General features: G+C 45.4%; 50 protein-coding genes, 1 tRNA gene and 1 pseudogene (1 of these 52 running past the window's edge). 36 read left to right on the top strand and 16 right to left on the bottom strand.

Annotated elements, in window-relative coordinates:
• From AC1DCV_RS34610 to AC1DCV_RS34600, 3 genes are all read left to right on the top strand, one after another.
• A protein-coding gene (locus tag AC1DCV_RS34610; protein WP_477027471.1) for a DUF481 domain-containing protein crosses the window boundary here: on the top strand, nt 1–123 show its end. The gene continues 609 nt to the left of window position 1, outside the view; 123 of the gene's 732 nt are visible here — the last part of the coding sequence; the start codon falls outside the window, past its left edge; it ends in the stop codon at nt 121–123.
• A 163-nt stretch (nt 124–286) separates the two neighbouring features.
• On the top strand, nt 287–1,408 hold the full coding sequence (locus AC1DCV_RS34605; RefSeq protein ID WP_477027470.1) for a helix-turn-helix domain-containing protein: 1,122 nt from the start codon (nt 287–289) through the stop codon (nt 1,406–1,408).
• 44 nt (nt 1,409–1,452) lie between these two features.
• Entirely contained in the window at nt 1,453–1,749 is a 297-nt protein-coding gene (locus AC1DCV_RS34600; RefSeq protein WP_477027469.1) for an antibiotic biosynthesis monooxygenase family protein, read from the top strand.
• Here AC1DCV_RS34600 and msrB read toward each other — a convergent pair.
• The 4 genes from msrB to AC1DCV_RS34580 all read right to left on the bottom strand — a co-directional run bounded on the left by msrB (nt 1,741) and on the right by AC1DCV_RS34580 (nt 3,940).
• On the bottom strand, nt 1,741–2,256 hold the full coding sequence (gene msrB / locus AC1DCV_RS34595; protein WP_441576711.1) for a peptide-methionine (R)-S-oxide reductase MsrB: 516 nt from the start codon (nt 2,254–2,256) through the stop codon (nt 1,741–1,743). The genes AC1DCV_RS34600 and msrB overlap by 9 nt on opposite strands.
• A gap of 121 nt (nt 2,257–2,377) precedes the next feature.
• The gene (locus tag AC1DCV_RS34590; protein WP_477027468.1) at nt 2,378–2,758 is read right to left on the bottom strand and encodes a DUF302 domain-containing protein; all 381 of its coding nucleotides are present in this window, start codon (nt 2,756–2,758) and stop codon (nt 2,378–2,380) included.
• Entirely contained in the window at nt 2,745–3,305 is a 561-nt protein-coding gene (locus AC1DCV_RS34585; RefSeq protein ID WP_477027467.1) for a carboxymuconolactone decarboxylase family protein, read from the bottom strand. The genes AC1DCV_RS34590 and AC1DCV_RS34585 overlap by 14 nt, the downstream gene beginning before the upstream one ends.
• A 62-nt stretch (nt 3,306–3,367) precedes the next feature.
• Nucleotides 3,368–3,940: a TetR/AcrR family transcriptional regulator gene (locus tag AC1DCV_RS34580; RefSeq protein ID WP_477027466.1), complete on the bottom strand. Its 573-nt coding sequence runs from the start codon at nt 3,938–3,940 to the stop codon at nt 3,368–3,370.
• 108 nt (nt 3,941–4,048) lie between these two features.
• On the opposite strand from AC1DCV_RS34580, the gene AC1DCV_RS34575 reads away from it, so the two are divergent.
• From AC1DCV_RS34575 to AC1DCV_RS34565, 3 genes are all read left to right on the top strand, one after another.
• Complete coding sequence (locus AC1DCV_RS34575; protein WP_477027465.1) at nt 4,049–5,179, top strand: lactonase family protein; 1,131 nt, start codon at nt 4,049–4,051, stop codon at nt 5,177–5,179.
• A 66-nt stretch (nt 5,180–5,245) separates the two neighbouring features.
• A complete protein-coding gene (locus AC1DCV_RS34570; protein WP_477027464.1) occupies nt 5,246–6,421 on the top strand; it encodes a glycosyltransferase in 1,176 nt (391 codons plus the stop codon).
• Nucleotides 6,422–6,432: 11 nt separating this feature from the next.
• A complete protein-coding gene (locus AC1DCV_RS34565; protein WP_477027463.1) occupies nt 6,433–7,530 on the top strand; it encodes a glycosyltransferase family 4 protein in 1,098 nt (365 codons plus the stop codon).
• Here AC1DCV_RS34565 and AC1DCV_RS34560 read toward each other — a convergent pair.
• The 3 genes from AC1DCV_RS34560 to AC1DCV_RS34550 form a co-directional block, all read right to left on the bottom strand.
• On the bottom strand, nt 7,496–8,557 hold the full coding sequence (locus AC1DCV_RS34560) for a glycosyltransferase family 2 protein (protein ID WP_477027462.1): 1,062 nt from the start codon (nt 8,555–8,557) through the stop codon (nt 7,496–7,498). The two genes, AC1DCV_RS34565 and AC1DCV_RS34560, sit on opposite strands and share 35 nt — an antisense overlap.
• A 171-nt stretch (nt 8,558–8,728) precedes the next feature.
• Complete coding sequence (locus AC1DCV_RS34555) at nt 8,729–10,390, bottom strand: lectin (protein ID WP_477027461.1); 1,662 nt, start codon at nt 10,388–10,390, stop codon at nt 8,729–8,731.
• Between the two features lie 245 nt (nt 10,391–10,635).
• On the bottom strand, nt 10,636–11,280 hold the full coding sequence (locus AC1DCV_RS34550; RefSeq protein WP_477027460.1) for an HAD family hydrolase: 645 nt from the start codon (nt 11,278–11,280) through the stop codon (nt 10,636–10,638).
• Between the two features lie 66 nt (nt 11,281–11,346).
• On the opposite strand from AC1DCV_RS34550, the gene AC1DCV_RS34545 reads away from it, so the two are divergent.
• Nucleotides 11,347–12,405 carry a serine hydrolase domain-containing protein gene (locus AC1DCV_RS34545; protein ID WP_477027459.1) on the top strand — a complete coding sequence of 353 codons (1,059 nt, stop codon included), beginning with the start codon at nt 11,347–11,349 and terminating at the stop codon, nt 12,403–12,405.
• Between the two features lie 41 nt (nt 12,406–12,446).
• Nucleotides 12,447–13,604, top strand: coding sequence for an SGNH/GDSL hydrolase family protein (locus tag AC1DCV_RS34540; RefSeq protein WP_477027458.1), 1,158 nt, complete (start codon nt 12,447–12,449; stop codon nt 13,602–13,604).
• Nucleotides 13,605–13,658: 54 nt separating this feature from the next.
• Here AC1DCV_RS34540 and AC1DCV_RS34535 read toward each other — a convergent pair whose 3' ends face one another.
• Nucleotides 13,659–14,537: an AraC family transcriptional regulator gene (locus AC1DCV_RS34535; protein WP_477027457.1), complete on the bottom strand. Its 879-nt coding sequence runs from the start codon at nt 14,535–14,537 to the stop codon at nt 13,659–13,661.
• Nucleotides 14,538–14,695: 158 nt separating this feature from the next.
• On the opposite strand from AC1DCV_RS34535, the gene AC1DCV_RS34530 reads away from it, so the two are divergent.
• The 5 genes from AC1DCV_RS34530 to AC1DCV_RS34510 are packed head-to-tail and all read left to right on the top strand — an operon-like array spanning nt 14,696 to nt 22,158.
• Complete coding sequence (locus AC1DCV_RS34530) at nt 14,696–15,463, top strand: SDR family NAD(P)-dependent oxidoreductase (RefSeq protein ID WP_477027456.1); 768 nt, start codon at nt 14,696–14,698, stop codon at nt 15,461–15,463.
• Nucleotides 15,464–15,475: 12 nt separating this feature from the next.
• The gene (locus tag AC1DCV_RS34525; RefSeq protein ID WP_477027455.1) at nt 15,476–16,810 is read left to right on the top strand and encodes an alpha-L-fucosidase; all 1,335 of its coding nucleotides are present in this window, start codon (nt 15,476–15,478) and stop codon (nt 16,808–16,810) included.
• A complete protein-coding gene (locus AC1DCV_RS34520) occupies nt 16,807–18,048 on the top strand; it encodes an enolase C-terminal domain-like protein (protein WP_477027454.1) in 1,242 nt (413 codons plus the stop codon). The genes AC1DCV_RS34525 and AC1DCV_RS34520 overlap by 4 nt, the downstream gene beginning before the upstream one ends.
• Entirely contained in the window at nt 18,045–19,679 is a 1,635-nt protein-coding gene (locus tag AC1DCV_RS34515) for a sodium:solute symporter (RefSeq protein WP_477027453.1), read from the top strand. Before AC1DCV_RS34520 ends, AC1DCV_RS34515 begins: the two co-directional genes overlap by 4 nt.
• 10 nt (nt 19,680–19,689) lie before the next feature.
• Nucleotides 19,690–22,158 carry a glycosyl hydrolase family 95 catalytic domain-containing protein gene (locus AC1DCV_RS34510; protein WP_477027452.1) on the top strand — a complete coding sequence of 823 codons (2,469 nt, stop codon included), beginning with the start codon at nt 19,690–19,692 and terminating at the stop codon, nt 22,156–22,158.
• A gap of 114 nt (nt 22,159–22,272) precedes the next feature.
• Here AC1DCV_RS34510 and AC1DCV_RS34505 read toward each other — a convergent pair whose 3' ends face one another.
• The 5 genes from AC1DCV_RS34505 to AC1DCV_RS34485 form a co-directional block, all read right to left on the bottom strand.
• On the bottom strand, nt 22,273–23,085 hold the full coding sequence (locus tag AC1DCV_RS34505) for an enoyl-ACP reductase FabI (RefSeq protein ID WP_477027451.1): 813 nt from the start codon (nt 23,083–23,085) through the stop codon (nt 22,273–22,275).
• Between the two features lie 126 nt (nt 23,086–23,211).
• The gene (locus AC1DCV_RS34500) at nt 23,212–23,889 is read right to left on the bottom strand and encodes a DUF2625 domain-containing protein (RefSeq protein WP_477027450.1); all 678 of its coding nucleotides are present in this window, start codon (nt 23,887–23,889) and stop codon (nt 23,212–23,214) included.
• A gap of 162 nt (nt 23,890–24,051) precedes the next feature.
• Nucleotides 24,052–25,764, bottom strand: a complete 1,713-nt coding sequence (locus AC1DCV_RS34495) for a GMC oxidoreductase (protein WP_477027449.1) — start codon at nt 25,762–25,764, stop codon at nt 24,052–24,054.
• 11 nt (nt 25,765–25,775) lie between these two features.
• Nucleotides 25,776–26,327 carry a gluconate 2-dehydrogenase subunit 3 family protein gene (locus tag AC1DCV_RS34490; RefSeq protein WP_477027448.1) on the bottom strand — a complete coding sequence of 184 codons (552 nt, stop codon included), beginning with the start codon at nt 26,325–26,327 and terminating at the stop codon, nt 25,776–25,778.
• Nucleotides 26,328–26,520: 193 nt separating this feature from the next.
• Nucleotides 26,521–27,039 (bottom strand): DinB family protein, encoded by a 519-nt coding sequence (locus AC1DCV_RS34485; RefSeq protein WP_477027447.1) that lies wholly within the window; start codon nt 27,037–27,039, stop codon nt 26,521–26,523.
• A gap of 306 nt (nt 27,040–27,345) precedes the next feature.
• Here AC1DCV_RS34485 and AC1DCV_RS34480 point away from each other — a divergent pair, with 306 nt between their 5' ends.
• The 4 genes from AC1DCV_RS34480 (at nt 27,346) to AC1DCV_RS34465 (ending at nt 32,543) form a co-directional block, all read left to right on the top strand.
• Nucleotides 27,346–28,632 (top strand): putative oxidoreductase C-terminal domain-containing protein, encoded by a 1,287-nt coding sequence (locus AC1DCV_RS34480; RefSeq protein WP_477027446.1) that lies wholly within the window; start codon nt 27,346–27,348, stop codon nt 28,630–28,632.
• 172 nt (nt 28,633–28,804) lie between these two features.
• Nucleotides 28,805–29,143: a hypothetical protein gene (locus AC1DCV_RS34475; protein WP_477027445.1), complete on the top strand. Its 339-nt coding sequence runs from the start codon at nt 28,805–28,807 to the stop codon at nt 29,141–29,143.
• Nucleotides 29,136–30,323: a M20 metallopeptidase family protein gene (locus AC1DCV_RS34470; RefSeq protein WP_477027444.1), complete on the top strand. Its 1,188-nt coding sequence runs from the start codon at nt 29,136–29,138 to the stop codon at nt 30,321–30,323. Before AC1DCV_RS34475 ends, AC1DCV_RS34470 begins: the two co-directional genes overlap by 8 nt.
• A gap of 1,122 nt (nt 30,324–31,445) precedes the next feature.
• Nucleotides 31,446–32,543, top strand: a complete 1,098-nt coding sequence (locus tag AC1DCV_RS34465) for a glycosyltransferase family 2 protein (RefSeq protein WP_477027443.1) — start codon at nt 31,446–31,448, stop codon at nt 32,541–32,543.
• A gap of 8 nt (nt 32,544–32,551) precedes the next feature.
• On the opposite strand, the gene AC1DCV_RS34460 is transcribed toward AC1DCV_RS34465, so the two are convergent.
• The gene (locus AC1DCV_RS34460) at nt 32,552–32,911 is read right to left on the bottom strand and encodes a DUF1801 domain-containing protein (RefSeq protein ID WP_477027442.1); all 360 of its coding nucleotides are present in this window, start codon (nt 32,909–32,911) and stop codon (nt 32,552–32,554) included.
• A 101-nt stretch (nt 32,912–33,012) separates the two neighbouring features.
• Between AC1DCV_RS34460 and AC1DCV_RS34455 the strand changes: the two genes are divergently transcribed.
• From AC1DCV_RS34455 to AC1DCV_RS34440, 4 genes and pseudogenes are all read left to right on the top strand, one after another.
• Nucleotides 33,013–33,765, top strand: a complete 753-nt coding sequence (locus AC1DCV_RS34455; protein WP_477027441.1) for a type 1 glutamine amidotransferase domain-containing protein — start codon at nt 33,013–33,015, stop codon at nt 33,763–33,765.
• 155 nt (nt 33,766–33,920) lie between these two features.
• On the top strand, nt 33,921–34,931 hold the full coding sequence (locus tag AC1DCV_RS34450) for an LLM class flavin-dependent oxidoreductase (protein WP_477027440.1): 1,011 nt from the start codon (nt 33,921–33,923) through the stop codon (nt 34,929–34,931).
• Nucleotides 34,932–35,280: 349 nt separating this feature from the next.
• Nucleotides 35,281–35,495: pseudogene (locus AC1DCV_RS34445) on the top strand (DUF6515 family protein).
• A 283-nt stretch (nt 35,496–35,778) separates the two neighbouring features.
• On the top strand, nt 35,779–36,861 hold the full coding sequence (locus AC1DCV_RS34440) for a 3-oxoacyl-ACP synthase III family protein (RefSeq protein ID WP_477027439.1): 1,083 nt from the start codon (nt 35,779–35,781) through the stop codon (nt 36,859–36,861).
• Here the strand turns inward: AC1DCV_RS34440 and AC1DCV_RS34435 are convergent, their stop codons facing one another.
• Nucleotides 36,862–38,805: a lectin-like domain-containing protein gene (locus AC1DCV_RS34435; RefSeq protein ID WP_477027438.1), complete on the bottom strand. Its 1,944-nt coding sequence runs from the start codon at nt 38,803–38,805 to the stop codon at nt 36,862–36,864.
• Nucleotides 38,806–38,933: 128 nt separating this feature from the next.
• On the opposite strand from AC1DCV_RS34435, the gene AC1DCV_RS34430 reads away from it, so the two are divergent.
• The 5 genes from AC1DCV_RS34430 to AC1DCV_RS34410 are packed head-to-tail and all read left to right on the top strand — an operon-like array spanning nt 38,934 to nt 46,877.
• Nucleotides 38,934–39,359: a hypothetical protein gene (locus tag AC1DCV_RS34430; RefSeq protein WP_477027437.1), complete on the top strand. Its 426-nt coding sequence runs from the start codon at nt 38,934–38,936 to the stop codon at nt 39,357–39,359.
• 44 nt (nt 39,360–39,403) lie between these two features.
• Nucleotides 39,404–44,440, top strand: a complete 5,037-nt coding sequence (locus AC1DCV_RS34425; protein ID WP_477027436.1) for a DUF5724 domain-containing protein — start codon at nt 39,404–39,406, stop codon at nt 44,438–44,440.
• Nucleotides 44,441–44,469: 29 nt separating this feature from the next.
• Complete coding sequence (locus AC1DCV_RS34420) at nt 44,470–45,402, top strand: hypothetical protein (RefSeq protein WP_477027435.1); 933 nt, start codon at nt 44,470–44,472, stop codon at nt 45,400–45,402.
• Nucleotides 45,403–45,427: 25 nt separating this feature from the next.
• Complete coding sequence (gene rluF / locus AC1DCV_RS34415; RefSeq protein WP_134643266.1) at nt 45,428–46,174, top strand: 23S rRNA pseudouridine(2604) synthase RluF; 747 nt, start codon at nt 45,428–45,430, stop codon at nt 46,172–46,174.
• On the top strand, nt 46,155–46,877 hold the full coding sequence (locus AC1DCV_RS34410) for a 4'-phosphopantetheinyl transferase family protein (RefSeq protein ID WP_477027434.1): 723 nt from the start codon (nt 46,155–46,157) through the stop codon (nt 46,875–46,877). The genes rluF and AC1DCV_RS34410 overlap by 20 nt, the downstream gene beginning before the upstream one ends.
• Here AC1DCV_RS34410 and AC1DCV_RS34405 read toward each other — a convergent pair.
• Nucleotides 46,861–47,358: a hypothetical protein gene (locus AC1DCV_RS34405; RefSeq protein WP_477027433.1), complete on the bottom strand. Its 498-nt coding sequence runs from the start codon at nt 47,356–47,358 to the stop codon at nt 46,861–46,863. The two genes, AC1DCV_RS34410 and AC1DCV_RS34405, sit on opposite strands and share 17 nt — an antisense overlap.
• A 97-nt stretch (nt 47,359–47,455) precedes the next feature.
• Here AC1DCV_RS34405 and AC1DCV_RS34400 point away from each other — a divergent pair.
• The 10 genes from AC1DCV_RS34400 to AC1DCV_RS34355 all read left to right on the top strand — a co-directional run.
• Nucleotides 47,456–47,528: transfer RNA gene (locus AC1DCV_RS34400), tRNA-Lys, on the top strand.
• A 252-nt stretch (nt 47,529–47,780) separates the two neighbouring features.
• Nucleotides 47,781–49,043: a site-specific integrase gene (locus AC1DCV_RS34395; RefSeq protein WP_477027432.1), complete on the top strand. Its 1,263-nt coding sequence runs from the start codon at nt 47,781–47,783 to the stop codon at nt 49,041–49,043.
• A gap of 166 nt (nt 49,044–49,209) precedes the next feature.
• A complete protein-coding gene (locus AC1DCV_RS34390; protein WP_477027431.1) occupies nt 49,210–51,159 on the top strand; it encodes a chlororespiratory reduction 6 domain-containing protein in 1,950 nt (649 codons plus the stop codon).
• Entirely contained in the window at nt 51,143–51,499 is a 357-nt protein-coding gene (locus AC1DCV_RS34385) for a hypothetical protein (protein WP_477027430.1), read from the top strand. Before AC1DCV_RS34390 ends, AC1DCV_RS34385 begins: the two co-directional genes overlap by 17 nt.
• 316 nt (nt 51,500–51,815) lie before the next feature.
• Entirely contained in the window at nt 51,816–52,619 is an 804-nt protein-coding gene (locus AC1DCV_RS34380) for a hypothetical protein (protein ID WP_477027429.1), read from the top strand.
• A gap of 57 nt (nt 52,620–52,676) precedes the next feature.
• Entirely contained in the window at nt 52,677–53,075 is a 399-nt protein-coding gene (locus AC1DCV_RS34375; protein ID WP_477027428.1) for a hypothetical protein, read from the top strand.
• Between the two features lie 160 nt (nt 53,076–53,235).
• The gene (locus AC1DCV_RS34370; RefSeq protein ID WP_477027427.1) at nt 53,236–53,514 is read left to right on the top strand and encodes a helix-turn-helix domain-containing protein; all 279 of its coding nucleotides are present in this window, start codon (nt 53,236–53,238) and stop codon (nt 53,512–53,514) included.
• The gene (locus tag AC1DCV_RS34365) at nt 53,514–53,960 is read left to right on the top strand and encodes a hypothetical protein (protein ID WP_477027426.1); all 447 of its coding nucleotides are present in this window, start codon (nt 53,514–53,516) and stop codon (nt 53,958–53,960) included. Before AC1DCV_RS34370 ends, AC1DCV_RS34365 begins: the two co-directional genes overlap by 1 nt.
• 355 nt (nt 53,961–54,315) lie before the next feature.
• On the top strand, nt 54,316–56,637 hold the full coding sequence (locus tag AC1DCV_RS34360; RefSeq protein WP_477027425.1) for an nSTAND3 domain-containing NTPase: 2,322 nt from the start codon (nt 54,316–54,318) through the stop codon (nt 56,635–56,637).
• Nucleotides 56,638–56,947: 310 nt separating this feature from the next.
• The coding region (locus tag AC1DCV_RS34355; RefSeq protein ID WP_477027424.1) for an IS256 family transposase at nt 56,948–57,671 on the top strand (724 nt) is incomplete at its 3' end.

Raw genomic sequence — 57,671 nt, 5'->3', positions numbered from 1 at the left:
CTTTCAGTAAAACTCCGTTCCTGGCTTAGTCTTACCGCAGCCATGACCTATAATAAACTGAACCGCACCAACCGCGAAAACCTGCTGGTCAACTATGGGATCACGATAGAAAAATTCTTTTAGCAACGCTGTTTCCGGATGGCAGTCAGCAGTTTTTTACACCCGGTGAACAGTACGGCCAGGGCTGTCAGCAGGCAACACTATTGCTTTGATGATCAGTTGAGGTTGTCAGGAAAATATTTTAGCTTATTTTGTTTTTCAAACAAACATTTGTTGCCACGATGCTATGAAGGGATTATTGCAAACCATTATTTTACTGGGTACGATACAGGGCTTTATTGTCAGCGGCCTGCTTTTTTATTCCCCCAGGAACCGGTTGGCCAACCGGCTGTTGGCAGCATTCATTTTTTTGATGGCGCTGGCCAGCTTTGGCTTGTACGCGTCTTTCAGCGATTGGTTTGGTTCGCCCTGGTTAGCTTTTTTATCCAGCTTTGTTCCGTTCATCACGGGCATGCTGTTCGGGCCTCTGATGTATTTTTATATCCGGGCTTTCCTGGAGCCAGACTTTACACTCGGCCGGAAGCAGCAATTACAGTTTCTGCCAGCCATCATTGACCTGGGTGCACCACTTACTGCTATCATCTTTTTGATAGGTGTGTTAACCAATACAGTGAAAAATAACCCTGTTCCCTGGGGCATTTTTATAGATACCTACAATGTGTATTCCGATATTCCGCGATGGATTTCCCTGGCAGTGTATGCATGGCTGTCATTTAAATACCTGCGTACTTACAGGGCGACTGATAAGTCAGCGCCGGGCCTGGTTTGGTTGCAACAGTTTGTCTGGGTAATGACTGCCTTCCTGGCGATATGGCTATTGTACCTGGTGCCTTATGTGATCCCGCGTTATACAGATGTAATCCTGAATAACCTGGACTGGTACCCCATTTATGTGCCTATTACCATACTGATCTATTGGCTGGGAATAAAAGGGTACCTGATTTCCTGGCAGCAGCTGGTCACCGACAAAAAAACAGAGGTGGTGCTGCCTGTGGCTACCGTTGATACGGCCGTTGTTTTGCTGAAAAAGGCGATGGAAGGAGATCATCTTTACCTGAACCCCGCACTCACACTAAATGTAGTAGCACAGCATACGGGTTTGGCACCTAAAACAATTTCTGCGGTGCTGAATCAGCATCTTCATAAAAATTTTAACGAGTATGTAAATGGTTACCGGGTAAACCTGTTTAAGGAGAAGTTATTGCAGGCAGATGCAGATCAACTGACATTTGCCGGTATCGCCGCCGATTGTGGCTTTAGCTCTGTCGCTACTTTCCAGCGTGTTTTTAAACAGGTAACGGGCATGTCTCCTTCCGAATTCAGGAAAAACGCACCTGACATATCCTGAGCCAGTTACGGCAGGGGTGATTTTTTTACCTAAAAATAAAGAAGATGATTTTAGAAGTAGCTGTATTGGATGTAATACCGGGCAGGGAGTCGCGGTTTGAGGAGCATTTCCGCCTTGCCAGCCATATTATCAGTAGCAGGAAGGGATATGCCGGGCATCAGTTACAACGATGTATAGAGCAACCTAACCGGTATATATTGCTCGTCAACTGGGAGTCACTGGAAGATCATACTATTGGTTTCCGGCAATCTGCTGACTACCAGGAATGGAAAAAATTGCTGCATGAATTTTATGATCCATTCCCGGTGGTGCAGCATTATGAACAACTATCTTTAGTGTGAGCCGGGATCTGGTTCAAAGTCCAGCGATACAGAGTTCATACAAAACCGTTTATGTGTAGGCGGGGGACCATCATCGAAAATATGTCCCAGGTGCGATCCACAACGTTCGCAGATCACTTCTGTCCGCTGCATACCAAGGGTGTTGTCTTCCTTGTAAATCACGCTGTTCGCTTTCAATGGCTCAAAAAAACTGGGCCAGCCACAGGAACTGGCGAATTTAGCGTCTGACCGGAACAGTGGATTGCCACATACTGCGCAATAGTAGCTGCCTTTCACATCTGCATCCCAGTATTTACCGGTAAACGGCCTTTCCGTGGCGGCTTCCCTTGCCACTGCATATAGATCAGGGGGCAATACTTTTTTCCATTCCGCATTTGTAATGTGCAGCTTCTTCGTGTCTGTTCTGGAGTAATAAGGGTTTTTTGCCATTGGTTCTTTGTTGCCCGTCTGGCTATGGCAGGCAATCTGCGAAGCCAGGATCAGTGTTAAAAGAAATATTTGTCTCATCTTTTTTGTAATTAATAAGCTATCTAAAATTACGGCTTTAAATCGGTATGACCGTTGTTCATCCTATTAGACGTGGTAAACAGGATATCCTTACAAAAAAGCCCTTTTTATTCCGGCTTTGCTAAAGCTGCGCCACTATTTCTTTGACTTTAACCTGCAATTCCTTCCCTAATGCTTCCAGCCCGGAGTATCCCTGGAAATGTTGTTCCGGCAGATGATAGCTAAGCATGGTGGCGCCGGTATCCGTGTCCCGCAGGACCAGCTTCAGCGGTACTTCTATCACGGCTGACGGATCCAGATCCAGCAGCTGTTTCATATATACCGGATGAAAGAAAAGCAATTGCMTGATTTTGCCAATAACTATCTGCTGCGTAGCCAGAATGGCCTGTGGATTAATTTCATGAAGTAAGAGGAATCCGTTGTTGGCAATGGCTTCCCGGGCATTGGATAATACAGTATCAAATGGCTGTTCTATGAGGAGGGTGATATTATCTGTTTTCATCTGCTGTTGTATTTAAAGGATGAACTTCCGGCCAGTCCACTTCAGTGCCGGCCACTACATTCAGGTAGTTGGTGAAAATATTTCTGACTACGTTGGCAATTATCTCCAATGTTTCTCCATCGGTATACCCGGCCTGACGAAGCACCTGCACATCATCTGTAGACAGGCTTTGTGGGGCAGCTAATAATTTGCGGGTGAAATCCATACCTGTAGCTGTTTTTTCATCGGCAGCCTTCATGTTTCTTGCGTCCAGGAGGTCCGCTTCAGACAGTCCGGCTTTGGCGCCCAGGAAGCTGTGTGCGGAGAGGCAATAATTACAGCCATTATATTCTGCGGCTGCCAGGGCAATTCTTTCGGCCATGGGAGCACCCAGACTACCTTTACGAAGTGCGTTGTTGAATTGTGCATAAGCTTCCAGTACGGCCGGCGAATGGGCCATTACGCCGTACATGTTGGGGACACGGCCAAGCATACGTTTTACCTGTTCCAATACCGGTTGGGCGGCGGTAGGGGCTTCCTGTGCAGAAAGCGCTGTGATTGTACTCATTACTTATCGTTTTTAATAGTAGACAAAATTGTCTATAATAGGGTAAAAAAATAATTCATTCTCTAATAATCACCCGGTGCCGCACCTATCAGCCGTTTCACCATTTTCTTCGCGGTTTTCACCGGCCAGATTTCCTTGTACACTTTACTCTCCACAATGGCGCCTTCAAACAGCAGGTAAATGGTGTCCGCTAAGCTGGGCTCCCCTGAATCATGAACCGCGGCCAGCAACTGCTGCACGTAGCGCCTGAGCTTCCGTTTATGTTCCAGTACCTGTTGCTGCATCTCCGGCTGACTATCCCCGATTTCCGCCAGCATATTAATGAACCGGCAACCCTTAAAATGTTGCAGCGGCAATTGACGTTCCAGAAAATCAAAGATGGCCAGCAACCGGTCTGCCGGATCTGTTTTTTTGTCAACCATTGCCGTAATGCCCGCAAACCATTCCGTTCTGGTCTCTTTCAGGTAAGCCAGCCCCAGTTCTTCCTTGGAGCCAAAGTGGCTGTAAAGACTCGCTTTGGCCACCCCGGCTTCTTCCAACACCTGGTTGATGCCAGTGGAATTATATCCCTGCTCATAAAACAACCGGCCGGCAGTTGCCAATATCTTTTCTTTTGGATTTCCTGGTCTTGCCATGATCTCACAAAGCTACATAAAAAAATAATAATAGACAATTTTGTCTATTATTATTTTTTCCGGAGATGATTATCTTGTAGTCTCATTTCACGCTTAAAACATTCGCAATTGTTTCGTAAATTCTGCTGCTTTTCTATCATAGCACTGTTCTCCGGTTTGCTGGCAAACGCCCAGCAGTATTACCTGTTTGTGGGAAGTTATAACCGCGATAAAGACAAAGATGGTGTTTACCTGTACCGCTTCAACTACCATACCGGGGCACTGCAGCCGGTGTCTGCACTGAAAGGGATACTCAATCCTTCTTTTCTTACGCTGTCGCCCGATGGTAAATATATTTATGCCTGCTCTGAAGCGCAAACACCCAACATTGGTGGCGTAAGCAGCCTGGCATTTGACAGCACCAAAGAAACCCTGACACTGCTCAGCCGCCAAAACAGCGGGGGAGATAATCCGGCTTATGTGGGAACTGATAAAGACGGGAAATGGCTGCTTTGTGCCAATTATTCCGGAGGCAGCTTATCTGTTTTTCCATTGCTGGAAGATGGTCACATTGCACCCGCCAAACAGGTGATTGCTTTCCAGGACAGCAGCGTCCTGCCCAGACAACGAAGCTCACATATCCACTCCGCGGTATTTTCTCCGGACGGACATTATGCTTTTTTCCCGGATCTGGGTGCTGATAAAATCAGGGGATACCAGCTGGTACCTGCTGCCGCGGAACCCTTGCAACCAGCTACGCCGCCTTATACGCCTACAATGCCCGGTGCTGGCCCCAGGCATATCATTTTTCATCCGAAGCTGCCCTATGCTTACTGCATAGAAGAAATGGGGGGTATGGTGACCTGCTATAAATACAAGGTCGGTAAACTCGACAGCATACAGCGTATCAGCGCCCACCTGGAGGGACCTGCAAATGATTATAACAGTGCCGACATTCACATCTCTCCCGATGGCAAATTTTTATATGCCTCTACGCGGGAAAGTGCTAATATGATTTTTATTTACGCCATAAATCAACAAAAAGGTACCCTGAAACAAATAGGGCAGGAGTCTTCCCGTGGCCGGCATCCAAGGAATTTTATGATTGACCCTACCGGTAAATTTCTCCTGGTCGCCAATCAGAACAGTGGTAACATCGTGGTGTTTAAACGTAATCAAAAAACAGGGTTGTTAACAGCTACGGGTATGGAAGTAAAATTAATGAATCCATCCTCGCTGCAAATGAGAGCCTATCACTAGGCCCTTCATGGTTTTACACTAAAATGAAGTAGTTTTGCAGCCGTAGTTAACAAAACAAAACAACTCTTGAAAAGAATACTCTATTTTTTTCCATTGAATCCTGTTGATAAAAACAGTGGAAGTCAGACCCGCTCCTTAAACCTGTTGAAATATTTTAAAGCGCGTGATATCAAGGTAGATTTCATCACCAAATCGATTTGGGGACGATATACACCTGAAAGTATCCAGGCCTTTGAAAACAGCGGGCTGGCGGAAAATTTATGGATCCTGGAAAGGAAACCCGTGAAGAAAAATCCGGTGAAGTATTTCTTCTCCTATAAATTGTGGCATGTATTATTTGAGCGTAAACTGAAACTGGTAAAAGGATCTATTCCTAATCATACTACCTGGAATCTGCGCAAACAATTTGATGCCATTCTGCAAAAACAATCATACGATTATATTATCATCAGCTATGCTTATTGGGCGGATCTTATAAAAGATAATCCCTACCTGGGCAAGGCAGTGACAATCATAGATACACATGACCTGTTAGCTTCCCAACACCAGAATGAAAATGGATTTGATATGGGGGCTGCACTGGGAGATGAGTTAAGAAGATTATCCCAGTTTGACCAGGTATGGGCCATTTCTATGGAGGAAACCTACTTTTTTGGTCAGTTCCTGAAAGGAAAAATAAAGTATATACCGATGATGATGGATGCGCCACCAGTGGTGCAGCCATTAGGAGAGAAGGAGTTTGACCTGATATACGTTGCTACGGACAATCCACATAACCTGATCTCTGCTGCCTGGTTTTTCAAAGAAGTATATCCGCTCTTGCCGGCACACCTAAAGATCTGTGTCATCGGTTCCATTACCCCGCACGTTTCAGCGGAGTATAAAAATGTAGTCCGCATTCCTTTTGTGGAGGACCTGGATACGTATTACCTGAAAGCCAGGGTATCGCTTTGTCCTATGCTTACAGGTACAGGTGTAAAGGTGAAAGTGGTGGAAGCCATGTCGCATGGTCTGCCGGTGGTATGCACAGAACGTGGACTGGACGGACTGCCGGATAAAACCAACAACGGTTGCCTGTCTGCCAATGATCCAAAAGAATTTGCCGCACATATACTGCACCTGTTGGAAGATAAAGCCTTTTATGAATCCATGAGCCAACAGAGTTTATCATCTTTTCATAAACATTTTTCAAAAGAAGAAGGATTTAAAAAACTGGATAGCGCTTTAGGTATAGGGAATTAAAAGAAGTACACATGAAAGAAAAGAAAGTATTTCTTATATCGTTCAATGGCAAGTCTATTGCAGGTGGTGTGGAAAGGGTGACCTGGTACCTGGATGAATATTTTCATTCCAGGAATATTGAAACAAAGATCATCGACGAAGACTATCTCATTCATCATACCCTTTTTGGCAGGATCTTTCAGCAACTGTTCCGGTTCCGCCATTTTAAAAAGAGAAAGGCGATCTACCTGGCGCGGTATACGTCTGCTTTCCTGTGGCTGAATAAACGTTCCCATCATGTAGTGGTGTCACAGGGAGAAGCTACTCCTTTGTTTCCAGCCGACTTTATGTTGATACATGGATGCTATCACTGTATGGAAGTGGCTTATGGCAGAACAGATACCCGGTTGAGCCGCATGGCTAATCTGCAGAAGCTGAGCTGTCAGCGGGCTAAACAGGTGATTGCGGTATCAGCAAAAGTAAAACGTGACCTGATCACCTATTATCAGATACCGGAAAACAAAATTATTGTCCAACATAATTGTGTTGACACCAGCAGATTTCATCCGTTTGAAAAAAAGCCGCAGCCACAGCATACCCTGCTTTTTGTTGGCAGACTAACAAACCCCAAAGGTTTGATATTTTTAAAACAGCTGGCAGCAGCTATCGATCAATCCACTAAGTGGAAGCTGTTAATTGCGTGTAACGAAACACCGGATACTGCGTTTTTTGAACCATTTGCAAACATCACGGTGAAAGTGGGGTTGAATATTGACAATATTGCCACCGCCGCTTATGCGCAGGGGGATTTGCTGATTGTTCCTTCCTGGTTTGAAGGCTTTGAGCTGGTAACACTGGAGGCATTGTCCGTAGGGATGCCGGTAATTGGTACCAACGTAGGCGCGATCAGCGAGTTGCTGGATATGCAGTTTCCCGGTGTATACCTGTTACCGGATATCAATTCTCCGGAGGCATCCATATTACAGCATTTTGATGAGGTATTGGAAGATAATAGCCGGTCCATTGATCCGGAAGCCCTGCATCAGCGGGTAACCAGGGAATTTGGAATTGAGCAGTATTTTAAAAAGATGGATACTATCTTGGGGCCAGCGTTTTCTCATACATCCTGAAAAAATGATGCGCGGCCCATGGGCTGATGATACTGATGAACGCACCGATGTTAAGGAATGGAATCCTTTTCCTGAAAGCCCTGTACAATCCTTTTCTCCGCATGGTAAGACTGTGGCGGTTCTTTTTTAACTGGTCAATCACAGCAGTCCAATTGGCTTTGTTCTCTATCCCTTTATCCGCATACACTTCAAAGTAGCCTCCGTACAACAGCACCCGGGAATTATGGTAAGCATAATACAGGTGGCTGTATTTATCAAATAGATTTTTAGATAGCAGGAAGTCTTTCATTAAGTCATCGGATGCATAAAAGCAGGAGAGCTTGTAGTCAGACACCAGTGCCGACGTAATTGATTTTTCCGCATGGGCTTTTTCGCGGACAAAATAGTTATAAAAGTTTCCGGCAATGCACCTCGTTTTTCCTGACAGGCAGATGGTTTCCAGCACAAAAGGAGAGTCTTCGAAAATGGAGATACGAAATCGTATCCGGTGATCTTCAATTAATGATCGCTTATAAAGTTTACCCCAGCAGGCGGTATTTATTTTGTCTGTTTTATGGGCTGTTTCACTTAAAAAGCTGCTGATGTAGTCGGTATGTTCAAAATTCCCCGGGATATATTCAAAAGACTCCAGCACCTTTAATTCTTTGCCGGTCCCGCTTACTTTCCTGTAGCCGAAGCAAACGATATCTGCGCCGGTGTTTAACGCTTCCTGCACACAAACTTTCACTGTTTGAGATGCGATGGTGTCGTCACCATCCACAAACAAAATATATTCACCGGTGGCGTGCTCCAGCCCTGTATTTCTTGCGGGACCGGGGCCTGCGTTGGTTTGAGAAAAGACCTGTATGTTTTTATGTGTTTGCTGATAGCTGGTTAGTACCTCCAGCGATGAGTCGGATGAATCATCATTTACAAAGATGATTTCTGTGTGAGTATAGGTTTGCTGTAACAGGGAATCAATACAAGCCGGCAGGAAAGGAGCCAGGTTATACACCGGAACAATAATCGTCACTAAAGGGCTTTGCATATATCGCTATTATCTCTTTTAAAACAGCGGCAAAGATAGAGAAATTTATGCTGGGCCTCCATACAGCAATATTGGCTTCTTCTTTTATCTGAGTATCCGGGGAATTTGCCACGTTGCCGGCAGTGCCAGCGTTTATGCCTGGATAATCGAATAAAAGAAGAAGCCTGTTTTTTATTGGTTAACCCTGAACTTTTCTGTAGCACCGGCAGTGGTATGGGTGCAGGTCATAGACTGCGTACCGCTTTCACTGGAAACGAACCTGCCGTTATTTCCTTTGAGAGAAATGGTACCATCTCCGTTGTTGATCCAGTCGAACTGTTCCCAACCGCCAATCGCGGCGCGGTTGCAGGTAATGGCCTGTGTACCATTTTCGGAGGATACGTATTTGCCGCCGTTTTGCAGGGCAATCTTTCCGTTGCCGGCATTTACCACTACAAACTGCTCCCAGGGGCCTACTGCAGTGCGGTTGGCGTTCATTGCCTGCGTGGCATTTTCGCTGCACACATAGAGGTTATTGGAGCTTTTCAGCGTAATGGTTTGTCCGATGGGAGCGCCGGTACCACCACCCACGATGGGTTGTGTGGGGCGGGTAGCTGTCAGGCTAATCTGTCCTTTCAGCATTTTACCGCCATCGCCGGTGAGGCGCAGGTAGTAGTCTGCAGAGCAGGCCACGCCGTCTTCATCCAGCGTCACAAAGTTGGAACCTGCGGGGATGAAACCGGAGCTTTCTGCGGTTTTGGCAATCTGGTTGCCTTCATTGTACTCGTCGAACATGGAAATGTAAATGCCCTGTGCACCCACTCTCACCATATTGTAAAACTGCCGCCACATAAAGTCGCCATGTGCGCGCTGATGCTCCTGCAAATCACCTGGCAACACACAAGGTTGATAGTCGATGCCATTGTTGTTACAATAAGCCTGATCCGGGGTATTTACATTTGTGTAGAAATTATCTACGTCATTTACATTACCAATGCGACCTACCATCCAGGGCGAAATCATATTGAGTGCGCTGTAGGTGGCCAGGAAGCCAGGTCTTGAATCATCACTTTCGGTACGCCAGTGGGTAGGTACACCGCCAATCACATAACATCCCTGGTTTTTAAACCAGTTGATCACATCCAGGCATACCGCAGCCGACCAGGTATGGTTGTTATCATTAAAGCCGAAACCCCAGATACATACCACTGGCTTGCCATTCTGTTTGGCGTAGGCGGAAGAAGAAGTGTAGGCCGACATCTTGTTGGTCCAGTCACTTTTTACTTCTGATTGCATGTTGGTCCAGCCGCTCACATCGTACATGATGTAAAACTTACGGCCATACGTTTCTGCTGCTGTTTTTACCTTGGCAGTGATGGCATCCCGGACAGGGCCTTCGGTACCGTTGGGATTGAAGCGTTGCAGTGCGGCCGCATCAATGCCATTCTGTTGCATCCAGAGGAAATGGGTGTTCACTGTCTGGTCAGTGAAGGAAGAAAATAATTTCGCCGGCGATCCATTGTTAAGATTTGCCCACGCAGTTTGATAGGTACTGCTGTAATCCCGCACATCCGGCCAGGATTTAATACCATTGTTAGTGGAAGAAGGGGATGCTCCCCAGTTTTGGGTCCAGTGCCACCAGGCATTGATGGGGGAGCCATCACCATTGGCGGCGAACCAGCCCTGGTAGCCTACAGTGACTTTGCCGACTACATCGCCGACAGGTGAGCCTAATGCGCTAATGGAGGCCTTTTTCCCATCAAGCGGCTGTAAAGGTGTGCCGGCCTCTTTTTTAGAGCAGCCAACAGACAATGCAACAAGGGTTGCGAACAGAAGATGCAACTTGTTTTTCATGTGTGGAAGAATTGATGTTTAGGAATTACTATTGGATTTTCATGTCAGATATCAATGAATGAATACTCGTGGAATGATCATCGGATTTTCAGTAAGGGCTTTCTTTTGAACAATGCCGGGCTATGGGTACAACGTGGAAACTTCCTGCAAGTAAGCAGACAGGCACTAATGAATGCCTTAATAAAGGGCTAATAAATTAATTAGGGCAAGATAATTTTGGGGAAAACCTAGTTTTTTTTCGAAGATCAGGAGAAACTGGCTGCTAATTCGGCTACCGTATTAAATATAAAGTCTGGTGCAGCGGCATTGAGTTCCTCCGTAGTGCCGTAACCGTAGCCTACACCAATAGCGGTGATATTATTTTTCTGCGCACCAATAATATCGTGTTTACGGTCGCCTATCATCACGGTATGCTCCGCTGGCAGATTTTCTTTTGCAAGCAGGTATTTGATCAGTTCCCCTTTGTCGGCACGGGTACCATCCAGTTCACTGCCATAAACAGCCGTAAAATAGGGATCCAGGTTAAAATGACGGATCACCACATCTGCAAAGATCTGGGGCTTGGAAGTGGCCACAAACAGGCGGCGGCCCTGGGAGAGGAGGGCGCTCAACAGTTCCGGGATGCCTTCATAACGTTCGTTTTCGTAGATACCCGTTACCTTGAAATATTCCCGGTAAGCATTGACCGCATCCCAGGCCTGCGCTTCGGTAAACGAATAATACTCCATAAATGACTGCTGTAGCGGCGGTCCAATGAAAGGGAGCAGCCGGGACAGGTCCGTTTCTATAATACCCGCTTTCGCCAAAGCATACTGCACAGATTTGGTAATCCCTGTTTTTGGGTCCGTCAATGTACCATCCAGGTCAAAAAGAACGTTATTATATTTCATAATGGACGCAATTTAATAGAAAAGGAGGATGTTGAATAAGTTTCGTTAATTTATTAGCTTACACCAATGAAATTACACCTGCACTGTTATTTGTTATGCTGCTTTACGGCTGTGCTGTTGGCCAGCTGTAGTAAAACCGAATCTAAAACAATCATTGCGCCCGAATACAATGACGTGGATCAGGTATTGACGGAAGCGGCCACCAGTAAATTCGGAGGCAAATGTTACGGAGTTATCCAGGTAGATGGAAAAACGGTTTATGCCAAAGGATTTGGCGGATATGATGGCAGTACCCGCCAGCTGATCGCCTCCTGCTCCAAATGGTTGTCGGCCGCTATACTCATGAGCCTCGTGGATGAAGGAAAAATTAAGTTAACAGATAGCGTGGGTAAATTTCTGCCCCTATTCACCACCTACCATAAAGGAGGGATCACCATCGCCCAGTTGTTTTCACATACTTCCGGTTTCCCCGGTAGTTCTACTCAGGGATATGAGACCAATGTGTTGAGCACCCTCAGCGCAGCGGCCGATGGCATCGCAAAAAATGTTGCCTTACAATATACGCCTGGTTCCACTTTTTATTATGGTGGAGTTAGTATGCAGGTAGCCGGTCGTGTTTGTGAAGTGGCATCAGGGAAAGACTGGAAAACACTGGCGGCTGAAAAGTTATTTACACCCTGTGGCATGACCGGCACCAGCTTTGGTTTAACCGCCAACCCACAGATTGGAGGTGGCGCCACCAGCACACCGGATGATTATATGCGCTTCCTGTATATGATCATGAATAAGGGAGTCGCTGCCAACGGTACAAGGGTACTGAGTGAGGCAGCGGTAACAGCCATGGAACAACCACAAACCAGCAGTGCCACCACTATTGCTTATTCTCCTTACCCGTTGTCGTTGCTCACCACTAAAGGTATTTACGGTATAGGCAACTGGCGCGACCTAACAGGCCCTGGTGACGTGCTTATAGAAAACAGCAGCCCCGGTTTATTTGGCAGTCACCCCTGGATCAACCGCGATAAAAAAGTGACCGGTTTTATATTTACGTTTATTGTTGATAACGGCTATCTGACCACCCTGCCTGCCTGCATCAAAATCAGGAACCTTGTAAGAAATAAGTAATCAAACAAAATAAAGACCACACTGCCACAATCAACAATCGTATGATGAAAATTTTTGTATGGCTGCTGCTGAGTGTAGCCATTACCGTTACTACACAGGGACAGGAACAATTTATTACACAATACGGCCATCCGGACAATACCTGGTATCATATCCAATCCGATAAAAAGGCCACGGTGACCTTTCTGGGAGGCTCTATTACCAACATGGAAGGCTGGCGTGGTAAAGTATGCGATTATCTTTCTGCTACTTACCCGGGCACTGCATTCCGTTATATCAATGCCGGTATTCCATCGTTAGGCAGTCTGCCACACGCTTTCCGGTTTAAACAGGATGTATTGGGCAAAGGTAAAACAGACCTCCTGTTTGTAGAAGCTGCGGTGAATGACCGGGCAAATGGCACCAACGAAGTTACACAGCGCAGAGCCATGGAAGGCATCATACGTCACGCGCTCCGTGCCAATCCGCAGGTGAATATTGTCCTGATGGCATTTGCAGATGAAGATAAAATGGCTGATTACCACGCCGGCAAAGTACCGGTAGAAGTACAGGTACATGAAGATCTCGCAAAGAAATATCATCTTCCTTTTATTAACCTGGCCAAAGAAGTGACTACCCGCATAGATGCACACGAGTTTAACTGGAAAGATGATTTCAAGGATCTGCATCCATCTCCCTTTGGACAAAATATATATTTCAATGCTATCAAAAAATTGCTGGATAGCTCCTTCAGCAGACCGGTTCCCAAACGGCTGGTATCCGCGAAATTACCGGCTCCGGCAGATCCGTTGAATTATGAAAATGGCGCCTATGGAGATATACACAGGGCTACCTCCCAAAACGGTTTTTCTATAATCGGATCCTGGGAGCCATCCGATAAAGTGTCTACCAGGGAAGGTTTTGTGAAAGTGCCAATGCTGGTATCCGGCAAGGCGCATGCTACCGTGGAGTTTCCCTTCACCGGTCGTACTATAGGAATCGGTATTGTATCCGGTCCGGATGCAGGCATCATCAGCTATCGTATTGATGGTGGCGCTGCGCAAACGAAAGACTTACGGACACAGTGGAGTAAAAGTCTTTATCTGCCCTGGTACCTGATCCTGGGTGATGATTTAACACCTGGTAAGCATATATTGAAGATAGAAACCGGTGAGGCTGCGGAAGTAACGCGGATCGTGTATTTCCTGGTGAATGGATAGCAGCGATTTTTGGTCTGGTTCAGGATTCTCCTGAACCAGACCAAAAATCGCGCATTAATCTATTTGTAAAACATCCTTTTTATACTCTCTCGGTGTTTTCCCTTTTATTTTTTTGAAGAAACGATTAAAGTGGGTGGTGTTATTATACCCGCATTTAGCTGACAGCTCCATCATCGACATTTCTTTTTCCTGCAGCAGTCTGCAGGCATAACCTATTCTTAATTCATTTACAAAATGGGTAAACGATTTTTGTGTTCTGCTTTTGAAGAAGCGGCAAAAGGAATGTACGTTGATACCGGCTATGGCAGCTATTTCCGACAGCGGGATATCTCTTTTGAAATGCCGGAAAATAAACTTAAAAATATCGTCCATCCTGGACTGATCTTTATCATTGTACAGGTTTACATAATTGGTGCCGGCCAGTAACCGGTATTCTTTGGTGGCCATCATTTTTTGCAGCAGCGTGATGAACGTGATGGTTTGCTGCAAGTCCTGCTCCCGTAGCATTTGCTGCATCAGGGCCAGTATGTCGGCTTTGGTTTTACCATAAAACTGTATGCCGCGTTGCGATTTTTTCAGCCACGCTTTTACGTTGCTGATATTACTGAAAGGTGCCAGATGCTCCAGCAGTAATTCCGGCGAAACATACATGGCAAGGGATTTGGCTTGCAACTTATCCTTTCCTTCAAAATATTTTTGCTCGTTATGCCATACATGCGGCGTACCGGATCCTACAAAAATCAACTCCCCGCTTTCAAAATATTCGATATTGTCACCTATGATACGGCGTCCGGCACTTTCTACCACATAGACCAGCTGGCATTCATCGTGAAAATGAAATTCTGTAGAAAAGTGCGACTGTGTAATCTCCTTTACCAGGTATACACACTGTTCGAGGGCTTTGTCGCCCGGTATGGCAAAAACTGGCTTCATATTATCAGCGTAAAATAGGTAAAATCATTAATAAAGTCAAAATAGTGTTGATTTAAGTCAATTTCACCGGGATGATATACCTTTTCCATGGTTACTTTTGAAATCAGGTACCAAAGCCCTGTATTTCATGTACATTTTCCACGGAAACAATATGAATAATGATACTGAAGAATAAAATAGTGCTGATCACAGGAGGCGCATCCGGCATAGGTGCTGCGTGCGCATTGAATTACGCTGCGGAAGGAGCCATCGTAGCGGTGATCGATAAAGATGCCGCTGCCCTGCAGGCATTAAAAGTACAACTGGGTGGATCACATTTATTGCTGACGGCCGATCTACTGGATAGTGCGGCTATAGGCGCAGCAATTAACACCGTATTACAAACCTATGGACGACTGGATGCCATCCATAATAATGCAGGGATTGCCAGTCCTGCCAAACCATTACACGAAACTACGGAAGAAGAGTGGGAGCTGCTGATGAATGTAAACATCCGGGGCATTTACTATACCACCCGCCACGGCATAGCAGCACTGAAGGCTTCCCGCGGTTGTATCCTCAACACCAGCAGTATGGTAGGTGAAATAGGACAGGAAAACCATGCGGCCTATGCGGGTAGTAAAGGAGCGGTAAATGCGCTCACCAAAGCCATGGCGCTGGACTACGCACCCGATGGTATAAGAGTAAACGCGGTAGCACCTGCCGGAGTATGGACGCCCATGTTGCGACAGTGGAACAAAGAGCAGGCTGATCCCGCCCGCATGGAGCAATACCTGGATAATATTCACGCGCTGGGTTATTGCCCGGAAGCGACAGAAATTGCCAGCGTATGTGCGTTCCTGTTATCTGATAATGCCCGCTTTGTTACCGGCTGTATCATGCCGGTAAGTGGAGGCGCCGAACTAGGATATAAGCATACACATTAAATTTCAAGAACAATGAAACGTATTGCCACATTATGTTTAATGCTATTAGCACTCAACAGCTACAGCCAGACCAATGCCCAGCTGGATCCGAAAATACTGACCAGCAAAGCTGTTATGAACCAGTTTATGGACCTGCGTTTTGGTATGTTCATTCACTGGGGACCCGTTACGCTGCGAGGTACTGAAATAGGATGGTCCAGGCACCACGAAGTGGCCGCTACTGATTACGACACGCTTTACAAAGCATTTAACCCGATCGGTTTTAATGCAGATGAATGGGTAAAAACCGCCAGCGAAGCAGGGATGAAATACCTGACCATCACTGCCAAGCACCATGATGGATTTTGTTTATGGCCATCTGCCTATACAGATTATAATATTACGGCTACCCCTTTTAAAAAGGATGTGGTAGGGCTGCTGGCCAAAGCATGCAAAAAATATCATATTAAGTTCTGTATCTATTATTCCGTACTGGACTGGTACCAGGAGAATTATCCGCTGGATAATTCCACCGACCCAACGTTGGCGGATAAACGGAAAAAACCGGATATGGAAAAGTATGTGGTATACATGAAAAATCAGTTGAAAGAGCTGGTTAACAACTACGATCCTTATATGCTCTGGTTTGATGGTCCCTGGGAAAGTCCCTGGACGCCAGCCATCGCATTGGATATGTACACCTATCTTAAAACGCTGAAAAAAGATTTGATCATCAATAACCGCCTTGGTAAATCATTTTCAGGCACCAATGCAGATGGTACCGCTAATTTCCTGGGTGATTTTGATACACCAGAACAACGCATTGGCAGCCTGAACATGCAAACGCCCTGGGAAACCTGTATGACGATCTGTCAACAGTGGTCCTGGAAGCCAAATGATAAAATGAAATCGTTGCAAACATGTATACAAACGCTGGCTAAAGTTGCCGGTGGCAACGGTAACCTGTTGTTTAATGTGGGGCCCCGCGCCGATGGTAAAATAGAACCTGAGCAGGTAGCACGTTTAAAGGAAATGGGCACCTGGTTGAAACAGTATGGAACAGCCATTTATAATACACATGGTGGTCCGTATGACCCGAATGACACCTATGCTGCTACCCGCAGTGGCAAAAAGATTTACCTGCATATTTTTAAACCGGTTAGCCAGTTGATACTGCCTGAACTGCCCGGTGTAAAAGTAAATAAAGCTTATATCATGAAAGGCGCGTCTGTAGCATTGCTGCAAGCCAACGGACACATCACACTTACATTGCCGGCTTTACCGGATCCGAATGATACCGTGATTGTACTGGAAACAGATAAGCCTGCGATAGACATTGCTCCCATAAAAAATGATGATAAAAAATGATTAAGAAAATAATAGTGAAAGATTCCCGGTTTCCATTATCCGGAGGAGCCGGTAGTGATGCCATACATCAGAATCCCGTATACTCGTACACGGTAGCGTGTTTGTATGACGATAAGGGCAATTGCGGTACGGGACTGGCTTTCACATTGGGAGCAGGCAACGAACTGGTATGCGCTGCCGCCAGGTTTTATGGAGAGAAGCTGATAGGCAAAGATATCAGCGAAGTGATGGCTACTTTCGGAGACTGGTTTAAGCAGCGTTCCGATGAACAACAATTCCGCTGGCTCGGACCTCATAAAGGAGTAGTGCATCTGGCGCTGGCAGCGGTTACCAATGCCTGTTACGATCTTTGGGCGAAGCAGCAACAGGTGCCTTTATGGAAACTGTTGCTGGATCTGAGTCCCGAGCAACTGGTGAATACGCTGGACCTTTCTTACCTGGAAGAAGTGCTGCCCCGCGAAGAAGCGGTGCGTATGCTCACAGATATGCAATCTTCCCGCGTATCGCGGGAAGGTATTCTGCAAAAGGGTTACCCGGCGTATGATACATCTGCCGGCTGGTTTAATTATTCTGATGATCAGCTGGAAGCCAACTGTAAACGCGCACTCGATAATGGTTTTAGCGCATTGAAGTTAAAGGTGGGTGCTAAAGATCCGGAAACGGATATACGAAGAGCGCATATTGTAAGAAATACAGTAGGGGATCAGATTAAAGTAATGGTAGATGCCAATCAACAATGGAATCTGCCGCAGGCACTGGCTATCGGCAAAAGGCTGGCAGACATCAATCCTTACTGGATAGAAGAACCTACACATCCGGATGATGTGCTGGCACATAAAGCACTGGCAGAGGCACTGAACCCGGTGAAGCTGGCATTGGGAGAACATGTACCCAATAAAGTGATCTTTAAAAATTACCTGGAAACCCGTTGCGCTGGTTTCATACAGGTGGATGCTGTAAGGGTAGGAGGTGTCAGTGAATTTATTACGGTGAGCCTGTTGTGTAAAAAGTATGGGGTACCGGTGGTGCCACATGTGGGAGATATGGGTCAGCTACATCAGCACCTCGTATTATTCAATCATATCGGAATGGGACATGAAGCATTATTCCTGGAGCATATTCCACACCTGCGTGCGCACTTTACCCATCCTGCGCAGATAACAGGCGGATTTTACCGTACTCCTGAAACCCCGGGCAGCAGTTGTGATCTGCTGGCCCTTAATACTTTCCCCGGATGATTTCTACCACAGATACCGTCATCAGCATTTGTTATGTAGCCTTTATTGTGCTGCTGGGATTCTGGGCTGGATGGTCCGGAAAGAAGAGCAGCAATGCCGCGGGAGAATATTTCCTCGCAGGTAAATCCCTGCGCTGGCCCATGATAGGCATGGCATTATTTGCCACCAATATTTCCTGTCTCCACCTGGTGAGCCTTGCGCAAAGCGGGTTTGATACCGGTTTGCTGGCAGGCAACTTTGAATGGATGGCCGCTTTTACACTGATCCTGTTAGCACTTTTTTTTATACCATTTTACATCCGGTCGGGAGTGGCTACGCTCCCGGATTTCCTGGAGCGGCGCTATAACCGTGCCTGCCGGGACTGGCTGGCAATCGTATCCGTTGTATCAGCCATTGTGATCCATATCGCCTTTTCATTTCTGGCGGGCGGCATTGTGCTGGAAACGCTGTTCGGCATCAATATGTTCAGCAGTATTATCCTGATTGCGGTGGTAACAGGCGCGTATACGATTGTGGGTGGTTTACGCGCAGTGGTAGTGACAGAGTCCGTGCAAACAGTGGTGCTGTTAGCCGGTGCGGTGATCATTACGTTGCTTTCCTGGTGGAAGGTAGGCGGCTGGCAACCGGTGATGGCCGTATTACAGGAGCATCAGCAATTGGATAAGTTGTCGATGTTGCATCCAGCGGGTGATCCGAACGGACTGCCCTGGTATGCGGTATTCCTGGGATACCCGGTTATTGGCATCTGGTACTGGTGTGCTGATCAAACAATTGTACAAAGGGTGCTGGGAGCAAAAGATGAGAATCATGCCCGTACCGGCGCGTTGTTCTGCGGCTTTATAAAAGTGCTCCCGGTTTTTATATTCATTCTGCCGGGGCTGCTGGCTTATGTGTTGTATAAGCAGGGCGCACTGGATCTGAGTGCATTGCAGCAGGCAGATGGGAAGATGCATACAAAAGGTATTTACTCCCTGATGATTACTAAACTGGTGCCTCCCGGACTGGTGGGCGTTTTGGTGGCGGCTTTGCTGTCGGGTTTAATGAGCCAGATTTCCGGTGCGCTGAATTCCATTGCCACATTGGTGAGTTACGATTTATACAAAAGGTATCAGCCGGCGGCCAGCGATAAGCAATTGGTAAAAACAGGCCGTATTGCGGCCGTTTTAGCGCTGTTGTTGTCTATTGGTCTGCTACCTCTGCTGAACCGGTATGAGAGTCTTTTTAACGGTATTAATGACGTCATATCACATATTGCGCCGCCTATCACCTGCGTGTTTTTGTTGGGCGTGTTCTGGAAGAAAGCATCTTCCAAAGCCGCACAATATACTTTGTGGTTGGGTTCCGCGTTGGGAGCAATTGTATACGTGACCGGCAAAGTGTATCCTGAAGGGCCTTTGAGCCACATTCCACCGCTGATGGTGGCCTTTTACCTGTTTGTAGTTTGTGTATTGCTGCAGGTTGTTTTATCTTTTGCTTTTCCGATGCAACATACTGCTGAAAGCAGCCGTTTGTACTGGGAAAGCCCGCTGGCGCCGCTACGAGTAAAAGGCTGGCCGGGCCTGGCAAACTATAAAGTATTGTCAGGGGTGTTACTGGCGGTGATGGCAGTATTATATTGGGTCTTCAGATAATATCCACGTTATGTACAGATCATTTTGCACACTGTTTTTATTGGTGCTTTTCCAGGCCGGTTATGCACAAACAACAGGGGCGCCGTTGCAGCCTGTTGCGATAGCCGCAAAGCATGCAATTGTTTATAATAAGCCGGCGCCTGATTTTTTTGAAGGCGCCTTACTGGGCAATGGTGGCATGGGCGTAGTGGTGACTACCCGTCCTGATGCGGTAGTGCTTTATTTCGGACATAACAATGTATGGGATATCCGCATTGCGGAAAACAACCGCGAAGCACTGCATGACTTCAACTATGTGTTTAACAGGGTAAAAGATATTCCGGATCTGGACGGCGATACCTGGTACCAGCAATACAAAACGCTGGCAGTAGAAAATTACAGACAGCCATATCCCAGGCCATTTCCATGTGGATCGCTGGTACTGGGATTTGATCGCAGAATTGCGGAGTTAATAGGACATACGCTCGATATTTCCACGGGTGTATGCCGTGTACAACTGTTACTGGCAGATAGGAAAACTGTTTACCTGGAACTCTTTACCAACATGAAAAGCGATCAGCTGCAAATGCAGCTGGTGGATGTAACTGGTAAACCGGTGCCCAATATTTTTAACCGGGTGAAGATGATAGCAGATCCTTCCACACCAGCAGAGTTCCCGAAATATACAACCATAACAGATTTGTCTGCCGGTATACTTTCTTTCCGGCAGATAATGCCTTCACAGGAGCCTGAAAAATACAATCCGGTAACAGGAGATCCCAGGGATAAAGCTTTTCGTTTATCCGTACAGGTGAATGCCCCTTTATCTAAAAAATCACGTATCAACTGGAGTGGTAACCCGGAGGAAATGGCACCGCTGGAAGCAGCCGTGGCAGCGGGTGGCAGCTTTCAGGCAGTAGTTACCTTACAGGAAGGACTGAATACAGTAGTGAATAAAGACATGCCGGCATTGCCCTCACCTTCTGCTAAGTTGTATCAGCAGGTAGCTACAGAAAACCGGCAGATATGGTTTGACTACTGGAATAAATCCGCCGTAAAACTGGGCGATGATTTCCTGGAAGAAACCTGGTACCGCAATCTTTATTTTCTGAACTGTGCGGCAAAAGAAGGCGTTACCTGTCCCGGGCTTTTTGCCAACTGGAGCTATAATAAAATAGGAACTGCCTGGCATGGCGACTATCACATGAACTACAACACGCAGCAACCATTCTGGGGAACCTTTTCCAGTAATCACACAGAGAAAAACCTGCCTTATGTACAACTGATAGAAGCGCTGATGCCGGTAAGCAGGAATTGGGCACAGGAGTATTATCATCTCCCGGGTGCTTATTTTCCGCATTCCGCCTTTCCGGTAGCCATGACTATGAATCCTTATCCTGTGCCTGACTGGGGCTGGGAAGTATGTGAAACGCCGTGGGCCGTGCAAGGTCTGTGGTGGCATTATATCTATTCAGGAGATACCACCTTTTTACGCAACAGGGCTTATGAGCCTATTAAAGCCGCAGTAGAATTCCTGGTGGCCTATATGAAAAGACCCGATGCGCACGGCGGCAATCGCTGGAAAGACGACCGCTATCATATTTTCCCTACGGTGCCGCCGGAGTTATATGGGCTGAGAACTGGTTTTAAATATAATTACGATTGTACGGTAGATCTTACCCTGACCAAATTTATATTCAGGGCTTTTGAACAGGCCACCCTAGTGATGGGGACTAACGGTCAGGAACAAACGCTGCTGGCGGACATAAAAGATATCCTGGCACATTACCCGGCTTATCCCACTGCGATGTCTGAGAAATACGGAAAGGTACTGATATCTGTTCCGGAGGAACATGACCAGGTAGTCTATAACCTGCCCAATCCGCTGGTGACGGTATTTCCCGGAGAAGAGCATGGGCTGGATTCCCCGGCAGATACTGCGCAGCTTTTGAATAATACCCTGTTGCATCAGCAAAATGAAGGCGGCAACGACCTGGTGATGCAACCCTTACAGGCAGCACGCATAGGTAAACTGGACCTGGATCGTTTCAGCCGGCAGGTGCGCTACTCTTTATTGCCAAATGGCACCGCCACAGATATGGTGATGCAAACCGGTGGACGTTATAATGACCAAACAGCTTTCGACTATATGTCACATATGGGAATCTGGTTTGAAAATTTTGCTTTGCCGGCAGTCATCAATGAATGCCTGATGCAGAGCTATAATGGCACCATCCGTTTATTCCCTAACTGGCCAAAAGAAAAAGATGCTTCCTTTGACAACCTACGGGCCGTAGGCGCATTCCTCATAAGCAGCCAGCAAAAACAAGGTAAAATTACCTACATAAAAATCCGGAGTGAAAAGGGAAATATGCTGCGGATATTGATCCCCCGGGGAAGTAAAGGCAGTTATGTTAATGCCAGAGGCAAACATCCGATCACTAAAGATATACTGGAGTTGAAAACGTCGCCAGGAGAAGAAATAGCAGTTAGCTTTTAGCAGTTAGCTTTTAGCTTTTAGCAAAATGCAGCGGAGAACATAATACATACAGGCATATGTGCTATGTTCATCTCCGCTGCATTTTGCTAAAAGCTAAAAGCTAAAAGCTAAAAGCTATCTCGCCATTTGCTGAATCACCGCTTCTGTTACACCGGTACTGGAGAAGCCACCGTCATGAAATAAATTCTGCATCGTTACCATCCGCGTGTAATCTGAGAAGAGAGAAACCGTAAATTCTGCACATTGATCAGCGGTAGCGTTGCCCAGTGGCGACATCTTTTCAGAGTAATTCACAAAGCCATCAAAGCCGGAAATACCTTGTCCTGCTGTGGTCATGGTAGGAGACTGGGAAACGGTATTAATACGTACACGCTTTTTAATACCATACTGATAACCAAAGCTACGGGTAATACTTTCCAGCATGGCTTTAATATCTGCCATTTCATTATAGTTAGGAAAGGCCAGGTGTGCGGCGATAAATGTCAATGCAACAACAGATCCCCATTCATTGATCGCATCATGTTTAATAGCGGTTTGTAATACGCGGTGAAAGCTCATCGCGGAAATATCTACCGATTTATGCATGAAGTCGTAATTCAGATTCGTATAGTCGTTGCCTTTACGTACGTTCACACTCATCCCGATAGAGTGCAGGATGAAATCCACGCCACCACCGAAGTGTTCTTTTGTTTTGATGAAGAGGTTTTCAAGGTCCTCCATGTTAGTCACATCTGCAGGTATAACAGGTGCGTTGCATTGTTGTGCCAGCTCATTGATTTCACCCATGCGAATAGCAATAGGTGCATTGGTTAAAACAATTTCCGCACCTTCTGCTACGCAGCGGAGTGCAGTCTTCCAGGCAATAGATTTTTCATCCAGTGCACCAAAAATAATTCCTTTTTTACCTTTTAATAAGTTGTGGGACATGACGAAGTTTTAGTGTAAAATTTTAATTGCTACAGGGTTTAAATGTATAGCAATTATTGTTGCACGAAGACTGACATTATAAATTTTAACATTTTATGCCGCCACAATCATCTCATCAGGTGATGATTAATGTCCCAGTTGCTTTTTCATGTCCATTTGAAAGGACCATAGCTCTTCTATGGATATAGGTTTTTTACTGACTTTTTCCATATCCTTTCCTTCTTTGGTAAATGGTAGTGGAAAAAGGCTCATGCCCTGCATGCCGGTCATTTTTGCCACCTCTTCCTGCCAGCCTTTCCAGCGGAATTGCTGATAAAATCCAGCAACATCACCGGAGCAGCAAAAGCCGATAAAATCGCTGTAGCCGATTTCCATGTTCTCCCATTCCAGGGTGTCCGGTGCAAAATAAAATACGCTGCCTATTCCTTCATTTGTTGCCAGGCCGCCATTATTGATGGCGAAGAAACCACCTACCACATCGTCCGCAATTAATAGAAAAGACGGCTGCTCACCGGTTTGTGTAAATGATTTACCCTCATTCCATTCAGGCAGACTACGATTCAGTTTTTCGTGGCCGGAGCCTAATACTCTTATCCAGCCATGATCCACCAGCAAACCACCGGTTTCATATATGATAGCGCCCATCGGAGAGCGGGTGGTTACCTGGGTTTGATATAAAGCAGTTTCCGCACGGGCATTATCTTTAGGCAGTATTTCTATATGATTACTACCTTGTTTAATCCACTCCTGTACCAGTTCCCAGCCAGGTTCTGTTGTATTGATCAGTTCATTTAAAGGTTTCATTTTATGAATTTGTGCATTTACAATGAAGGGGAAAATAACAATGTGCTGATAGCAGCGTAAAGTATCGTTTCATGATGAGCTGACTAAAACGCTATGGGTGCAAAGTAAAATAAAAAGCCTGTAAACCCGGCGGCTTACAGGCTTTATTATTTGAAGTGTAATTTATATCTCTCCTTTCTTTAGTTGTTTTACGGCATAATCCACCGCTCTTGCTGTCAGCGCCATATACGTAAGCGAAGGGTTCTGGGTAGATGTAGAAGTCATGCAGGCGCCATCCGTTACAAATACATTCGTGCATGCATGCAGCTGGTTCCATTTGTTGAGCATGGATGTTTTGGGATCCAGTCCCATACGTACCCCACCCATTTCGTGGATATCCAGTCCTGGCGCCTGTTTGGAGTCATTGGTGTTGATGTTGGTGAAGCCTGCTTTGGTATACATTTCTGTCATCTGCTCAAAGAAGTCTTTGATCATTTTTTCATCGTTATCATCGTAGTCCACATCCACGTTTATTTGCGGAATACCCCACTCATCTTTGCGTTTACTATCAAGGGTAACGGTGCTTTTTTCTTTAGGGATGGTTTCACCCATCATGTGAGATCCTACATACCAGGTATCATCAGGTTGACTGTTGAACAGTTGATCTTTCAGACTTTTACCAAATCCGTTGGTATCTGTATGGGTGCCTCTGCCACCGGAAAATCCTGCTGCGTAGCCACGGAGGAAATCTGTTTCCTGTTTCATGACGTTACGGAAACGGGGGAGGTAGGCGCTGGTAGGGCGACGGCCATCGGTAGTGGAATCTTTGAATCCTTCATACTGCCCGGAAATATGTGCGCGATAGTTATGGAAAGCGAAGTATTTGCCCAGTACACCACTGTCGTTGCCTAATCCGTTAGGGAAGCGGTGAGAGGTAGAGTTCAGTAATATTAAATTGGTATTTACTGCCGCCGCATTCACGAAAATAACGTTGGCATAATACTCCATCATTTCTTTGGTGTTGGTATCTACCACACGTACGCCGGTAGCTTTTCCTTTTTGTTCATCGTAAATGATGGAATGTACTACTGAGAAAGGGCGCAGTGTCAGGTTACCTGTTTTTTCTGCCCATGGCAGTGTAGAGGAGTTGCTGCTGAAATATCCGCCAAACGGACATCCGCGCTGGCAAAGATCTCTTTTCTGGCATTGTCCTCTGCCCTGATCCAGGTGTACCTGCTGCGGTTGTGTTAAGTGAGCGCAACGGGCATAGATAACATGTCTGTCTTTATAATTGGCTTTTACAAAATCTTTGAAATAATTCTCTACGCAGGTCAATTCCATGGGAGGCAGAAATTCACCATCCGGGAGATGAGCAATACCATCTTTATTACCGGAGATGCCTACGAATTTTTCTACATAGCTATACCATGGCTCAATGTCTTTATAACGGATCGGCCAGTCGGTGGCAAATCCATCCCTTGCAGGGCCTTCAAAGTCAAAGTCGCTCCAGCGTTGTGTTTGCCTTGCCCACATCAGCGATTTTCCGCCTACCTGGTAGCCACGGATCCAGTCGAATGGTTTGGGCTGGCCATAGGGATGATCATTGTCTTTTACAAAGAAATGCATGGCATCTTCTTTATATGCATAGCAACGGCTGATTGATGGGTTGGCATCTTTAATTTCCTGTGGTACCTGTCCGCGGTGTGGAAATTCCCAGGGGAACTGGCTGGTAGTAGGATAATCTTTTAAGTGCTTCACATCACGGCCTCTTTCGAGCACCAGTGTTTTCAGTCCTTTCTCTGTAAATTCTTTTGCTGCCCATCCGCCGCTGATACCGGAACCAATAACGATGGCATCGAACGTACGATTTTGCAGACTGGTATTGTTATTACTCATCTTATTAATAGTTAGGCAATCTTCCGGGTAATGGGTTTAAGTGGCACACATCCTTTGAAACGCGCTGGTACCAGCTCATAAACGTTTACTTTGGTCAGGAAATATTTTGAACTGGTGTAAGCCTGTATGGTCAGGTGTTTGGTTGTTCTGTAGAAGAAAGAAACATCATCCTTGTTGTTCCAGCCGGCTTCCATGGCGGTAAGTAACGCTTCTCTTTGCGGAACGGTGCTTTCCAGGAAAGAATGTCCGTTTAGTTTTTTGCTGGCTTGTTCAAATGCTTTCAGTCCGCTGAGCCATTGTTGCTGCTCTTCTTTTTTGTAGCAGTCATCCATCATGATTAAAGTAAACAGATGGGCGGAAAGTTCCTTGGCGCCGGGTGTAGTGGTGGCGGGAATAATTGTTTCCACGAGTTCTGCCAGCATCTTTTCCTGGTCACCATCTACCTGAATATGCTTTAATGTTAAAGATGCCCTGGTGGTGTGTTGCAAACAGGCGGGCAATAATGCCATGCCAGCCGACACGTACAGCAACTGCTTGATCGCGGATCTTCTGTTCACTGCCATTGATAGGAATTTTTTGAAATAAAACGGGAAAATATCAACATTTATTTAGTTCTCTAAAGTTTGCAAAAACGGTTTCTTATTGCTTTCTAACGTGAAAATCGGCTTAAATATAGGAGAAACCGGGATTTTTTGCAAAGATTATTATAAGAAGAGGCTTGTTTACATCTACCTATCCCAGATGTAGTAAGGATCTTCATTTCACACCTTTCTCCGGATTCCACCAGCCTTTTTGCTTCCGGATAAACAACATCTGCCCGATATGATACGCATTGTGTGCACCTATATGAGCAATTACGGAATAGTGGGAAGATAATGTTTTTTCATCCGCTTGCTCAATCGCCTGTTCCCATGCAGTTAACACACTATCCATTCTTTTTACGGTGCCGTCCCATGCGGCCTGTGTGGCGGGCGAAAAGGTGGCGTCATTATCCCCGTTGAAGGGAGGTGTTGGTTGCCCTTTGAACTTTTCGAGCTGGTCCAGGTCCCAGAAAATGAGGTGGTTCACCAGTTGTGCAATGGAGTGGTTACCACTGCCGTCTTTCCAGTTGGCCTGCTCCGGGGTAAGGCCTTCTATGGCTGTATTTACCGGTACAAACCAGTCGGCTTTGTTGTGTGTTGTTTTTAGTTGTTCCAGCAGAATGGCTTTGGTAGTCGTCTGGCTGTAACAGCAATAGCCCAATAACAGTAACGGGAGTACGAAATATTTTCTCATAGCAATTAAATTGGGGAGTTGATTAAATATACTAACTTTTTCAATGTCGCTTTTGCTGGTTGTGATGGGTGGTTGTAGGACGATGTGAATGCGTGGGAGCTGCCAGGAACGAAACGGTAAACTTGTGTGACAAGAGTAAGGGGAGGATCCTTATAAAGCATAGTTGGAGCAATTAGGCTGATAGTATGCCGTTTCCGTTATCATGCAAACGAGGAAAAGATACATCGGATGAAGCAAAATATTATCTTTATCAGCATGGCTTCGTTATAGTAGCCCTGCTCACTTCCAACTGAAAAGCAATTACATATGCAGCTGATAGCCCTTGATCCCGGTCATTTTCACGCTTCGCTGGTACAACAGCAGATGTACCCGGGGATTGATTCGGTGATAAAAGTATTTGCACCGGAGGGACCGGAAGTCGTACAATATCTGCATCGCGTAGCCGCTTACAACAATCAGGATAACCCAACAGTACACTGGGAAACTAATGTATATACCGGTGCAGACTACCTGCAGAAAATGCTGGAATCTGCGCCCGGCAGTATGGTAGTGCTGGCAGGCAACAACCGTTTGAAGCCCGCTTATATTCGTCATTCCATCAAGACTGGCATGCATGTGCTGGCAGATAAGCCAATGGCGATAGATGCAGCGGGGTTTGATTCTTTACAGATTTCCTTTGCAGGCGCTGCTGCCGGTAAAGTGCAGCTGTTTGATATCATGACGGAACGGTATGCAATTCACAACGTACTGCAGAAGGAGTTGTCGCTGATGCCGGCATTATTTGGTACCCTGCAGCAAGGTACACAAGAGGAACCTGCAGTGATCAAAAAAAGTGTACATCATTTCAAAAAGTCCGTTGCCGGGAAAACGGTGGTACGTCCGGGTTGGTATATGGATGTAACACAACAGGGAGAGGGGATTGTGGATGTAACCACCCACCTGGTAGACCTGGTACAATGGACCTGCTTCCCGGAACAGGTCCTCGATTATAAAAAGGATATCCATATTGATAGGGCTACGACCTGGCCTACCGCGATGAGTATATCCCAGTACAACGACGTTACCAACGGCGCGGCGCTTACGCCATCGCTGGCATCTGTGGTGGGGAAAGACAATCTCCTGAAAATATATGCCAACGGCTCCTTCGATTACACCATCCGCGGCGTGCATGCCCATATTGCTGTAAAATGGGATTACGAAGCCCCTGCAGGCACCGGGGATACCCACTATTCCCGGATGCTGGGAAGCAAGGCAGCGCTGGTAATCAAGCAGGATAAGCAACAAAATTATTTGCCGGTATTATACATCAGCCCGGTGTCTGCCGATGGAGCCTACCAGGAACAGCTGAAAACACAGTTTCATGCACTGGCGCAAAAGTATCCGGGTATTGCACTGAAAGCAGCGGGGAAAGACTGGGAGGTAGTGATACCGGAACAATACATCAGGAAGCATGAATCGTTGTTTGCGATGGTGATGCAGCAGTTCCTGGAGTATGTAAAAGCAGGGTATATGCCTGCCTGGGAAGTACCTGGTATGCTCGCTAAATACTATACCACCACGCAGGCGCTGGCGGTAGCAAAAAGACTGGAATAGCTGTATCGCCCCCGGCGTAAAAGCGATAAAAACGACCCTTTTTAGCCGTTATCAGCCCTGGATGTAGTTAAGGGCGGTTCCCTGTTCTTCCAGGCGCAATAACATCGCTTTATACGCCCGGCAAGTACGATAATATTGTGGCGGACCAGATCAATACTTAAATGGTGAAAAAGTGACAGGGCTGTATGGCCGGATAAAAAATTGTATACTTGAGGATTATAAGGGTGCGGGTGCATTGTTACAGGAGGGGATTGCGGTTACCCGCATGAATGCGGCTATTTTCGATCCTTTCTATGCTTTCCGGGGCGCTATTGCAGGGATACATAAGGTATTAAGGAGACAGGGATTGCCGGAAGGCACCTGGTGCTTAAAGGATTATGAAGGACTTTCTCCCGGGCAGACAGCAGAAACAGACCGGATAACTGCCGCCTGTCCGCGCCTGACAGATGATACTTTTGTAAGAGAATTTTTATCACAGGACAGTATAAAAAAATTGTTGCTACATGCTTAAAGAAAGAATCCGGCAATTAGCCAGCGGACTGCTGGAGGAGGCTACGGCAAATCGTCGCCACCTGCACACAAATCCAGAACTTTCCTACCGGGAATACCAGACGGCCGTTTTCATAGAAGACAAACTGCGGGCGCTGGATATTCCTTTTGAAAGGATGGCTGATACCGGTATTGTTGCTTTATTACAGGGCAGCGCAGCGCCATCCGACAAGGTGGTGGCCCTGCGTGCGGATATAGACGCCTTGCCCATTGTGGAATTGAATAAAGTGCCTTACCGCTCGCAGAACGAAGGGGTGATGCATGCCTGCGGCCATGATGTACATACGGCTTCCCTGCTGGGGGTAGCCGGTATCCTCAGCCGTATGAAAACGGAATTTACGGGGACAGTGAAATTTATTTTTCAGCCGGCGGAAGAAGTTATTCCCGGTGGCGCCAGCTTGCTGATCAAGGCAGGTGTACTGGAAAATCCACGTCCGGCGCATATCCTGGGGCAACACGTGATGCCGGAACTGCCGGTAGGCAAAGTGGGATTCCGGTCGGGGCGCTACATGGCCAGCAACGATGAAATTTCCATGACCGTAAGAGGAAAAGGCGGCCACGGCGCCATGCCCAACCTGGGCATTGACCCGGTGGTGATTGCCTGTCATATCGTGATTGCGCTGCAACAGATTGTGAGTCGCCGCGCTAATCCGCTGTCGCCCTCTGTATTGACTTTTGGTAAAATGATCGCCAACGGCGCCAGCAACGTGATCCCGGATGAGGTGAAGTTGCTGGGTACTTTCCGTTCTCTGGATGAAACCTGGCGCAATGCGGCCCATGAAAAAATTAAAAAGATGGCCATCTCCATAGCAGAAGGTATGGAAGGCTCCTGCGATATTGAAATAGAAAGAGGGTATCCTGTCCTGATCAACGAAGATAAACTCACTGCTGCCAGTCGCGCACATGCCATTGAGTTCCTGGGCGAAGCGCAGGTAGCAGACCTGGACATCTGGATGGCAGCAGAAGATTTTGCTTCCTATTCACAGGTAACAGATGCCTGCTTTTACCGGCTGGGCGTACGTAATGAAGACCGGGGCATTGTCTCCGGTTTACATACTGCGACTTTCGACGCAGATGAAAAAGCGCTGGAAACCGGCGCTGGTCTCATGTCCTATCTCGCACTCAAAACTTTAGGCAATTAAGAAGGTGTTATCTGCACGCTTAATAGCCGGCGTTTTTTTGTTAACAGGCGGTTAACAGTGGCTAATTCCATCCATTCACATGCTATTATCGTGCGTTCACGGAATAACCTGTTGAACTAACGCAGATGAATATATCTTTGGTTCAGGTTTTTCATAGGATATGGTTAAAATATTAAAGGGGAGGTATTCTTACCACCCCTTTTTTTATTGATGGAACTCCCGGCGCCACTGCACTTTCAGAGCATCCCCTTTTATTTATTAAGCGTGTTTTTTACAACAGTACCACTGCGAAATTTGTTAAGTGCCGGTTAACATCGGTCAATTTCATGCATTCACGGGATAATATGATGCGTTCACGAAATAACCCGTTAAACTAACGAGGATGAACATATCTTTGGTTCAGGTTTTTCATAGGATATGGTTAAAATATTAAAGGGGAGGTATTCTTACCACCCCTTTTTTTATTGATAGAACTCCCGGCCCCACTGCACTTTCAGAGCATCCCCCTTTTATTTATTAAGCGTGTTTTTTACAACAGTACCACTGCGAAATTTGTTAAGTGCCGGTTAACATCGGTCAATTTCATGCATTCACGGGATAATATGATGCGTTCACGAAATAGCCCGTTAAACTAACGAAGATGAGCATATCTTTGGTTCAGGTTTTTCATAGGATATGGTTAAAATATTAAAGGGGAGGTATTCTTACCACCCCTTTTTTTATTGATGGAACTCCCTGCCCCACTGCACTTTCAGAGCATCCCCCTTTTATTTATTAAGCGTGTTTTTTACAACGTACCACTGCGAAATTTGTTAAGTGCCGGTTAACATCGGTCAATTTCATGCATTCACGGGATAATATGATGCGTTCACGAAATAGCCCGTTAAACTAACGAGGATGAACATATCTTTGGTTCAGGTTTTTCATAGGATATGGTTAAAATATTAAAGGGGAGGTATTCTTACCACCMCTTTTTTTATGCGTAAACGATTTCCCTTATTTTTGAATCATGCAAAAAAAGCTGTTAACAGGAGATCTTCAACAGTTGCAGGACAATACAGGGGCGTTATTATTTTTTCCGCATTGTGAAAGGAAAAAGAATGTTATTTATCTTCGCGCCCTATGTTAACAATTTCCAATTCCATCGATATAATCATTCCGACTTTCCGGTTGGATGAGCAGTTTTTACTTCCTTTGATTCGTTTGCCTAAACCAGGTGGATGGCAGTTCAACTATTATATTGTGGTAGATAATCCGAAGGTAAAGCCCGGAGCGGAATTGTTGCGCATGGCAGAGGATGGCGTTATACATCTTTTTATAAATGAAGAAAACAGGGGCCCCGGTGAAACCCGTAACAGAGGAATAGATGCTGGAAACGGCAGCTGGATCTTATTCCTGGACGATGATATTGTAGCAGATGAAGACCTGCTTTTCCAGTATGTAAAAGCAATTGGAGAAAAAGGAGATGCGATTGGTTTTATTGGGTTAACAGATTTTCCTGTACCGGAGAATGCTTTTACCCGCGCCTTGAGTGCGGCTGGTCTCACCAGTATATTTACGATTGCCAATAAGAAAGAACAATTTATGTGGGGCGTTACCGCCAACATTATGTTTAACCGCAGCGCGCTGGGTGACTTACGCTTTTCGCCGGAGTTGTCGGCCATTGGAGGGGGAGAAGATATTGACCTGGGAGCAAGGGTGTGTATGCAGCATCATATGCAGTTAACCTGCGTGAAAGAAGCGCGGGTAACGCATCCCTGGTGGAATAACGGAAAGCCACATTTTGATCGCTTTACACGCTATGGTGCAGGCATGGCATTGCTGCTGCCCCGCTTTAAACAATTTAACTGGTATGCATTTCCAAGTCCTGTAGAAGGCATGCTGCTGGTGTTGTTGAGTGCACCGCTATTTTTTATTTATCTCAGCTGGCAAAAATGGCTCATCTTATTATTGGCTGTGCCATTGATTGATATGGTGATCAATTATATCAGGGCATCCGGTATGGGTTATAAAGAGCTGAAAGTAGGATACTATATGACGCTGTTGAGATGCAGCAATGAATGGGGGCAGCTTAAAACCCTGCTGACACATGGAAAGTTGAGTTATTTTATGAAGCGTATTAATGTTGATTTTACGCGTCCCCGTCATTTTCGTACCAACCGCTGGAGAATCATTAAGCTGGTGATTTATATCGTATTGCTGGCGGCATTGATCTTTTAGAGCAGCAGTTATCTTTTTTTTGCTGCGTACCATTTCACCATTTTGTCCAGAATATCATTCACGGTATCCATTGGTATATCTTCCAGGGGATTGATGAGCAGGATTTTCATACGTGCCCGTTTTTCTACCTGTAAGAGGGGATGTGTAATGTGTTTGCCTTCTACGATGCCGAGGTAAGGTTGGTGTAATTGTTTGTGTACCCACAGATAACAACACATTTTGCCATCGTAACAAAAAAAGGGCATGCGGTATTTCCATGCTTCTGTGATATGTGGATTGTATTGCAGCAGATGCCCCCTCAGCGCGAGCAAACAACCCTTGGCTGGTTCTGGTTGCGATTCAAACCAGACATCGATATCGCGTAACATAACCTGTTTTAGCCAATGAAATTACGAATTACTGTCAGTTAAATATTTTTTTTGCTATCTTTCTTTCCCTGACTCCGCCCGCATTATCAAAAAACCGCTGCATGAAGAAGGTACTGATACCGTTACCCGATTATGGTTTTGATCCGACTGAAGCGGCCATACCCTGGTTGCTTTTGACGGCAAAAAGGTATGACGTACAGTTTGCCACGCCTGGGGGCTACAGTGCTATGGCTGATATGCGGATGCTGAGGGGAGAGCAGCTGGGTATCTGGAAATGGTTGTTACAGGCCAGGAAAGATGCTGTGGCAGCTTATCACCAGATGTCGAACAGTGACGCCTTCTGCAATCCCTGCAAATATGGAGAGATAAAGACCGATGATTTTGATGCGTTGTTGTTGCCCGGTGGGCATGATAAAGGTATGAAGGAATACCTGGAATCTGCTTCGCTGCAGCAGGCAGTAGCTCGTTTTTTTTCAGCACAAAAACCTGTTGGGGCCATTTGTCATGGTGTAGTGCTGGCCGCCAGGAGCAAGGATCTGCAAACAGGAAAATCCGTGTTGCACACTTACAAAACAACGGCGTTGTTACAATCACAGGAACTCGCGGCTTATCATCTCACAAAATTCTGGTTGAAAGATTATTATCTCACCTATCCCACTACAGTACAAACAGAAGTGACGGCTAGTCTTAGTGAAGCCGATCATTTTATTAAAGGGCCCTTGCCCATGTTCAGAGATGCCCCGCATCATCTGCACCGGGGCTTCACGGTGCTGGACCGCCATTACCTCTCTGCCCGCTGGCCGGGTGATGCTTACCGGTTTGCAACGGATTTCATAAAACTGCTGGGTGAATAACCGGCTACCAGTGGAAGTGCTCCACTGTGTCAATCTCTATCGTTTATGCGGCTGCTTTGCTAATACCTACTTGCTTACCTGTAGGTTATCGGCTCCTGCTCGTCGGCGGCATTGTTGTAAATTTGCAGGAACGAACCAATATAACCGTCTGAAGTATGAGTAAGCATGGAATAAAACGCCCGCTGTCAGTATTAGATCTGGCTCCGGTATTGGAAGGACAAACGCCCACTGATGCATTTCACAACAGTCTGAGGCTGGCACAACACGTAGAAAAGTTAGGATATAAGCGCTTCTGGATGGCAGAACACCATAACATGGTGAGTGTGGCCAGTTCCGCTACAGCTGTACTGCTGGGCTATATTGCCGGCGGTACCCATACGATCCGCGTAGGTTCCGGTGGTATTATGCTGCCTAACCATGCGCCACTGGTGGTAGCCGAACAGTTTGGTACGCTGGCCTCCCTTTACCCCGAGAGGATTGACCTGGGGTTGGGAAGGGCGCCGGGTACAGACCAGGTCACCGCCCGCGCATTGCGCCGCGACCGTCTCGGCGCGGGTAGCGAGTTCCCCGAACAGGTGCAGGAACTCCAACAATACCTCTCTTTTGATAATCATACCGGCCCCGTAAGAGCTATTCCTGGCGAAGGACTGGATATTCCTATCTGGATACTGGGTTCCAGCACCGACAGTGCTTACCTGGCCGCCGCCATGGGCCTGCCTTATGCTTTTGCCAGTCATTTTGCTCCCGCTCAATTACATGCAGCCCTGAGTATTTACCGGAAGCATTTCAAGCCTTCAGAGTTTTTACAGGCGCCGTATACCATGGCCTGTATAAACGTGATCGCGGCCGACACGGATGCGGCAGCCAATCGTTTGGCTACTTCTTTTTACCAGCTGTTCCTGGGCATTATCCGTGGCCGCCTGCGCCGCATGGGACCTCCGATCGACAGTATGGAAGGTGTATGGAATGAATATGAAGCGGCTCATGCACAGCAAATGCTGGCCTGCTCTTTTATTGGTAGCTCTGATACCGTACAGCATGGATTACAGCAGTTCCTGGACGAAACACAGGTGGATGAAGTAATCGCTACCGCACATATTTATGACCAGGGAGACCGGTTGCATTCCTATGAATTGCTGATGGAACTGTTTAAGCAGCTGAAGTAACAAACAGCGTTCTCATAACAATCATTGATAGCAGGGTGTTAGGGGGTATAGATGTTGATCTTAATCTATAAATCCTGTATTATGCCTTTTCCCTCTGCAAAGCAATGTATGGCTGTACTGGCATTTTTTACGATGTTGTTATCAGCAACATCTGTTTCCGCACAAAGAGGAAGGGAAGGCCTGGCAATCGCCCCGGGGCGGCTGCAAGACCCGTCATGATAAGAAGTATCATTATGAGCAGGGTGTGTATTATGCACCGGTGCCTTCAGGAGGTGGTTATACGGTAGTACGGCACCGATAGGCGCCGTGGTGACTACGTTGCCTTCGGGGTATACGATGGTACCCGCCGGTGGTAATAATTACTATTATTACCACCGGCGCCTTTTATTCAAAATCCGGTTCTTCTTACATGGTGGTGGCACCTAGGGCAGGTGCAGTGGTCGCCCAAATACCATCGGGCGCAACAGAAGCAACGGCAAAAAATATCTAGTTTATAACCGCACCTATTACCAGCCATTTTCCAATAACGGCACCAACGCTTATGAAGTGGTAGCAGCGGAATGATGTTTTCGTATCTGTATCTGAACATTGATAGTGAAAGCGCCGGAATCAAGATGCTGCGGCCTTCCAACTGTTTGATAAAAAGACAATGGATGCTGGTACCCTTGGATTTTGATTTGTAGCACGAGAAGGCAAACGTGCTTAATGTGCCTTGTATTATTGCCATAAAAAGCAACCCTGATTTATCCGGTTGGCTTTTTATTGTGTTGGCGCAATTACCTCCCAAAAGCAAATGTTTGTATCTTTATGGGACGGGGCTGTCAGGTGGCAGCTCAAAAATCAGACTATGATTCAAACATTGCGAACAGTTATAACCGGTACTGGTAGCTTCATTCCTGCTAACAAAAAACTAAATAATGATTTTTTGAACCAGGAATTCTACAGTGATCGACAAGAGCGTATACCTTCAGAAGGGACGGACATCATCCGTAAATTTGAGGAGGTAACAGGTATTTCTGAGCGCAGGTATGCAGATATAGATATGAATGCTACGGAAATGGCCGTAGCGGCTGCTGTAGCGGCCATTAAAGATGCAGGAACAGATCCTGAAACGCTGGATCAGATTATTCTGGCGCATAATTTTGGCAATGTTTTAAAAGATACCATACAATCAGATGCTGTGCCCTCACTGGCTTCAAGGGTGAAGCAGGCATTAGGTATCCGCAATCCGGCCTGTATTCCATACGATGTGTTATTTGGTTGCCCTGGTTGGATACAGGGATTAATTCAGGCAGATGCTTTCTTTAAAGCCGGATTGGCAAAGAAATGCCTGGTAATAGGAACCGAAACCCTGAGTCGTGTAATAGATCGTTATGACCGTGACAGTATGATTTTCAGTGATGGAGCAGGAGCCGTGATCGTGGAGGCTTTTGAAGGTGCAGGCAATTCTGCCGGCATTATCAGTGCCAGTGCACAGTCGTACGCCAACGATGAGTTGAACTATATTTATATGGGCATGTCTTATGCGCCGGAATCGGATAAGCGTATACGTTATATCAAGATGTTGGGTCGCAAGGTGTATGAGTTTGCGCTCAAACGTGTGCCGGAAGCTATGAAAGACTGTCTGGATAAAGGAAATATAGACATTAAAGAGGTGAATAAGATTTTCATTCACCAGGCCAACGAGAAAATGGATATTGCCATTATCAAGGCCTTCTATTTATTATACGGCATAAAAGATATACCAGCCGATATCATGCCGATGAATATTCATGTGCTGGGCAACAGTTCTGTTGCCACGGTGCCTACCTTATATGACATGGTCAGAAGGGGTGAAATCCCTAACCAGTCGGTACATGCAGGTGATGTGATCCTGTTTGCCTCAGTAGGGGCGGGTATGAATATTAATGCCATTTGTTACCGCGTATAGTTATCGTATAAGCGTTACCGTTCCTTTTCTGCTAAAGCGTCTGCCCGTGTAATCCACTCCCTGCACCATCCATACATAGGTGCCGGCAGGAGCGGGCTGACTTTGCCAGGTGCCGTCCCATCCACCGGGAAGGTCGGCGCTACGGTATACTTCCTGGCCCCAGCGGTTCCAGACACAGAAGAAATCGAGCCTGGGTACCCCGGCAGCGATGACGTGAAAAATATCATTGCGTCCATCGTTGTTGGGGGTAAATGCATTGGGCACGTAAAATTCCGGACCTTCATACACTTTTACATTCATGACATCTTCATCACGGCATCCTTCCGGTGACAGGAGGGTGAGGCGATAGGTTTGGTCCTTATGTAAAACAGCTATGGGGTTGGGAATATAAGGATTGTTAAGACCAGTAGCAGGCGACCAGGTGTATTGTAAACGGGGATTATTCCATTGCGACTGTAGTTGCAGGGGTTGTCCGTTGGCTACAATGGTATCGCTGCCGGCGCGTGCATATACGGCCGTTACAGTAACCGGAACGTCTGCAACAGGCGACTGGCAACCTTCTGCACTAATGGCGTATAGCCGTGCAGGATAGTACCCGGTATCTGCATAACGATAAGTGGCATGCTGTTGTGTTTGCGTGATGCCATTGCCCAGATCCCAGTTCCATTGCTGTAGCGGGATATTGGGTGTGTTGTTGACACCCCGGAAGTTGGTGGCAACACCGAGACAAACATTTTCGCCTGTGCCGCTAACCACTGGTGTTTTGCTGACCAGTATTGATTTTCCGAAGGTACTGCCACAGCCTTCTGCAGAGGTAACCCTGAGTTGTACCTGCCGGGGCCCAGCTGTGGTAAAGGGTGCCAGCGGTGTAGCGCCGGTGGTGGTAGTGCCATCTCCCCAGTACCATTCCCATTTTTGCAAAGTGCCTACCTTGATGGTGGTAAGGTCCTTCATATTGGTATGTGTATTCAAACAAAAGGGGCTGGGCCCGAAATCGACTACCGGGTACGACCCTACGGTAAAAGGAGCTTTCAACGTATCAGATTTGCAGCCGCTGTTATCTTCAATCACGAGTTTTACTTCGTAATGTCCCGCTGCAGGGTATACATGTGGAGGAGGCTGCGGGGCGGCAGACAGGGTTCCGTCTCCCAAATCCCACCACCAGCTGGTAATGGCGCCGAACGAGCTGGAATTGTCCTTAAACTGTATAGGAGTGCCATCGCAGAACACCTGTTGGAGATTAAAATTAAATTCCGGCCGAAGAGCAGCACAAAACTGTTGCAGGTTGGAGCTGCCACCGGTAGAACCTGCAAAGCCCCAGAAAACATTGGGGTCTCCGCCAAAGATATCATTGACCAGGTCTTTATCGAGCGTTAGCCGCACTTCATTATCTATGCTCACTTCCATATGTTGCAACGCCGCGTCCCATTTAATGCGGAACAGGTGCCACTGGCAGTCTTCCACGTTGTCGTTATCCTTTATCACCGTTACCGGTCCTGCGAGATTGCCAGCGCTGTTGTGATCTGTCAAGCCATTCATTTGTATGGCCAGGTGATCGAAGGGAGGGTCGTTTTCATCGGTATTCTGCCAGGTATCTATCAGTACGCCGAGAGAAGGAGAGATGCCTTTGAAGCCCAGTCCCTGTCCGGTGGCGCCGAGGTTGGTGCCTTTTGTTTGCAGAATAAACCCGATACCATCTGCTCCTGTAGCGTCTTTGCAGCCAAGGTTGATATCAAATACGTAGTTGAAGGACTGAAGGAGATTGATTTTATTTTTATTCCAGACGGTGCCGCTGATGAATTGATTGTCCGGAGTGAGCACATAGCAGTTGCAGGTGCGCTGGGTGGCGGCTCCATTGAGTATGTATGGTAATTGTGTTTGACCTGTTAACCGGGAACTTATCAGCAGTAGCAGGCCGGTGACCAGGCATAGTATTCTTTTCATGTCAGGGGGCCGGGCAGCGGGACAGATTGCCATTGACAAGTTACATTCTTGCGGGTTAACATCAAAGTACAATTATTGGGATAAATGGGTTTTTGCCTTAGTTTTGCCGGACCCAAAGTGATGTTGATATGCAAATAACGATCAGTGTAAAACAACCCGGCAGGAAACATGCGTTGATAGACAGGCAATCGCTGGAAGTGGAAGCGTTATCCGATCAACCTTCTCTCCGTGAGTTGCTGGTGGCAGTTGTGAAACAGCAGGTAACTGCCTATAACAATAAACCGCTGGAGAAAAACCTCCTGCCATTTCTTTCTGCAGAGCAGATAGAAAACGGTGTAGCCAACGGAAAAGCAGGTTTCGGCAGCATTTATAACGAAAACAAGGCCGACCTTCAAAAGGCCGTAGATACTGCCTTGCAGGCCTTTGAAGATGGCCTGTTTGCTGTATTTGTCAAGGAGGAAGAAATTAAACAATTAACCGATAAATTTTCGCTGAATAGCGATACAGTTATTACTTTTGTAAGGTTAACCTTTCTCGCCGGAAGCATCTGGTAGAGAAGAATTATTTTAACCCGTCACCCACAGCAAAGACCTTTATTATGGATGCAAAGCAATTCCTGGAAACCCGGGAACTTCCTGATTATTTGAGAAAAATGGCAGCGGAACTGGATACTATATGCGCCGGAAATTCCACCCACCCATTGTTAACCAAAGAAATGGCAGCACTGGCATTGCTGTTTATTCACGAGTCACCTGATGAAAACCGTAACGATAGTGATTACAATTATCGCAGAAAACTGACCTATAAGAGTGAGCGGTATGACCGCATTGCAGCTTTATTACCTGCAGCCGAATGGAATGATCCGGCGGCCTGGAATTTATTGGTATATATTTTCGGAACGGAGAATGCACCCTATGTAAAATATGCCTGGGAGCAAATTCCTTTTCAGATGTACCAGAGTGATTCCTATCGGCGCTCATTTACTGCGCCGCATGACCGCGAAGTATATTTTGTGAACCAGCTGAACTTTATCCTCCTGGCTATGCCACAGGCTTACCAGGTGACCTATGACTCCGGCTTGAAGGTGAGCAGCTTTGATTTAAGCGTGACAGAGCAGGTACGGTACGACCAGACACTTCAAAGCAGCAACCTGTTCAGGATCTGGTCTGCCGCCATAGATATGGGCAATACTGAAGTATTGCCGCTGATGGAAGACATCATTTTTAATAAAGATGAGATCGGGAAAGTAACGCGTTCCATCATTAAGGCATTGCTGAACAGTAGTAAGGAAAGTGCCTGGATATTGGTAGAAAAGCTGCTGCTGGCAGCACAGCGCCAGGAAGGGCTGCGGCAAACGGTCCTGGAAGCGTTGGATGAGACCTCTGTGGGTGCATTGAAATACATGACGAAAGTACTGCTGGATAACAAGATGACACGGTTTTCTTCCGTAGTACGTGCCCTTGATGTATGGGCAGGTTTGGGGTGGGAGGCCGAAAAAGAAAGCACCGTAAAGTTGTTTCTTGAAAAAGCACATGAATACTTACAAACGCCGGCGCTGATTCCAGCCGCAGTAAAGAGCGCCAATAACATGGACGTATACATGGGGCTATGGGCCATGGGCGTGTACGATGTAGCTACCACCAGACCTTTGGTAATAGAATTGTTTGATAATGGGAATGTAGAAAAACGTTGCCTGGCATTGAAGTTTGCGCAGGAAACAAAATACTACAATATAAATATGCCCCTGTTTAACAGGGCGCTGGATGATAAGGATGAAGCCGTGCTGGGCATGGCATTAGCCGGTATTAATTCTCTCCTTTTTAACAATGGCGCTTTTTATGATACCCATTTCCCTGCGTTGTTTGATCGGTTACATGCCATCGTGCAACGGACCGGCAACAAGGAGTTATTGTTTAGCGGCAAAGTGTTTTCCTGGATGAACATCAAATTTGACAGGAACGATGCTTTGCAGGCGATGGGGCGTTTGGTATTGGGCAGGCAGGACAGACTGGATATCATGCTCTCTTATTATGATGAGATGAATCTTTCACTGCGGGAAGAATTATCCAGGTTAGTGTTCCCTGAACATGCAGCATGGGGATGGAATGAAAATACGGAAACACCCGTGCTGACAGACTTTCAACGCAACTTTGCCATCCGGATGTTAAAAGATAGGGGAGAATATGTAGTAAACATCGCCTTCCGGGCATTGGGGAAAGAACAGTTCAATCCTGGTGAGATGAAGGTGTTCACCGAGTTACTGAAACGTAAGAGTGCCAGCAGCAGAAGTAAGGCAATTGAATTGATTTTACGTCAGATGGATGCAGTGATTGCGCGGGTGAATACGGAGTTGCTGCAGGGAGATGCCGAGCAACGCTTAGCCGGTTTGGACGTGGCTTTGCAGTTGAAAAAAAGTAATCGGCTGGCAGAAGAAATTAACAACTGGCAGGCATCTTTCAAAGAGCGGAAAAGTATCTCTCCAAAAGAAGAAATATTATTATCGCAATTATCAGCAGATAATGATGGCATTTCTTTTACCGCGGAAAACGGATATGGATTATATGATCCGAAAATGATATTACCTGTAGTAGCGCCGGCGGTGAAGAAAGACGACTACTATGCACAATGTTTGCGTGACGGGGAATTTGGTTTTTCAAGGCCAGTGGCAGATATACAGGCCGCATTGAAAAAGCTGTCGGAGTTGCTGAAGCAGTATAATGACTATGAATATGAAATAGAGCAGTACGATGGCAGTCGTACGAAAGTATTGCTGGCAAACACTTTCAGTAGAAACAAGCCCTATACTTTTGTATTTGAAAGCAAAGAGGCAGAATATGCATCTTATCCTTTGCCCGAGGTATGGGAAAAGTGGTTCCAGGACAGCGGATGGCAGGCAAGAGATATTTACCTGTTGAACTCCCTGATGTTGGATAAACAGGAGTTAACACAGACCTGGGCGGATTTAACTGCCCCTTACTATCCTGTTTATGATGTGGTGATACCGGAAGAAATAAGGGCTACACATTCCTACAAATGGTCTAATCCGGTGCTGCAGGTATTGCTGGCACTGGGATTGATTCATCCTTTCAAAGAACGCAATGTTTTCCTCATAGGGGCTACCACCCGACTTTTTGCGTCTTTGACACCAGCCGTACTGGCGTATCAGTCGGACGGTAAATATTATCCGTATACCCGTGGGGGCTGGCAAAGCATACCGGCGTTCAACAAGTTGCTGGATTATATTAACACCAATGGTTTGGATAAAGAAGAGATCAACGCTATCTGGCAACTACAGCACTGGCGGCAGTTTACCGGTTTAGCGGAAAGCGTGCCGCAGAGTTTACCGCCGTTGTCTGCTTTCTGTTATGCTTACCAGGCGGGCCTGATCAGCGAAAGTGAAATGTATCGGGGTCTTATCAGCGCTGATAATATCCGTGTTCTTTCCACAGTGAAGCGGCATAAAGATGCATTTGATTATTTCAAACAGTTCCCTTTCCTGCAGCCTATGTTTATACGGATGCGGGAGCATTTCCTGGATATAGAACTGAAGCGGGGAGATACTGCCACCGCAGTTACGCGGCTGGTGCAACAGCTCAAAATTATCTATGGTGTTCATCGTTTTGCAGAGATATTGACGGCGCTGGGGAAAACAACGCTGCACAGAGGATATATTTATTCCGGTGGCAACGAAGCTTTCAGCAAACAGCAACAGCTGAGTACTTTATTGAAGAACTGTTACCCGTTGCCGGAAGATACGCAGGAGATATTTAATGCCGCCATGAAGCAGATTAAAGCGAGTGAAACGCAGTTGATAGAAGCAGCGGTGTATGCCCCGCAATGGCAGCAATTCGTGAGTCAATACCTCAACTGGAAAGGACTGGACTCCGCTATCTGGTGGATGCATGCACATACTAAATCATCCGGCGCTGCAGAGCAGAATGCAGAAGCCGAAAGTGAAATTGCCCGTTATTCTGCCGTAGACCTGGCAGACTTTAAAATAGGTGCGGTAGATAAGGAGTGGTTTCAGAAAGCTTATAAGGAAATAGGGAAGGAGCGCTGGCAGATAGTATACGATGCAGCCAAATATATCAGTGATGGTAATGAACATCGGAGAGCGCGTTTATACGCTGACGTTATTATCGGTGATCTGAAATTAAAAGAAGTCACACAGAAGATAAAAGAAAAGCGTGATCAGGATTACCTGCGCATGTACGGACTGATTCCGTTGAGTAAGGCCAACGCTTCGAAAGATGTGCTGGGACGTTATGAATACCTGCAGTTGTTTAAAAAAGAAAGCAAACAGTTTGGTGCGCAGAAACAGAGCAGTGAAGCATTAGCCATCCGGATAGCGATGGAAAACCTGGCCCGCAATGCCGGTTATGCCGATCCGCTCCGGTTGGCCTGGGCGATGGAAACCAAGCAAGTGCAAAATATTTTATCGCGTGAAACGCAGGTGCAATATGATGACGTGACCATTGGGCTGGTCATAGATGAAGCCGGAATGGCAGACCTGGTGGCCTTTAAGGGAGATAAGCCATTGAAAGCGGTGCCACCGAAATATAAAAAGGATAAGAAAGTAGAGGAATTAAATGACTACAGGAAGATATTAAGGGAACAGTTCAGTCGATCCAGGAAATCGCTGGAAGATGCCATGGTATGCGGTGATGCCTTCCTGGCTGCTGAACTGGGAAACCTTTTCGGGCACCCGGTAATAGCCCGGCACCTGGAAAAGCTGATCTATGTGGCAGGAGAGAAACACGGTTTTTATCAGGCGGGCCTATTGCAGGCGGCGGATGGAACCACTTATACGCTGACTGAAACGGATACCATCCGCATTGCACATTGTTCTGATTTGTATAAGGCGGGCGTGTGGAGCGACTATCAGCGGTATGCCTTTGAAAAGCAGTTACTGCAACCATTTAAGCAGATATTCCGGGAACTGTATGTACCGCTGGCCGATGAGCTGGCAGAGAAATCTGTGTCGCGCCGTTATGCCGGTCACCAGGTACAACCCAGTCAGACGGTAGCTTTGCTGAAGAACAGGCAATGGAAAGTGGACTATGAAGAAGGCCTGCAGAAGGTATTCCACAGAGAAGGTTTCGTTGCTAAAATATATGCGATGGCAGACTGGTTTTCGCCGGCAGAAGTGGAATCTCCTACATTGGAAACCCTCATCTTCCATGACCTGAAAACCGGCAAGCCGGTGGCATTTGAGCAAATATCGCCACTGATCTTCAGCGAGGTAATGCGGGATATAGACCTGGTGGTAAGTGTGGCGCATGTGGGTGGTGTAGATCCGGAAGCGAGTCATAGCTCCATTGAAATGCGGAGTGTATTGCTGCAGGAAACATTGCGTTTATTCAAAGTCGACAATGTAACTATCAGCGGTAATCATGCGCGTATCAAAGGGAAGCATGGCGATTACAGCGTGCACCTGGGAAGCGCCGTAGCGCATCAGTTGCCAGGAAAATACCTGTCTGTTTTACCGGTACATTCCCATCACAGAGGCCGCATATTTTTACCGTTTGTAGATGATGATCCAAAATCTGCAGAGCTGATTTCCAAGGTACTGTTGCTGGCAAAGGACCATGAAATCCAGGACCCGACGATATTACAGCAGCTAAGTATGAACTAAGGCGTTATTCATCTCTCTAAAAAAAACAAATGAAGGTAATCACAGATTATAAAGGCAGGCAATTATTTCTTTCCCGGGATGATGAAAAGAATGTGGCGCCGTTGGTATATCATATCGATGATCAACGTGTGCAGGCATGGGAGCAGTATCCGGGTTACGAGGTGGTGGCCTGGCATAGCGGCACGGGACTCCTGGTGTTGAATTCTCCCTGGATCAAGGGCTCCCGCAAACTGGTGACCAACCTGGTGGTGATGCGGCTGGCAACCCAGGAAGTGGTGTATAGTACGGACCGGCATATGTATTACAATGCTGTTTTCAATGCCAGTGGCAGTCACCTGCTGCTGGAAGCCTATAACCAGCAACAGGCCTGGGTGGACCTGGCTACCGGCAGCATTGTGGCGGAGTTAAAACCGGAGGTTCGTCAGTATAATGGCACTTTTAACCCGCATCAAAACATTTTTTATTTCCCACTGGAAAATAAAAAAGCCTGGTTGCAGGTAGATGGAAGCACTTTCGTGGGCACGCTGATAAAGACGCCTTACCCGGACCGGGCGCATAAAGTAATATATGTGGAAGCGCTGCGGCAGTACCTGTTGCTGACAGAAGGCAATATCCTGATTTGTTGCGATGACCAGCTGAAGACCATCTGGCAGCGGAACTTCTCCGAACCGGGAGATGATGCGGGCTCCGTATTCGGCAGTGATATCTTTGTGACGGAAGATCATGAATTGGTGTGCATCAGCGCCAGTTCTACTGAATCGAACCGCTGGGGAGCTGATTTTGTGCTGGACATCAAAACCGGTGAGCCGAGACATATCATCCAGGGGTATCATCAGCGGGGCAGAGTGGCCGGCAGCTATTTCGGACGCCGGGTATTATTACACCCCATGAAAGTGATGGACCTGGAAACAGGTGCAGTAGAAGCCTGGACGTTACCTGACTTTTTGCCCGGTTTTAAGTAATTTGCAGTTGATTTCAAAGGTAATTATGGATATAAGCGTTAACAAATACATCAGTGAAACCGGTTTTTGCAGCCGCAGAGAAGCTGATAAATATATTGAACAGGGTAGGGTAACGATCAACGACAACATCGCTTCCAAAGGCAATCGTGTAAAAGACGGAGACGTGGTAGAAGTAGACGGGGAGCCGTTGAAGAAGAAAAAAACTACCGTGTATATTGCGCTGAACAAGCCCAAAGGAATTACCTGTACCACGGACCTGAAGGATAAAACGAACATCATCGACTATGTTAACTTCTCCAGCCGGATATTCCCGATTGGTCGTTTGGACAAGCGTTCTGAAGGACTGATATTTTTAACGAATGATGGTGACATCGTTAATAAAATTCTGCGGGCGGGTAATCAGCATGAGAAAGAATATATTGTTACCGTTGATAAGCCGATAGACCTGGAGTTTGTGAAAGCTATGCGCAACGGCGTTCGCATCCTGGGTGTGATGACGCAGAAATGTTTTGTACAGCAGGAAGGCGCCAGCCGTTTCCGTATCATCCTGACGCAGGGCCTTAACCGGCAGATCCGCCGGATGTGTGAAGCGCTGGGCTATGAGGTGGTGGCATTGAAGCGTACCCGCATTATGAACATGACAACAAAAGACCTTGCCACCGGCTCCTGGCGCTATTTTACCAAGGAAGAGGTAAATAGTCTTAATACCCTGGTAGCCAACAGCAGTAAAACTGAAAAAGGAGACAACAACCATGACGGAATGGACGAATAGTTATCATCTGGCATTAACGGTTACAAGAGAGGGTGTTTCTTTCCCGGCATCGATGGGAGTGTCTTCTCTGTCGTTGCCTGCGTTGCAGCTGGAGCAGCACCGTTTTTTGCATCCTGAAGAACGTACTACCTTAACGGGCGTAGCCCAACATCATTATTATTTAGGCCGCCATGCTGCAAAGCTGGCGGCTTTTGATTTTACGGGCGTTGCGCCTGCGTCTATCCGCATCCGCCCCGGTGTATTTGGTCAGCCGGTATTGAGTTGTCCGGGTCACAGCAATTTGCAGGTGAGTATTACGCATAGTGATGGTAGCGCTATGGCGGTTGTTTTCCCCGAGTCGCATCCTATGGCGGTGGACATAGAAGCAATAGACGGCAGTCGCTTTTTACCCCCTGTAACGCCGGCAGAAATGCGTTTAATGGCATCGTTGCCCTATAGTACTGATGAGCAGCAGTTCCTGCTCTGGACAGCCCGGGAGGCCCTTTCTAAGGTATTGCGCACCGGCTTCACCACCGACCTGGAATTATTCGATGTAAAATCTGTAGAACGCAATGGTGACTTCCTGATTTCCACCTTCGTTCACTTTATGCAATACAAAGCCGTCAGCTGGGTAGCTGGCAATATGGCTTGCTCACTTGTTTTACCACAGAGAAGTCTCGTAGATATGGCAGCACTGCAGACGCTGACTAATCGAGTGTCTTGACGTACAGGAAAGATGAATCCTTTGGGTTATAGGTAAAAATAAATTTGCCATTTACGTCAGATCCAGATATGGTCCTTCTCCCGCTTTTTGTCGGCGCATTGTATACCGGTGTATGTACGAATGCCACTACAAAAGAGTCGAGGTATACATAGTGCAGTTGCAGATCTGTAAACCCCAGTTCTTTCATGTCCTTAAAAGCATTTCTGCTCCTGTCGTTCATATTCTGCAGGTTCCAGAGGTCCTGTGGAAAATGATGAAAGGTGCGGCGATATTCTTTTACGGATTCTACAAAAGTAATGGTAGGCTGAATAGCGCTCTTTTTCTTTTTGGCTTTCCAGGGGATTTCAAACCCGGTGTTTTCCGTATGTTCCTGTACTTTGAGCTGGCCATCCGCTCCGCGGGAATAGGAGTAACTTGTTCGGGTGGATTGGCAGGCATAGAGGAGCAATGCTACGGCGAATAATAGGTGATGCTTTTTCATATGGGGAAGGAAGTTATTTTTATTTTTCGGAAAAAAAATTTGGTTGGTAATAGATAATTCCTATTTTTGCTTCCCCTTAACAATGAGGGTGGTAGCGGATTCCCTAGCTCAGTTGGTAGAGCAATACACTTTTAATGTATGGGTCTTGGGTTCGAGTCCCAAGGGGATCACAACTAAATCATCAAAGGAAATTAAAGCCGCTTAAATCGTAGGATTTATGCGGCTTTTCTGTTTTTTAGATAAAAAGATAAATCATATCAAACGATTTTGAGAGTCTACAAATTCGTCTACAGTAAAATTTTTTAATTTACTGTAGACGAATTTTTCTGATATGCTTACCAGCAAAGGATTTGGCGGCTTGCAAACCGATCTAAAACACACCAAACAAAACCAAAAATCGGTAATCAAAAACTTTGTAGACTATGAAAGTAAGTCAAGAGTTATCAATCCTCTTTTATCTCCGGTACGACACCATGAACCCCAACGGAAAAGCAACTATCTGCGTCCGACTCACTGTTACCGGATTGCCCAAAGATGGTTTTTCTATCGGCTATCAGGTTGACCCTTCCAAATACGATAAGAAAGCCAGCGCCGTAATTGGTAAGTCGGTAGAAGCCATTGAGGTGAACAACCACATCTTACACGTCAAAGGTGAACTCCTCCGACACTACAACCTGTTAAAGAAGCAGGGATCAACCGTTACCCCCACTATGATCAAAAATGCCTACCTGGGCGTCCATCAGGAAAAACAAACACTGTTGCAGGTCATAGATTTTCATAACGGGAAATTCAAAGAGAAGGTAGAAAAGGGGAAGCGGCAAAACAGCACCTACAAAAAATGGGTAACAACAAAAGACAAAATAACGGCCTTCCTTTCCGCTGTTCTGAAAATGAAGGATATCCCCCTCGAAAGAGTCGAGTTTTCGTTTGCCGAGGATTTTTTTGATTATCTCACGCTTACGGAAGGCATCCAGGATAATACCGCTATGAAGTATTTGAAGAATACGAAACAGTTGTTAAAACTGGCCGTTCAGCGAAAATGGTTACAATGCAATCCCTTACAGGATTATGTTTGTTCCTACATCAACCCTGAGCGTGATATACTCACCGTTGCAGAGCTCAGCACACTGTATCATAAAGAATTTTCCATCCCCCGCCTTCAGGAAGCAAAAGACGCCTACGTGTTCATGACACTCACCGGCTACGCCTATAAAGATGCGCTCCTGCTCACTCCCGACAGTATCTCTAAATATTTCGATGGCGAAGACTGGATCGTGAAGAATCGGGAAAAGACCTGGTGCCGTGAAAATGTTCCCCTGCTACCGTTAGCCAAAGAGATCCTGCGGAAATACAGTAATCATCCGCATTGCATTGCCAACAAGGTATTACTGCCGATCAAAAGCAATCAGCGTTTTAACGGATACCTTAAAGAAATAGCTGACCTCTGCGGTATTCAGAAGAATCTCACCACTCACACCGCGCGGCATACATTCGCCACCACAGTAACGCTGGCCAATGKCGTACCGCTGGAAACCGTGAGCGCCATGCTGGGGCATAAATCCATCCGCACTACGCAGATCTATGCTAAGATAGTAGCCAGCAAAGTGAGTGAAGACATGCAGGTATTGAAGCACCGGTTTAATCTCAAATTGCCGGAATCTATGCTGAGCAAGGCTGTAGCGTAGTTTTATGGAGATAAATACGAAATTTGGTAGTAAGGACCTATTATGTAGGTGCGCATGGAACRCAATATCTAAATTCTGTTAAAATTTAACTTAATTGTTTGGCGCCTTTACCAAATGTGTTTAATTTAATTAGATCATCTTTTCATTAACCAAAAGTGGCCTTAAAATGGCATATTTTTCCTATATCGATACTGCCCTCAGGGTTATTCATATTAACCGTAGAAATGAAGGAGGGGTGGAACGCTCTAAAGTACTCAATGATTTATTCTCTAATTTGAATGCTTCCCCGGATATTAAGGAAGAGTTGACCCTTGAGAATATTAGGTATAATTTACAGTCACCTGAATTTAAATCTTTAATGATCCATGAGTCGCATCATTATTGGCAGAGTCTATTCTACCCCTATCTTTTTTATATTAATTTTCTGGAATTTCATACACTTAGCGTTTTGAGGTTACAATTCGAAACATTACCGGATCAAGTTATTGAGCTAGATAAATTAAAAGTAGTGCCGAAAATTCATCATAACTTGTACTACTGTTCTGATAATTTTCTCTATCGCTGGAAGCCAGATGGTTTGTTGGAAATAATCACTGAAAACATAACTGCTGACTCTAGGTTTCAAAGTGATACATTTTCAATCAACGACTTGATCGAGGATGCTACAACAATATTCCAGTATAAAGCGCTACATACTGATGCGAGCGATGAGAATTATTTTCGTTGGTCACAGAATCCTGTTAATCGTGGGTATAAAAAATTGTATAAGTTTCTGACAAAAAAAATGGGAAGAAGTTATGCCTATCATTTTATTCCGATATTGGTGCAACTTGCGTTTCATACCACTGAGCCTGCATCAATGTTTATGAACTTAGTCAATATTACTATTCAATTTGGTTTAAATAAAGGACCATTTTCTAAATCGGACTATGCAATAGTAAAGGAGATTCTTCAAAAATTCATTGAGCCTGTCGACTTCTCTGTAGACGAAATGCTTTTAATTAATGATATGCCGGTTGGTTTTATTACGCCCGATTTTCATCGCCAGGTCATTGACTATGCCTATTCCAATCCGACTTCTGTTCATTATCCTTTAAGTGTGCATGGAAAAAAGCATATTGACCTAGTTTCTAAAGATTTGAAATGGGAAGAAGCATTGATTAATGTGCGGCATGATAATTTCAGCGCTTTAATGGATGCTTATTACCCATTTGCAATTCACTTTAATTTCATTGATCAAAAAACTAAAGATACCGCTATATTGACTGCCTCACCAGACTATAAAAATATAGTTATAAAAGGGGAATTAATTGATTATAGCTACATTATTAAAGAGCAGTTGAATTTGCAAGATGTTACAATAAATCTTTTTTTTGATATTCATAGAGAGACTCCAAATCAATGTGATCATTCCGCTTGCTCGTTATATCAACTGCAGCTTTGTAAGAAATGGAACTCTGTTCCGATAAAATATGAAGATTGTCGTTTTCCATACTGGTTCCCAATACATTTTCATTATAAAATAAATCCAAGGGAAAGGAGACTGGAGCGCGCCACCGAATTGGAAATGAAAGCACATCAAGAGGAGTATATTCGTTTAAGGAAAGTTCGTAACCAAACTAGATTTAGTTATCATTTTCATTCCAATTACTGTGAGCTCAGGATTAGACGTTCCGAGGTTGAGAAGAAAGATTTAAGATATATCCCGGATTTTATTGATGAGCAATTGAAGGAAAAAAATGTTGAAGTTCTTGCAAGTTTTCTTGTGTTGAAATTTCATGGTTTTGCGGAAGATACGCGGCATGTTTTTGAAATCCCTGAAATACGAGATTACATGAGTGAAGTATTTCAGATGTATCCTTGGCTATTTTATTTTCTCGATTTGTCAGACGCTCATACTCAATCTTATATTTTCCCCTTTTTTATACCCTATAAATGCCATACTAAGGAAGACGGCTCGTATGAGATTTTCCTTATGCCGGTTGCTTTTGATAATTTTATAAAAAAAACAATGTATAACTTAGGCGCCTTTGCCCAAAGGAATGCGCTTGAGATCCCTAAGGTAATAGATAATTTTTTATATCAGTTAAATACTAAAAATGGAAGTAAAATTTGAAGCACTTGATCGACATCTATTAGATGATTTACATCAATTTATCTATCAACATGAACCTGAGCTGATAGTTGATGAACACTATGAGACTAGACCGGGTATACATAGTGAACCTGTTATTACAGCATTAATTGTTCGGCTGACTGGAAAGCCTATGCTTAGCTCGCTGCAAAAGATCATTAGCGATTATTTTAGCTATCAAAAAATAAAAGAAAAGGAAATTACCCAACGAGAACTAAACAAACAAAAACACCAGGAAAATATGCTTAAAATCTCCTTAAATAAAGATAGTAAATGGGAAGAAATTGACCCTGATAAGTTTGATAGGCTAAGATTGGACTAATTTTACCTAAAGAATAGGAGTGTCAAATGAGTCAGAATATAGTTATAATAAGATCATCCTAGCACCTATTGCCGGAATCTATGCTGAGCAAGGCTGTAGCCTGAATCTAACTTATCAAGGCAGACAGGCTGGAATGCCCGTCCGCTTTGATAAGTATCTGATTAACAACTAGTTAACATCTTATTCTTACCCAATATGTTTTATTGCGACCCCTGTTGATACTTAGCGTATTACAACCCCAGACCCCGATCATGTGATTTATGAAAGACCATTACGCAACCAAATCCATACTCGCGCACATTCTAAAACCTATAATATGCAGCAGTATTATCCATTATCCTTTTTTGAAAAATTTATTCATGTTGACCTGCAACACGCATCAACCGAACGAAAACACCCCGACGAACAGTTCTACACACAAGCTGTTAAAGACATCATCAATGAAAAAAACAAGATCCTGGAATGCACCAGCAAATACCTGTACGACCTCCGAAAGGAGAAGCAGATTGGATGGTTCATACAGCAGAGTCAGCGACAGCTGGTAACACTGATGAATAGCGTAGCCAGAAGCCTGCCGGCAGAAAGCCTTATCAATGATGTCATGCCCACAGGGAAGAACACCTGGTTAAACCTCTACAAAATCCTCTACCTCCATTTGGCTGAACTACTTGCACACCTTGAACAAAAATTTGAACGGTACCTCGACATTGACTGCAAAGTTCCGCCATCCTACCTGTTAAATGCCCAGGCCAGATTCCGCGAAGATGTAGCGTTGCTGAAAGCTGGATTCCTATCTTCCGGCGTAGACGAGCAGTTGCAAAACGTTGTATTCATGCCGTTCCTGGAACTAACAAAGAATAACCATACCGGTTCCCCGATCACCTACCAGCAGCTGCACTATTTAACAGAAATGAATAAACGGTTATTTCAGCTGCTCGATGCCAGTGGAGAGCAAGCTGTATTCCCGCAAAAGTTGCACGAGCTGTTACTGTTTATCAATTTCAACAACGTCCACTATTTTGAATACTGGTGCACTATGACCACCGAAGAACTGACAACCTTTCCTACCTTCCGGGAAAAGCTGGAGCGGTTGATGTTCCTCCAGAAGAAAATTAGCTAGGCCACTCAGAAGCCCGCTTTTGTATTCAATTCCCAGCGTCCTCCCCTTCAACATAAAATGCAATCTTGGCTGGCAGAAGAAGTCGTTTACCATAAGGGAATCAACGCTACATCAGGTGGAGCGCATCTGCCAGAGGAGTTAAGCCGCTGGAAAGACTTTAAGGTACAGACCATTTTTTCAGTTCCACAAATCGGCCACATTCTAAAGCTGCTGCTGGATAGCGGTATCTATGTCAACAAAAACCGAGCGGAGGTCCTGGACTTCTTTTCCTACTTCTTCACCTCCGTAAAGCAGGACTGTATTTCCCCCAGCAGCCTCCGGAACAATTTCTACAACGACAATGCCGCTGTGTCAAAGTCTGTACGCGATATTCTGATGCAGCTGGTTAACCAGTCGCATAAAGGCTTAAACGTGGTTGCCTGCCTTATAGCCGATTGTTTTCTGCAACAGTTCTGATTTCACTTATCATGCACCGATTCTAATATTGTAAAAATATTTATATCAAATAGTTTCTTTTGAAAATCAAATAGTTACAAGGGGTTGTAAAACCCCTGTAACTATTCTGGCGTGAGTAATAATTTTTCTTTTGCTGCCATAACAAACAAACCCAAACCATATGGCAGCAGAAATCCTCACCCGCGAAGATCTGGCGATCTTCAAAACAGAATTATTCCGGGAACTACGGGAACTTGTCAACGCCCCGGCTATCCAACCCAAGAAATGGCTTAAAACTTATGAAGTCCGCGATATGCTGGGTATCTCTCCCGGCACTCTTCAAAACATGCGTATCAACGGTACGCTGTCCTTCACCAAAATCGGCGGCTTAATCTTCTACGACTACGACGACATTCTCCAGCTGATGGAAGGCACCCGGAAAACTGTTAAGCGTTCCTGATGCCGGTGCCAGCAGCTCATACCAACTACATCAGACACCTCAATGCTTTCTTAGCACAGGTGCGGAAAGAAACCCGCTTACAGGCCAATCATGTAAGCCTTTACCTGGCATTGTTTCAGGTCTGGAACTATCACCGTTTCCAGAATCCCTTTCCCATCCTGCGCGAAGAAGTCATGAGCCTTTCCTGCATCGGCTCCCGGAGTACCTATGTACGTTGCTTAAAGCACCTGGACCATTGCCGCTACATCATCTACGTACAGGCGCAGCAAGCCTACGCCGCCAGTTATGTGTCAATCATTCCGCTCGCGGATTTTATGGCAGATCCTCACCCGGAACAGCTGTTTCTGTTTCAGGATGAAAAGACCGCCTCCATGAGGCCCAAAAGTGAGCCACGTGACCTGCTCAAAACTGGGCCACACATGAGGCCCAATAATGGGCCACTTTAATAAACATATAAACAATAGTAAACGTGGGGGAGAAAACAGGCTCCCGCCCCCAACAAAAAAAAATAAAAATGAAACTGAAAACCTCCCGCACGATCCGGATGCACCCGGCGCGGAAAATGCACCCGGCGCCGCGCGGATGCTTCCCTCGCTGTCCGAGGTGCAGGAATTCTTTACCGCCTGCAGCTACCCGGAAGCAGAAGCCGGCAAATTTTTAACTTTGATTTTAAATTTAATGTGTTAAGTGAGAATAATTGATTTTGCCGTTGATTTTCAATATATTGCTATAGATATCCCTAATGCAAGAAAATAAATTCTGTTTTGCAGTTGGTACACACCAAAAGTATAACGATAAAGCATGAAATATAGACTTGATACAATTAATGACAAAGAATTTGAGATCCTTGCAAAGGATTTACTAGAATCCGAATTAAGAATAAAGCTTCAAAATTTTCGTAGTGGTAAAGATAAAGGTGTTGATTTGCGATATGCTGGTAATGATGAGAATGAAATAATAGTACAGGCAAAGCATTACATAAAATCAACATTCTCTGACCTCAGGACCGTTTTGAAGGCAGAGAGGGATAAATTAGAGAAGCTTTCCCCCAAGCCTAACAGATATATTTTGTTTACTTCATTTGACTTAAATACGGGACAGACAGATGAGATAGTCAAGATGTTTCATCCTTTACTAAAGAATTCTCAGGACGTCTTTGGGATGTCTAGGATCCAGGAAATGATCGCGAACAATAGCTCTATTGAAGAAAAACACTATAAGTTGTGGCTTACTAGTACAAACATACTTCAACGAATATTGCATAATGGAGTAAAAGGACGATCTGAGTATGTGGAAGCAAAAATAATTCGGAGATCTAAGCTATTTGTACCTACAGAAGACTTTTCTCTTGCACTCAAGACATTAGTAGAAAATCGAGTTTTGATTATTACAGGCGAACCAGGTGTTGGCAAGACGACAATTGCACATCAGCTCATTTATGATAATTTAGCGAAAGGATTTGAATTAATCGTTGCTGATAGTAAACTTGAAGATGCCGAGAATTTATTATCTCCAGATCCTGAAAAAAAACAAGTAGTATTCTTTGATGATTTTTTGGGTGCTAACATTTATGAGGTGCGCAATCCAAGAAATACACAGACTAAGATTGTTAATTTCATTGAGCGGATTCAGCATAGTCCCAATAAGCTTTTGATAATGACAACCAGGACAACTATTCTTAATCAGGCAATCCGACATTATGAGAAGTTTAAGAAGATTGGAACAGAGGAGTCTCTTAAGTATGAAGTGAGGATCAGAAATTATTCGAAAGTAAGTAAAGCACATATCCTTTATAACCATATTTATCATGCTTTATCTACCAATTATCATGACGTTTTCTTCACAGAGAGATTTTATCACCAGATTATTGGTCATCAGAATTTTTTCCCTCGTCTTATTGAGTTTATAACAACGGACAGCCAATTTAGGAATAAAACAGCAGAGGAGGCAAAGTTATTTATTCAGAGAAGTTTGGATAATCCGAGCGAGATATGGGAGTATGCCTATAGAGAGCAGTTAGACGAAGTGGATCAATTTATGCTTTGTACAATCTTTAGTTTTGCCGATAGTAAGTTCACGGAAGTGGAATTACGAGATGCCTTCAACGTTCGGTATGACTATGAGATTCTGAAGAACGGACACAAACGGAAGGTTGATGCTTTTGAGGGAGGGTTGAAGAAATTATCCGGAGGCTTTATAATAATGATATGGAATCCTGTGGAAAATATTCGCACTGTTAATTTATTTAATCCGTCTATCGCCGATTTTCTACTCAATTATATTAAGAATCGGCCTGACGAAATGGAAAGAATTTTCTTTTCAGCAAGATTTTTTGAGCAGATAACAGGATATTTTAAGGGAGGAGAGGATTATTTTAATATTCCGGAAGATCGTCGTGAAGATTATTACAAAGTATTTCGAGAAAGATCTCAACAAATGTTGCTACTTGGAGGTTCCAAGGGAAGCAAGCAGCTTACAATTCTGTTTGTTTTTGCCACACAATTCCGGGAATATTGTTGCGAAAAGGAGATGTTTGATCTTATTACTGAGGTAGATACTTCAAATACTGATATAGATTTTACAGTGTTTTCGACAGTGTTGGATTTTGTAGTTAGATTTCCCACAATTGAAAAACTAATTAATTCTGAATGGCGCCAATTTTTGGCCTTAGGCATTCAAATCGCAAGGTATGTTGATGAAATAGCAGAATGTTTGGAAATATTTAAGAAATATGGGATTACAAAAGATATGTTCGAGGGAGAGAAAGAATTTATGGAAATACTTGCAAGTGAGGCTAATTTTAAGTTTCAAGCATGGATAGATGACATTGATTTTAGCAGACATCGAGATTTGGTGTCAAGAGATTCTGGCTATTTTGAGTATAATACAGGTATAGTTGAGGATGAAATAAGCGATACATTTAGTGAATTTTTGGAAGCATGTTCTTTGTTGGAGTACAGAGATCATTTATGGGAAAGTATAGAATTTGATGCGTATCGGATAATAGATAAGCTTGTTGAGGAATGGGGGAGAGATGATGATGATTATGATCGATCAAGAACTTTTAGAAGCGAAAGAATAGAGAACCCTGATGATGAAATTAACAATCTGTTTGACCGCTGAATTTATCAGGTCGCATGGTTAAGTGAAATCTACTCCCTGTTAAAGGCATATATATAGTATTGTTTTTAGAGAATGTTTATTTTGCTCTAAATTGATCTGATTCAGCAAGGCTTTTCGTATCTTTGTTTTGTTTACAAGTTCTTTCAAACCCTCACAAAGTAGCCTATTTCACGAGTCTACAAAATCGTCTACAGTAGCTAATAAGTCCTAGAAAAGCAGCGCTAATTAAGCCTTTGATATAGTCCCAGCGGAGACTATTACATAAAGTGTGTCAGTAAAAAGTTTTTTAACTTTAAACTGATAATGCAATATGGAAAAGCAAAACTTTGATTTCGAAGCCTTCAAGAAGCAAGCGGCCAGCCGTTTGAAGAATGGAGATACGCTTTTAGGTAAGGACGGGGTGTTAACGCCGTTACTAAAAGAGTTTCTTGAGGGGGCCCTGGATGGTGAGTTGGAAGCGCATATTGAAGATGAAGGAGATGCCAACCGGAAAAACGGTAAAGGGCGTAAACAGGTAAAGACGGCCATTGGGTCGGTAGATATTAACCCACCGCGTGATCGTAATGGGACGTTCGAACCGGAGATTATTCCCAAGCGTCATAAAACCCTGGGTGTAGATCTGGATCGACAGATTATTTCTCTGTATGCCCGTGGCGCCAGTTACAGCGATATCCGGGATCACCTGATGGATATGTATGGATTGGAGGCTTCTACAGCTACTATAAGCCGTGTCACGGATAAAATCCTGCCTTTGATACAGGAGTGGCGCAGTCGTCCGTTGGAACGGGTTTACCCGTTCGTCTGGCTGGATGCAATACATTACAAAGTTCGTCATGAGGGACGGGTTGTCAGTCGTGCGGTTTACTGCATTATTGGTCTCAACCAGGAGGGTTATAAAGAGCTGTTGGGTATGTATGTGGGAGAGAACGAAGGTGCTAAATTCTGGTTGCAAGTGTTGACAGACTTACAGAATCGCGGTTTGGAAGATATCTTCATTGCCTGTATTGATAATCTTCAGGGCGCTTTGCCGACGC

The sequence above is a fragment of the Chitinophaga sp. 10T418 genome (genome assembly GCF_056394125.1).
The sequence above is the reverse complement of the archived record's forward strand: the minus strand, read 5'-3'. Positions and strand labels throughout refer to the sequence as shown.

Coding starts and splice junctions, on each gene's coding strand:
- AC1DCV_RS34605 (WP_477027470.1), top strand. CDS start 287: ATGAAGGGATTATTGCAAACCATTATTTTACTGGGTACGATACAGGGC.
- AC1DCV_RS34600 (WP_477027469.1), top strand. CDS start 1,453: ATGATTTTAGAAGTAGCTGTATTGGATGTAATACCGGGCAGGGAGTCG.
- msrB (WP_441576711.1), bottom strand. CDS start 2,256: ATGAGACAAATATTTCTTTTAACACTGATCCTGGCTTCGCAGATTGCC.
- AC1DCV_RS34585 (WP_477027467.1), bottom strand. CDS start 3,305: ATGAGTACAATCACAGCGCTTTCTGCACAGGAAGCCCCTACCGCCGCC.
- AC1DCV_RS34580 (WP_477027466.1), bottom strand. CDS start 3,940: ATGGCAAGACCAGGAAATCCAAAAGAAAAGATATTGGCAACTGCCGGC.
- AC1DCV_RS34565 (WP_477027463.1), top strand. CDS start 6,433: ATGAAAGAAAAGAAAGTATTTCTTATATCGTTCAATGGCAAGTCTATT.
- AC1DCV_RS34560 (WP_477027462.1), bottom strand. CDS start 8,557: ATGCAAAGCCCTTTAGTGACGATTATTGTTCCGGTGTATAACCTGGCT.
- AC1DCV_RS34555 (WP_477027461.1), bottom strand. CDS start 10,390: ATGAAAAACAAGTTGCATCTTCTGTTCGCAACCCTTGTTGCATTGTCT.
- AC1DCV_RS34550 (WP_477027460.1), bottom strand. CDS start 11,280: ATGAAATATAATAACGTTCTTTTTGACCTGGATGGTACATTGACGGAC.
- AC1DCV_RS34545 (WP_477027459.1), top strand. CDS start 11,347: ATGAAATTACACCTGCACTGTTATTTGTTATGCTGCTTTACGGCTGTG.
- AC1DCV_RS34540 (WP_477027458.1), top strand. CDS start 12,447: ATGATGAAAATTTTTGTATGGCTGCTGCTGAGTGTAGCCATTACCGTT.
- AC1DCV_RS34535 (WP_477027457.1), bottom strand. CDS start 14,537: ATGAAGCCAGTTTTTGCCATACCGGGCGACAAAGCCCTCGAACAGTGT.
- AC1DCV_RS34530 (WP_477027456.1), top strand. CDS start 14,696: ATGATACTGAAGAATAAAATAGTGCTGATCACAGGAGGCGCATCCGGC.
- AC1DCV_RS34525 (WP_477027455.1), top strand. CDS start 15,476: ATGAAACGTATTGCCACATTATGTTTAATGCTATTAGCACTCAACAGC.
- AC1DCV_RS34520 (WP_477027454.1), top strand. CDS start 16,807: ATGATTAAGAAAATAATAGTGAAAGATTCCCGGTTTCCATTATCCGGA.
- AC1DCV_RS34515 (WP_477027453.1), top strand. CDS start 18,045: ATGATTTCTACCACAGATACCGTCATCAGCATTTGTTATGTAGCCTTT.
- AC1DCV_RS34510 (WP_477027452.1), top strand. CDS start 19,690: ATGTACAGATCATTTTGCACACTGTTTTTATTGGTGCTTTTCCAGGCC.
- AC1DCV_RS34505 (WP_477027451.1), bottom strand. CDS start 23,085: ATGTCCCACAACTTATTAAAAGGTAAAAAAGGAATTATTTTTGGTGCA.
- AC1DCV_RS34500 (WP_477027450.1), bottom strand. CDS start 23,889: ATGAAACCTTTAAATGAACTGATCAATACAACAGAACCTGGCTGGGAA.
- AC1DCV_RS34495 (WP_477027449.1), bottom strand. CDS start 25,764: ATGAGTAATAACAATACCAGTCTGCAAAATCGTACGTTCGATGCCATC.
- AC1DCV_RS34490 (WP_477027448.1), bottom strand. CDS start 26,327: ATGGCAGTGAACAGAAGATCCGCGATCAAGCAGTTGCTGTACGTGTCG.
- AC1DCV_RS34485 (WP_477027447.1), bottom strand. CDS start 27,039: ATGAGAAAATATTTCGTACTCCCGTTACTGTTATTGGGCTATTGCTGT.
- AC1DCV_RS34480 (WP_477027446.1), top strand. CDS start 27,346: ATGCAGCTGATAGCCCTTGATCCCGGTCATTTTCACGCTTCGCTGGTA.
- AC1DCV_RS34470 (WP_477027444.1), top strand. CDS start 29,136: ATGCTTAAAGAAAGAATCCGGCAATTAGCCAGCGGACTGCTGGAGGAG.
- AC1DCV_RS34465 (WP_477027443.1), top strand. CDS start 31,446: ATGTTAACAATTTCCAATTCCATCGATATAATCATTCCGACTTTCCGG.
- AC1DCV_RS34460 (WP_477027442.1), bottom strand. CDS start 32,911: ATGTTACGCGATATCGATGTCTGGTTTGAATCGCAACCAGAACCAGCC.
- AC1DCV_RS34455 (WP_477027441.1), top strand. CDS start 33,013: ATGAAGAAGGTACTGATACCGTTACCCGATTATGGTTTTGATCCGACT.
- AC1DCV_RS34450 (WP_477027440.1), top strand. CDS start 33,921: ATGAGTAAGCATGGAATAAAACGCCCGCTGTCAGTATTAGATCTGGCT.
- AC1DCV_RS34440 (WP_477027439.1), top strand. CDS start 35,779: ATGATTCAAACATTGCGAACAGTTATAACCGGTACTGGTAGCTTCATT.
- AC1DCV_RS34435 (WP_477027438.1), bottom strand. CDS start 38,805: ATGAAAAGAATACTATGCCTGGTCACCGGCCTGCTACTGCTGATAAGT.
- AC1DCV_RS34430 (WP_477027437.1), top strand. CDS start 38,934: ATGCAAATAACGATCAGTGTAAAACAACCCGGCAGGAAACATGCGTTG.
- AC1DCV_RS34425 (WP_477027436.1), top strand. CDS start 39,404: ATGGATGCAAAGCAATTCCTGGAAACCCGGGAACTTCCTGATTATTTG.
- AC1DCV_RS34420 (WP_477027435.1), top strand. CDS start 44,470: ATGAAGGTAATCACAGATTATAAAGGCAGGCAATTATTTCTTTCCCGG.
- rluF (WP_134643266.1), top strand. CDS start 45,428: ATGGATATAAGCGTTAACAAATACATCAGTGAAACCGGTTTTTGCAGC.
- AC1DCV_RS34410 (WP_477027434.1), top strand. CDS start 46,155: ATGACGGAATGGACGAATAGTTATCATCTGGCATTAACGGTTACAAGA.
- AC1DCV_RS34405 (WP_477027433.1), bottom strand. CDS start 47,358: ATGAAAAAGCATCACCTATTATTCGCCGTAGCATTGCTCCTCTATGCC.
- AC1DCV_RS34390 (WP_477027431.1), top strand. CDS start 49,210: ATGGCATATTTTTCCTATATCGATACTGCCCTCAGGGTTATTCATATT.
- AC1DCV_RS34385 (WP_477027430.1), top strand. CDS start 51,143: ATGGAAGTAAAATTTGAAGCACTTGATCGACATCTATTAGATGATTTA.
- AC1DCV_RS34380 (WP_477027429.1), top strand. CDS start 51,816: ATGCAGCAGTATTATCCATTATCCTTTTTTGAAAAATTTATTCATGTT.
- AC1DCV_RS34375 (WP_477027428.1), top strand. CDS start 52,677: ATGCAATCTTGGCTGGCAGAAGAAGTCGTTTACCATAAGGGAATCAAC.
- AC1DCV_RS34370 (WP_477027427.1), top strand. CDS start 53,236: ATGGCAGCAGAAATCCTCACCCGCGAAGATCTGGCGATCTTCAAAACA.
- AC1DCV_RS34365 (WP_477027426.1), top strand. CDS start 53,514: ATGCCGGTGCCAGCAGCTCATACCAACTACATCAGACACCTCAATGCT.
- AC1DCV_RS34360 (WP_477027425.1), top strand. CDS start 54,316: ATGAAATATAGACTTGATACAATTAATGACAAAGAATTTGAGATCCTT.